General features: G+C 66.1%; 55 protein-coding genes and 1 pseudogene (2 of these 56 running past the window's edge). 19 read left to right on the forward strand and 37 right to left on the reverse strand.

Annotated features, from left to right (window positions below; translation table 11 throughout):
• Positions 1 to 288: the 5' portion of a GNAT family N-acetyltransferase gene (locus ACZ2IA_RS00550; RefSeq protein ID WP_470290603.1), read on the reverse strand. It extends 183 nt beyond the left edge of the window; only the first 288 of its 471 coding nucleotides appear in the window; its start codon is at positions 286 to 288; its stop codon lies beyond the left edge, outside the window.
• 385 nt (positions 289 to 673) lie between these two features.
• Here ACZ2IA_RS00550 and ACZ2IA_RS00555 point away from each other — a divergent pair, with 385 nt between their 5' ends.
• The 5 genes from ACZ2IA_RS00555 to ACZ2IA_RS00575 all read left to right on the forward strand — a co-directional run bounded on the left by ACZ2IA_RS00555 (position 674) and on the right by ACZ2IA_RS00575 (position 6,536).
• Positions 674 to 985: a high-potential iron-sulfur protein gene (locus ACZ2IA_RS00555; RefSeq protein ID WP_470290604.1), complete on the forward strand. Its 312-nt coding sequence runs from the start codon at positions 674 to 676 to the stop codon at positions 983 to 985.
• A 177-nt stretch (positions 986 to 1,162) separates the two neighbouring features.
• Positions 1,163 to 2,578, forward strand: coding sequence for a DUF2252 domain-containing protein (locus ACZ2IA_RS00560; RefSeq protein WP_470290605.1), 1,416 nt, complete (start codon positions 1,163 to 1,165; stop codon positions 2,576 to 2,578).
• Between the two features lie 163 nt (positions 2,579 to 2,741).
• Positions 2,742 to 2,966: a hypothetical protein gene (locus ACZ2IA_RS00565; RefSeq protein ID WP_470290606.1), complete on the forward strand. Its 225-nt coding sequence runs from the start codon at positions 2,742 to 2,744 to the stop codon at positions 2,964 to 2,966.
• A 126-nt stretch (positions 2,967 to 3,092) separates the two neighbouring features.
• Entirely contained in the window at positions 3,093 to 4,127 is a 1,035-nt protein-coding gene (gene ltaE, locus ACZ2IA_RS00570; protein WP_470290607.1) for a low-specificity L-threonine aldolase, read from the forward strand.
• Between the two features lie 369 nt (positions 4,128 to 4,496).
• Entirely contained in the window at positions 4,497 to 6,536 is a 2,040-nt protein-coding gene (locus ACZ2IA_RS00575) for a prolyl oligopeptidase family serine peptidase (protein WP_470290608.1), read from the forward strand.
• Positions 6,537 to 6,583: 47 nt separating this feature from the next.
• On the opposite strand, the gene ACZ2IA_RS00580 is transcribed toward ACZ2IA_RS00575, so the two are convergent.
• Entirely contained in the window at positions 6,584 to 6,988 is a 405-nt protein-coding gene (locus ACZ2IA_RS00580; protein ID WP_470290609.1) for a DUF1289 domain-containing protein, read from the reverse strand.
• A gap of 243 nt (positions 6,989 to 7,231) precedes the next feature.
• On the opposite strand from ACZ2IA_RS00580, the gene ACZ2IA_RS00585 reads away from it, so the two are divergent.
• The 7 genes from ACZ2IA_RS00585 (at position 7,232) to ACZ2IA_RS00615 (ending at position 13,564) form a co-directional block, all read left to right on the forward strand.
• The gene (locus ACZ2IA_RS00585) at positions 7,232 to 7,600 is read left to right on the forward strand and encodes a cupin domain-containing protein (protein ID WP_470290610.1); all 369 of its coding nucleotides are present in this window, start codon (positions 7,232 to 7,234) and stop codon (positions 7,598 to 7,600) included.
• 218 nt (positions 7,601 to 7,818) lie between these two features.
• Entirely contained in the window at positions 7,819 to 8,466 is a 648-nt protein-coding gene (locus ACZ2IA_RS00590) for a hypothetical protein (protein ID WP_470290611.1), read from the forward strand.
• A 1,147-nt stretch (positions 8,467 to 9,613) separates the two neighbouring features.
• Positions 9,614 to 10,726, forward strand: coding sequence for a protein-glutamine glutaminase family protein (locus ACZ2IA_RS00595; protein WP_470290612.1), 1,113 nt, complete (start codon positions 9,614 to 9,616; stop codon positions 10,724 to 10,726).
• A 136-nt stretch (positions 10,727 to 10,862) separates the two neighbouring features.
• Complete coding sequence (locus tag ACZ2IA_RS00600; protein WP_470290613.1) at positions 10,863 to 11,333, forward strand: cupin domain-containing protein; 471 nt, start codon at positions 10,863 to 10,865, stop codon at positions 11,331 to 11,333.
• Between the two features lie 334 nt (positions 11,334 to 11,667).
• Complete coding sequence (locus tag ACZ2IA_RS00605; protein WP_470290614.1) at positions 11,668 to 12,270, forward strand: DJ-1/PfpI family protein; 603 nt, start codon at positions 11,668 to 11,670, stop codon at positions 12,268 to 12,270.
• A 114-nt stretch (positions 12,271 to 12,384) separates the two neighbouring features.
• A complete protein-coding gene (locus tag ACZ2IA_RS00610; RefSeq protein WP_470290615.1) occupies positions 12,385 to 12,771 on the forward strand; it encodes a VOC family protein in 387 nt (128 codons plus the stop codon).
• A gap of 283 nt (positions 12,772 to 13,054) precedes the next feature.
• Positions 13,055 to 13,564 carry a GNAT family N-acetyltransferase gene (locus ACZ2IA_RS00615; protein ID WP_470290616.1) on the forward strand — a complete coding sequence of 170 codons (510 nt, stop codon included), beginning with the start codon at positions 13,055 to 13,057 and terminating at the stop codon, positions 13,562 to 13,564.
• A gap of 68 nt (positions 13,565 to 13,632) precedes the next feature.
• Here ACZ2IA_RS00615 and ACZ2IA_RS00620 read toward each other — a convergent pair whose 3' ends face one another.
• The 4 genes and pseudogenes from ACZ2IA_RS00620 to ACZ2IA_RS00635 form a co-directional block, all read right to left on the reverse strand.
• A complete protein-coding gene (locus ACZ2IA_RS00620) occupies positions 13,633 to 14,160 on the reverse strand; it encodes a YfaZ family outer membrane protein (protein WP_470290617.1) in 528 nt (175 codons plus the stop codon).
• 177 nt (positions 14,161 to 14,337) lie between these two features.
• Positions 14,338 to 14,976, reverse strand: coding sequence for a YceH family protein (locus tag ACZ2IA_RS00625; RefSeq protein ID WP_470290618.1), 639 nt, complete (start codon positions 14,974 to 14,976; stop codon positions 14,338 to 14,340).
• 262 nt (positions 14,977 to 15,238) lie between these two features.
• On the reverse strand, positions 15,239 to 16,522 hold the full coding sequence (locus tag ACZ2IA_RS00630) for a BCCT family transporter (protein ID WP_470290619.1): 1,284 nt from the start codon (positions 16,520 to 16,522) through the stop codon (positions 15,239 to 15,241).
• Positions 16,523 to 16,596: 74 nt separating this feature from the next.
• Positions 16,597 to 16,902 (reverse strand): annotated as a pseudogene (locus tag ACZ2IA_RS00635) (BCCT family transporter); the annotation flags it as partial.
• Positions 16,903 to 17,075: 173 nt separating this feature from the next.
• On the opposite strand from ACZ2IA_RS00635, the gene ACZ2IA_RS00640 reads away from it, so the two are divergent.
• Complete coding sequence (locus ACZ2IA_RS00640) at positions 17,076 to 17,837, forward strand: TlyA family RNA methyltransferase (RefSeq protein ID WP_470290620.1); 762 nt, start codon at positions 17,076 to 17,078, stop codon at positions 17,835 to 17,837.
• A gap of 124 nt (positions 17,838 to 17,961) precedes the next feature.
• Here ACZ2IA_RS00640 and ACZ2IA_RS00645 read toward each other — a convergent pair whose 3' ends face one another.
• The gene (locus ACZ2IA_RS00645; protein ID WP_470290621.1) at positions 17,962 to 18,456 is read right to left on the reverse strand and encodes a universal stress protein; all 495 of its coding nucleotides are present in this window, start codon (positions 18,454 to 18,456) and stop codon (positions 17,962 to 17,964) included.
• A gap of 152 nt (positions 18,457 to 18,608) precedes the next feature.
• Between ACZ2IA_RS00645 and ACZ2IA_RS00650 the strand changes: the two genes are divergently transcribed.
• Together ACZ2IA_RS00650 and ACZ2IA_RS00655 are read left to right on the forward strand one after the other, a co-directional pair.
• A complete protein-coding gene (locus ACZ2IA_RS00650; RefSeq protein ID WP_470290622.1) occupies positions 18,609 to 19,400 on the forward strand; it encodes a tRNA threonylcarbamoyladenosine dehydratase in 792 nt (263 codons plus the stop codon).
• A gap of 192 nt (positions 19,401 to 19,592) precedes the next feature.
• Entirely contained in the window at positions 19,593 to 20,216 is a 624-nt protein-coding gene (locus tag ACZ2IA_RS00655) for a LysE family translocator (RefSeq protein ID WP_470290623.1), read from the forward strand.
• 243 nt (positions 20,217 to 20,459) lie between these two features.
• Here the strand turns inward: ACZ2IA_RS00655 and ACZ2IA_RS00660 are convergent, their stop codons facing one another.
• From ACZ2IA_RS00660 to ACZ2IA_RS00695, 8 genes are all read right to left on the reverse strand, one after another.
• The gene (locus ACZ2IA_RS00660) at positions 20,460 to 21,584 is read right to left on the reverse strand and encodes a methyltransferase (RefSeq protein ID WP_470290624.1); all 1,125 of its coding nucleotides are present in this window, start codon (positions 21,582 to 21,584) and stop codon (positions 20,460 to 20,462) included.
• A 738-nt stretch (positions 21,585 to 22,322) separates the two neighbouring features.
• Positions 22,323 to 23,321: a murein tripeptide/oligopeptide ABC transporter ATP binding protein OppF gene (oppF, locus tag ACZ2IA_RS00665; protein WP_470290625.1), complete on the reverse strand. Its 999-nt coding sequence runs from the start codon at positions 23,319 to 23,321 to the stop codon at positions 22,323 to 22,325.
• A complete protein-coding gene (locus ACZ2IA_RS00670) occupies positions 23,314 to 24,312 on the reverse strand; it encodes an oligopeptide/dipeptide ABC transporter ATP-binding protein (protein WP_470290626.1) in 999 nt (332 codons plus the stop codon). Before ACZ2IA_RS00670 ends, oppF begins: the two co-directional genes overlap by 8 nt.
• 10 nt (positions 24,313 to 24,322) lie before the next feature.
• Entirely contained in the window at positions 24,323 to 25,237 is a 915-nt protein-coding gene (locus ACZ2IA_RS00675) for an ABC transporter permease subunit (protein WP_470290627.1), read from the reverse strand.
• A 10-nt stretch (positions 25,238 to 25,247) separates the two neighbouring features.
• On the reverse strand, positions 25,248 to 26,168 hold the full coding sequence (oppB, locus tag ACZ2IA_RS00680; protein ID WP_470290628.1) for an oligopeptide ABC transporter permease OppB: 921 nt from the start codon (positions 26,166 to 26,168) through the stop codon (positions 25,248 to 25,250).
• A gap of 198 nt (positions 26,169 to 26,366) precedes the next feature.
• Complete coding sequence (locus ACZ2IA_RS00685) at positions 26,367 to 27,983, reverse strand: peptide ABC transporter substrate-binding protein (protein WP_470290629.1); 1,617 nt, start codon at positions 27,981 to 27,983, stop codon at positions 26,367 to 26,369.
• A 629-nt stretch (positions 27,984 to 28,612) separates the two neighbouring features.
• The gene (gene pyrC / locus ACZ2IA_RS00690) at positions 28,613 to 29,641 is read right to left on the reverse strand and encodes a dihydroorotase (protein ID WP_470290630.1); all 1,029 of its coding nucleotides are present in this window, start codon (positions 29,639 to 29,641) and stop codon (positions 28,613 to 28,615) included.
• A 38-nt stretch (positions 29,642 to 29,679) separates the two neighbouring features.
• Entirely contained in the window at positions 29,680 to 29,910 is a 231-nt protein-coding gene (locus ACZ2IA_RS00695; protein ID WP_470290631.1) for a sulfurtransferase TusA family protein, read from the reverse strand.
• A 146-nt stretch (positions 29,911 to 30,056) separates the two neighbouring features.
• Between ACZ2IA_RS00695 and ACZ2IA_RS00700 the strand changes: the two genes are divergently transcribed.
• From ACZ2IA_RS00700 to ACZ2IA_RS00710, 3 genes are all read left to right on the forward strand, one after another.
• Positions 30,057 to 30,557: a CNP1-like family protein gene (locus ACZ2IA_RS00700; protein ID WP_470290632.1), complete on the forward strand. Its 501-nt coding sequence runs from the start codon at positions 30,057 to 30,059 to the stop codon at positions 30,555 to 30,557.
• Between the two features lie 67 nt (positions 30,558 to 30,624).
• Entirely contained in the window at positions 30,625 to 31,518 is an 894-nt protein-coding gene (locus tag ACZ2IA_RS00705; RefSeq protein ID WP_470290633.1) for a DMT family transporter, read from the forward strand.
• Positions 31,519 to 31,566: 48 nt separating this feature from the next.
• Positions 31,567 to 31,923, forward strand: coding sequence for a 5-carboxymethyl-2-hydroxymuconate Delta-isomerase (locus ACZ2IA_RS00710; protein WP_470290634.1), 357 nt, complete (start codon positions 31,567 to 31,569; stop codon positions 31,921 to 31,923).
• An 84-nt stretch (positions 31,924 to 32,007) separates the two neighbouring features.
• On the opposite strand, the gene ACZ2IA_RS00715 is transcribed toward ACZ2IA_RS00710, so the two are convergent.
• From ACZ2IA_RS00715 to gatC, 22 genes are all read right to left on the reverse strand, one after another.
• Positions 32,008 to 32,721, reverse strand: a complete 714-nt coding sequence (locus tag ACZ2IA_RS00715) for a ParB-like protein (protein ID WP_470290635.1) — start codon at positions 32,719 to 32,721, stop codon at positions 32,008 to 32,010.
• Positions 32,718 to 33,197: a cyclic pyranopterin monophosphate synthase MoaC gene (gene moaC, locus ACZ2IA_RS00720; protein WP_470290636.1), complete on the reverse strand. Its 480-nt coding sequence runs from the start codon at positions 33,195 to 33,197 to the stop codon at positions 32,718 to 32,720. Before moaC ends, ACZ2IA_RS00715 begins: the two co-directional genes overlap by 4 nt.
• 10 nt (positions 33,198 to 33,207) lie before the next feature.
• Positions 33,208 to 33,390: a hypothetical protein gene (locus ACZ2IA_RS00725; RefSeq protein WP_470290637.1), complete on the reverse strand. Its 183-nt coding sequence runs from the start codon at positions 33,388 to 33,390 to the stop codon at positions 33,208 to 33,210.
• Between the two features lie 54 nt (positions 33,391 to 33,444).
• A complete protein-coding gene (gene lpxC, locus ACZ2IA_RS00730; protein WP_470290836.1) occupies positions 33,445 to 34,356 on the reverse strand; it encodes a UDP-3-O-acyl-N-acetylglucosamine deacetylase in 912 nt (303 codons plus the stop codon).
• A gap of 101 nt (positions 34,357 to 34,457) precedes the next feature.
• Positions 34,458 to 35,642, reverse strand: coding sequence for a cell division protein FtsZ (gene ftsZ / locus ACZ2IA_RS00735; RefSeq protein WP_470290638.1), 1,185 nt, complete (start codon positions 35,640 to 35,642; stop codon positions 34,458 to 34,460).
• A gap of 66 nt (positions 35,643 to 35,708) precedes the next feature.
• On the reverse strand, positions 35,709 to 36,947 hold the full coding sequence (ftsA, locus tag ACZ2IA_RS00740) for a cell division protein FtsA (RefSeq protein WP_470290639.1): 1,239 nt from the start codon (positions 36,945 to 36,947) through the stop codon (positions 35,709 to 35,711).
• Positions 36,948 to 36,962: 15 nt separating this feature from the next.
• Positions 36,963 to 37,691: a cell division protein FtsQ/DivIB gene (locus ACZ2IA_RS00745; protein WP_470290640.1), complete on the reverse strand. Its 729-nt coding sequence runs from the start codon at positions 37,689 to 37,691 to the stop codon at positions 36,963 to 36,965.
• Positions 37,681 to 38,592: a D-alanine--D-alanine ligase gene (locus tag ACZ2IA_RS00750; RefSeq protein WP_470290641.1), complete on the reverse strand. Its 912-nt coding sequence runs from the start codon at positions 38,590 to 38,592 to the stop codon at positions 37,681 to 37,683. The genes ACZ2IA_RS00745 and ACZ2IA_RS00750 overlap by 11 nt, the downstream gene beginning before the upstream one ends.
• Positions 38,593 to 38,644: 52 nt before the next feature.
• Complete coding sequence (gene murC / locus ACZ2IA_RS00755) at positions 38,645 to 40,033, reverse strand: UDP-N-acetylmuramate--L-alanine ligase (protein ID WP_470290642.1); 1,389 nt, start codon at positions 40,031 to 40,033, stop codon at positions 38,645 to 38,647.
• A gap of 48 nt (positions 40,034 to 40,081) precedes the next feature.
• The gene (gene murG / locus ACZ2IA_RS00760; RefSeq protein WP_470290643.1) at positions 40,082 to 41,152 is read right to left on the reverse strand and encodes an undecaprenyldiphospho-muramoylpentapeptide beta-N-acetylglucosaminyltransferase; all 1,071 of its coding nucleotides are present in this window, start codon (positions 41,150 to 41,152) and stop codon (positions 40,082 to 40,084) included.
• A 208-nt stretch (positions 41,153 to 41,360) separates the two neighbouring features.
• Positions 41,361 to 42,518 carry a putative lipid II flippase FtsW gene (gene ftsW, locus ACZ2IA_RS00765; RefSeq protein WP_470290837.1) on the reverse strand — a complete coding sequence of 386 codons (1,158 nt, stop codon included), beginning with the start codon at positions 42,516 to 42,518 and terminating at the stop codon, positions 41,361 to 41,363.
• Positions 42,518 to 43,891 carry a UDP-N-acetylmuramoyl-L-alanine--D-glutamate ligase gene (gene murD / locus ACZ2IA_RS00770; RefSeq protein ID WP_470290644.1) on the reverse strand — a complete coding sequence of 458 codons (1,374 nt, stop codon included), beginning with the start codon at positions 43,889 to 43,891 and terminating at the stop codon, positions 42,518 to 42,520. The genes ftsW and murD overlap by 1 nt, the downstream gene beginning before the upstream one ends.
• A 3-nt stretch (positions 43,892 to 43,894) precedes the next feature.
• Entirely contained in the window at positions 43,895 to 44,980 is a 1,086-nt protein-coding gene (gene mraY / locus ACZ2IA_RS00775) for a phospho-N-acetylmuramoyl-pentapeptide-transferase (protein WP_470290645.1), read from the reverse strand.
• A 47-nt stretch (positions 44,981 to 45,027) separates the two neighbouring features.
• Positions 45,028 to 46,374 (reverse strand): UDP-N-acetylmuramoyl-tripeptide--D-alanyl-D-alanine ligase, encoded by a 1,347-nt coding sequence (locus ACZ2IA_RS00780; RefSeq protein ID WP_470290646.1) that lies wholly within the window; start codon positions 46,372 to 46,374, stop codon positions 45,028 to 45,030.
• The gene (locus tag ACZ2IA_RS00785) at positions 46,361 to 47,848 is read right to left on the reverse strand and encodes a UDP-N-acetylmuramoyl-L-alanyl-D-glutamate--2,6-diaminopimelate ligase (protein ID WP_470290647.1); all 1,488 of its coding nucleotides are present in this window, start codon (positions 47,846 to 47,848) and stop codon (positions 46,361 to 46,363) included. The genes ACZ2IA_RS00780 and ACZ2IA_RS00785 overlap by 14 nt, the downstream gene beginning before the upstream one ends.
• Before the next feature lie 13 nt (positions 47,849 to 47,861).
• Entirely contained in the window at positions 47,862 to 49,601 is a 1,740-nt protein-coding gene (locus tag ACZ2IA_RS00790) for a peptidoglycan D,D-transpeptidase FtsI family protein (RefSeq protein ID WP_470290648.1), read from the reverse strand.
• On the reverse strand, positions 49,601 to 49,873 hold the full coding sequence (gene ftsL, locus ACZ2IA_RS00795) for a cell division protein FtsL (protein WP_470290649.1): 273 nt from the start codon (positions 49,871 to 49,873) through the stop codon (positions 49,601 to 49,603). Before ftsL ends, ACZ2IA_RS00790 begins: the two co-directional genes overlap by 1 nt.
• Positions 49,870 to 50,832: a 16S rRNA (cytosine(1402)-N(4))-methyltransferase RsmH gene (gene rsmH, locus ACZ2IA_RS00800; protein WP_470290650.1), complete on the reverse strand. Its 963-nt coding sequence runs from the start codon at positions 50,830 to 50,832 to the stop codon at positions 49,870 to 49,872. Before rsmH ends, ftsL begins: the two co-directional genes overlap by 4 nt.
• Positions 50,829 to 51,275, reverse strand: coding sequence for a division/cell wall cluster transcriptional repressor MraZ (gene mraZ, locus ACZ2IA_RS00805; protein WP_470290651.1), 447 nt, complete (start codon positions 51,273 to 51,275; stop codon positions 50,829 to 50,831). The genes rsmH and mraZ overlap by 4 nt, the downstream gene beginning before the upstream one ends.
• Before the next feature lie 300 nt (positions 51,276 to 51,575).
• On the reverse strand, positions 51,576 to 53,018 hold the full coding sequence (gatB, locus tag ACZ2IA_RS00810) for an Asp-tRNA(Asn)/Glu-tRNA(Gln) amidotransferase subunit GatB (protein WP_470290652.1): 1,443 nt from the start codon (positions 53,016 to 53,018) through the stop codon (positions 51,576 to 51,578).
• A gap of 115 nt (positions 53,019 to 53,133) precedes the next feature.
• Positions 53,134 to 54,585, reverse strand: coding sequence for an Asp-tRNA(Asn)/Glu-tRNA(Gln) amidotransferase subunit GatA (gene gatA / locus ACZ2IA_RS00815; RefSeq protein ID WP_470290653.1), 1,452 nt, complete (start codon positions 54,583 to 54,585; stop codon positions 53,134 to 53,136).
• Positions 54,586 to 54,655: 70 nt separating this feature from the next.
• A complete protein-coding gene (gatC, locus tag ACZ2IA_RS00820; protein ID WP_470290654.1) occupies positions 54,656 to 54,943 on the reverse strand; it encodes an Asp-tRNA(Asn)/Glu-tRNA(Gln) amidotransferase subunit GatC in 288 nt (95 codons plus the stop codon).
• 219 nt (positions 54,944 to 55,162) lie between these two features.
• Between gatC and ACZ2IA_RS00825 the strand changes: the two genes are divergently transcribed.
• Positions 55,163 to 56,061, forward strand: partial view of a rod shape-determining protein gene (locus ACZ2IA_RS00825; protein ID WP_470290655.1) — the 5' portion only. It continues 142 nt past the right edge of the window; the window shows 899 of its 1,041 coding nt (coding positions 1–899); the start codon lies at positions 55,163 to 55,165; its stop codon lies beyond the right edge, outside the window.

Consider the following 56,061-nt stretch of genomic DNA (forward strand, 5'->3'; position numbering starts at 1 on the left):
CGCCAGCCGCTGGCCGCGCGCCGCCGGGTGCAGCGCCAGGTCGTGAATGAACAGCGTGTCGGGTGTCTCGGGCAAGGTCGTCAGCGGCGTGTCGAGCGCCGGCAGCGCCTCGCCACACCACGGGTGGGCGAACAGGTAGCCGAGCAACTCGGTGTCGCACTCGGCCACCCAGCAGGTGGCGGGCGACAGCCGGCGCCGCGACGCCAGCGCGTCGGCCGATTCGATCAGGTGGGCTTGGTAACAGCGCTGCTGCAAGGCCAGCACGGCGGACAGGTCGCTGGCGCGCATCGGGCGAATGCGCGCGCTCCTCTCAGGGGCAGAACAGACGGGCATGACAGACAAAACAGGGCCGGGCAGGCCGGCGGGGCGGCCATTGTAGCCGGGCCGCGGCGCTTTTCCCAAGCCTGGGACAAGGCGCCGGCCCCGATTTCACGAAAAAATGGAAATCGTTTCCTGATTAAAAAATAACCATACGATCAGCCATGACAAAGACCTAGATGCAGGCGGTTAGCGGCGCGCGGAAAACCCCGTCAAAGCCTTGATAGGCAAGGCAAATGAGAAGCAATGTCATTGCAATAAAAATCTTTGCAAAACGGGAACAGTTCGGTAACCATAATATCCAACAGCACGGTTCGTGAGACCGATTTCCAAAAAAGCAATCAGGAGAAATAGCATGACGTCACGTCGTACCTTTCTGTTCAAAGTAATCCCGGCCGTCGGCGCCGCCGCTCTGCTCAGCCGCAATGCACTGGCCGCCCCGGCCAAACTTGACGAGAACGACCCGCAGGCGAAAGGCCTGGGTTACAAGCACGACGCGAGCAAGGTCGACAAGGCCAAGTACCCGAAATACGCCGCCGGCCAGCACTGCGGCAACTGCCAGCTGTTCCAGGCCAAGCCGACCGACGCGATGGGCCCCTGTGCGGTCTTCGGCGGCAAGCTGGTCGACAATAAAGGCTGGTGCAGCGCCTACACGAAGAAGGCCTAAAACGCTTCGTTCTTCCTGATTCCACGCCCCGGCAGGCCCCCTGCCGGGGCGTTGTCACATCTGCACGCCGGCCACGGCCGATTCCCCCGGCCGAGCCACTTGGCATCTCTATAAACGGTGCCACGGCCTACACTGAAAACCTCCCCGACCCTGACGTTTCAACACGAAAGGAAGCCCATGCCCGCCCCGTCCCGCTTCGACCAGTTCTACGCTGAGGGCAAGGCCCGCCGCACGGCCTGCCCGCGCGAGGCGCAGGCCGAAATGCCCAAGGCCAACGGCCGCGATCCGATCGCGCTGTTGCAGGAGAGCAGTGCCGGCCGGGTGCCGGCGCTGATCCCGGTGCGCTACGGCCGGATGCTGACCTCGCCGTTCGCGTTCTTTCGCGGCATCGCGCTATTGCAGGCGGCCGACCTGGCGCAGGTGCCGTACAGCGGCGAGATCGTGCCGGCCTGCGGCGACGCGCACCTGATGAACTTCGGCTTCTTCGCCTCGCCCGAGCGCAACCTACTGTTCGACATCAACGACTTCGACGAGACCCATCCGGCGCCGTGGGAATGGGACGTGAAGCGGCTGGCGGTCAGCCTGGTGCTGGCGGCGCGCGAGCTGGGCTTTTCCGAGGAGCAGGCCGAGCAGGTGGTCGAGGACGCGCTGGGCGCCTATCAAGACCATATCCAGAAGCTGGCGCAGATGGGCACGCTCGACGTCTGGTACCAGCGCCTGACGCTCGACGATATGGCCAGCGCCGCCGGGGACAACGACACGCTGCAGCGCCGCATCGCCCGGGTCGCCGAGCGTGCCAAGAACCGCACCCACGATCGGCTGCTGCCGAAGATCACCGAGATCGAAAACGGCGAGCTCCGGCTGAAGGACAGCCCGCCGACGCTGTTCCACGTCCACGAGAGCGGCACGCTGCTGCCGGACGACGACGCCTGGCTCGCCAGCGGCGACTGGTGCGCGCTGTTCGAGCCTATGTACAAGAGCTACCTCGCCACGCTGAAGGAAGACCGCGCCACGCTGCTCGAACGGTTCCATTACCTCGACATGGCGTTCAAGGTGGTCGGCGTCGGCAGCGTCGGCACCCGCTGCCTGGTGGTGCTGATGGAGGACGACTACGGCCAGCCGCTGTTCCTGCAGATCAAGGAGGCGCGCCCGTCGGTGCTGGAACGCTACTCCCGGGGCGAACACCCGCACCAGGGCAAGCGGGTAGTGTTCGGCCAACAACTGATGCAGGCGGCCAGCGACCTGTTCCTCGGCTGGACCAGCGGCCCGGCCGGCCGGCACTTCTACGTGCGCCAGCTGCGCGACATGAAAATTTCCGCCGCGCTGGAAACCTTCGACCTCGACACCCTGTCCGCCTATGGCGAGGCCTGTGCCTGGACGCTGGCGCGCGCGCACGCCAAGGGCAGCGGCCGCAGCGCGCAGCTGGCCGGCTATATCGGCAAGGGCCCCAAGTTTGCCGAGGCGATCGGCCGCTACGCGCTGGCGTACGCCGACCAGGTCGAGGCCGATTACGACGCATTCCGGCGCGCGGTGCGGGCCGGCACGCTGCCGGTGGAAACCCCCGAGGAGCTGCGCCAGAGCTACACCCCCTGATGGCAGAGGGCACCCGATGTCATTGTCGTCCCACCCGGCGCCACCCTGACGCTAAGAGGCCGTTCATCGGCCGTCTGTGTCCGGCCGCGGCCGACTGGTCTAGCGTTGGAGTTGGGAGGGCACCCGCCCTGCCATCCCCCACACGACAAAATGGGAGAGTCCAATGAAGCAAATGCCGAGTTTCGACATCGACCTCGACAAGCATTACAACGCCACCGTCGTGATTGCCTGCGAAAAATGCGGCCGCGAAAGCCGCCATCATCTGAAAGCCCTGGCCCCCGACCAACACATACACTGCAGCTGCGGCGCCGATATCACGCTGGGCGCCCAAGCCATCCTGTTGGCCCAACAGCGGGCCCAAGACATAAGGTCCTCCTATCGAGTCTGACCCTGCCCATCCCCGGGCAGCCTCACCGGTGTTGCGAACACTGGCATAATCGGGCCTGAAGCCCGATACCCAAAGAAGAACGGCGGCCGAGTGCCGCCGTTCGCCATTTTGCGCGAGGAAACCGCCATGCCCGACCTGCCGATCATCGACGTGCGCAGCGACACCGTCACCCACCCCACCCGCGCGATGCGCGAGGCGATGCTCAACGCCGAGGTCGGCGACGACGTGTACGGCGACGACCCGACCGTGCAGAAGCTCGAGGCGCTCGCCGCTGACGTCCTGGGCAAGGAGGCGGCGCTGTTCGTGCCGACCGGCAACTTCGGCAACCAGCTGGCGCTGTTCACCCACTGTCAGCGCGGCGACGAGGTGATCCTCGGCGACGACTGCCACATCGTCTGGCACGAGACCGGCGGCGCGGCGGTGATCGCCGGCGTGCAGCTGCGCACCATCGAGTCGGACAAGGGCGTGATCAGCGCCGAACAGGTGCAGAAACGGATCCGCGTCGGCGAAGACGTGCACTGGCCGAAGACCGGGCTGATCTGCCTGGAAAACGCCCACTCCAACGGCCGGGTGATCCCGCTGGCGGCGATGGCCGAGGTCGCCGCGGTGGCGCGCCGGCACGGCGTGCCGGTGCATCTGGACGGCGCGCGGGTGTTCAACGCCGCGGTGCACCTCGGCTGCGCGGTGCGCGAGATCACCCAGTACGCCGACAGCGTGATGTGTTGCCTGTCCAAGGGGCTGGCCGCGCCGGTCGGCTCGATCCTGGCCGGCTCCGGCGAATTCATCGCCCGTGCCCGCCGCCACCGCAAGCTGCTCGGCGGCGGCATGCGCCAGGTCGGCGTGCTGGCCGCACCGGGCCTGTTGGCGCTGACCGAGATGGTCGAACGGCTGCCGGAAGACCACGCCCGCGCGCAACGGTTGGCCGAACGGCTCGCCGCGCTGCCCGGCCTCGACGTCGACCGCAGCGACGTGCACATCAATATGGTCTGGTTCGGGCTGGAAGCCGGGGTCGATTCCGCGCGGCTGATGGCGGCGCTCGCCGCCGCCGGCATCAAGGCCAACCCGCCGGAAGACGGCCGGATGCGCCTCGTTACCCACTGGCAGATCGACGACGCGGCGCTCGAGCGGATTATCGCGGTGTTCACCGACGTGCTCGACTAAGAGCCGCTAACAAAACGAGGCAGAGCCGAAGTTTCTGCGTAGCTAAAAACCCTCCCGGCGTTGTTGCGCTGCCTTGCCGTACTACTTGTACTGTCTGCGGCAGCACGACGAGCAGGATCGCTACGCTGGGTTTTGTTAGCGACTCGAAGCCCGCCCCCGCGCCACATCACGCCCATCGGCGGCGTGGCCATGTCCAGCGACACAAAGCGCTCGCCGTCCCCCTCCGACCCGGTCTACAACGAAACCAGTACCGGCTGCCGGGAGCCCACCGGGTGCCTGCCGTCCGCGCCGTTCGGCCAACCCTGGCCCGCGCCGCCGTCTGCCCCTACACTGGCGGCCTTCCGCCCTTTTGACGACTGACAACACCGCATGCCGCACACCCACGACCCGCACGCCTGGCTGGAAGGCCTGGACGACCCCGCCGTCACCGACTGGGTCGCAAAACAGAACGCCGCGACCCGCGCCCGGCTCGACACCGACCCGCGCTTCGCGCCGTTGACCGCCGAGGTGCTCGCCACCTTGCGCGACACCCGACAGATCCCGTTCTTTTCCGAGCACGCCGGCTGGCTGTACAACTTCCACCAGGACGAGGCGCACCCGCGCGGCATCTACCGCAAGACCACTCTCGATGCCTACCGCGAGGGCCGCAACGACTGGCAGATCGTGCTCGACATCGACGCGCTGGCCGCCGCGCTCAAGCTCGACGCCTACCTCGACTCGATCTCGCACTGCACGCTGCGCCCGGAACGAATCCTGATAACGCTGTCGGTCGGTGGCGCCGACGCCAGCGTCACCGTCGAGTACGACCTGGACCAGCAGACGCTGGTCGACGGCGGCTTCCACTTCCCAGAGGGCAAGAACCACATCGGCTGGCGCGACCCCGACAGCGTGTTCGTCTGCCCGGCCTGGGACGCACGCCAGACCACCCGCGCCGGCTACCCGCGCGAGGTGTGGCTGCTAGCACGCGGCCAGCGCATGGCCGAAGCGACGCCGCTCTACCAGGCGAGCATCGACGCGATGATGGTCGCCGCCTGGCGCTTCCTCGACGGCGACGCCGCCCCGGTCGACATGATCGAGGTGTCCGACAGCTTCTACGCCAAGACCTATTACCTGATCGGCGCCGACCACGGCGTCAACGCCCTGCCCTTGCCGCCGCGCGCCGACATCGAGACCTACCTGCACGGCGACCTCGTCGTCAGCTTGGCCGACGACTGGAGCTGGCAGGGCGACACCTTCGCCGCCGGCAGCCTGCTGGTGCTGAACCTCGCGTCATTGATTCAGGGAACAGGTCGGGCGCAGTGCCTGCTCGCGCCCACCGCACAGCAGGCGGTCGAGGCGGTCGAGAGCACGCTCAACTACATCGTCGTCAACCTGCTCGACAATGTGCAGAGCCGGCTGGTCGCGTTCGAGCGCGCCGACGGCGCCTGGCGCGAGCGGCCGGTGGCAGCGCCGAGCCGCGGCGTGATCGAGTTCACCGACCAGCCGTGGGCCACCGACCTGCTCTGCTACAGCCACAGCGACTTCCTCGAGCCGGCCGGCCTGTACCGGCTCGACCTCGCCGCGGCGGACGGCGGCACGCCTGACACGCTGCGCCGCCAGCCGACCGCGTTCGACGCCAGCCCGTATCTGGCCGAGCAATGGCAGGCGCGCGCGCCGGACGGCACCGCGGTGCCGTACTTCGTGGTGCGCCGCCACGACGCACCGCTCGACGGCTCGATGCCGACGCTGCTGTACGGCTACGGCGGCTTCGAGGTGCCGATGCTGCCGCACTACGTCGACAACTTCGGTCCGCAGTGGCTGGAGAAGGGCGGCGCGTTCGCGGTCGCATGCATCCGCGGCGGCGGCGAGTTCGGCCCCACCTGGCACCAGGCGGCGCAAGGCGCCAACCGCCAGGTCGGCTTCGACGACTTCATCGCGATCGCCGAAGACCTGATCGGTCGCGGCCTGTCGTCGCCGGCCAAGCTCGCGATCGAGGGCGGCAGCAACGGCGGCCTGCTGGTCGGCGCCGCGCTGGTACAGCGTCCGGACCTGTTCCGCGCGGTGGTCTGCGAGGTGCCGCTGCTCGACATGCTGCGCTACACCGAGCTGTTGGCCGGCGCCAGCTGGATCGACGAATACGGCGACCCGGCCGACCCGGCCGAACGCGCCGCCTTGGCCGCCTACTCGCCGTACCACCATGTTTCGGCCAACCTGAGCTACCCGCTGGCGCTGTTCACCACCAGCTCCCGCGACGACCGCGTCCACCCGGCGCACGCGCGCAAGATGGTGGCGCGCCTGAACGAGCACGGCCACGCCGCGCTGCTGCTGGAAACCGACGCCGGCGGCCACACCGGCAATGCCGGCCAGGAACAGACCGCCGAGGAGCTGGCGCGGGTGCTGGTCTATCTGTACCAGCAGTTGATGGATTGAGTCGGCGCACTCGCCACGCAAAAAGCCCCGCATCCGCGGGGCTTTTGCTATTGGTCGGTCAACGATGCAGGCGGCTCCAGCCCGCGCGCGCGGTAGGCGGCCGCCATATGCGCCTTCAGGCAGCCCGGGCACAAGCAGTCGCTGCCATCGATAGTGAGCGGCAGCACCTGCGGCAGGTCGTTGCACCAGCAGCCACCGCCGCCGCTGCCGCTGCCGCAGGCAAACGCCGTGCCGCAGTGCTCGCAGCACTTCTCGCGCAACACCGGCACCGGCAGGCTCAGCAGCCGCGCCCACACCGCGCGCTTCTCTTCATTCGTAAACGTCGACCAGCCGCCGATCTCATCCAGCGTGCGCTGGCAGCCGCTGCAGTGCGTGCCGCTCTTGTCGAGCTGGCAGCGCTTCTGGCACGGCGAGGCGACGTCGGGCTCACGGGCGGGGGGCTGGGCGGTCATGGCGAGGCGGCAAGGAGAGTGAAACGCGGCCGACTGTAGCACGGCCGGCCCAGGGCGGCGACCCGGTGCAGCCAGGCGGCGCGTCCGGCCAAACCTTTCGAACCGCCCCGACCGATAGCGGCCCGCCCCCGCCACACTGCCCCCGCCATCGATCCATCCCGCACTTGCCGGCCGCCTTCCCGCTGTGCCACATTGTTGAAAATATTTAACGACTGTTCGGCAAAAGACCACAGAGGAGAAACCATGAAGACCGCCAACGACATCGTGCTGTTCCACCGCCACCAGCCGGCCGTCCACGACGAATTCATCACCGCGCCGGAAAAGCTGCTGTCCGGCGACGGCGCGCAGACCGTCGATAATTTTTACAGCGACGAGACCAGCCAGTTCCACGCCGGGCTGTGGTCGGGTGGCATCGGCGCCTGGAAGGTGCGCTATACCGAGCACGAGTTCTGCACGCTGCTGGAGGGGCGGGTGAAGATCACCGATAAGGCCGGCAATAGCGTGGAGTTGAAGGCCGGTGATCACTTTGTGATTCCGGCGGGGTTCGAGGGGGTGTGGGAGGTGTTGGAGCCGGCGAAGAAGACGTATGCGATTTTTGAGGCGAGTCGCTGAGGGGGCTTTGTGCCTTGGTGGCAAGGTTGGCCGAACCCGGCAGTTGCAGGGTTCGGCCTTGTTATTTTGAGGCTTTGTAACGGCAGCTTGCAGTGACGCATTTTGCTCCGCATTACGCTACGCTTTCGTCATGTGTGCTTGTGTGGCAAGCTCTTTCTCATGCTGATGACGCAACTACTTACATCGTTTAGGACATCTAATTTTAGTTAGGCCCGTATATGAGTTATGACGAACATGATGCGGAAATGGATGAATTCTACGATCAGATAAGTCGCGATCTATATCCAGATCATCGCGACCAGGCTATATCTGAATTCACAGAAGAAAGGCTGAAATCATTCTATGTAAAGTCACCTCAAGTAATGAGGCCGGCTGTAGATTCTCTACAGCAAGGAAAATCTCTTTTGAAAGATGACTATTTTGGTCCAGCGCTTGTCTCATTCGTGTCTGCAATTGAACTCCTATTAAAGGCAACACTGTTAAAGCCTGTAGTGTATGGCTTGGTTCATCATGAGCCTCTCGCAGAGATCATAGTAAAACACGCGCTTGGCCAAGCAGGATTTGATCGCTATGAAGGCTTGCTTTCTGATCTATTTATAAGCCTGGCAAACATAAATATTAAGGAAGTGCATAGAGCCGACTCGGACAAGCCTCTTCTAGAAGAATGCAAGCAACTTCAGAAAATTAGGAACAATATTATACATAAAGGTGAAGGTTGCCATAAGGAAGATGCAGAGCTTGCATTCACCGTGTCGGTTGCTGTATTTGAAGAAATAGTTAGGCCAATGCTTTACTCTCTTGGGCTCAATGTCATTGAGCGTGGTGCGATTGTTCCGGCCCAACAACTCATTCCAGCAAGCAAGTAAGACGGGGGAAGGTGCTTGCGCCGAAACCCATCATTCTTTCGACCGACGTTGGTGAGCCGTGGGGCCTTGTCGGTCTCGCCCGACCGGCGAGTTCCTTTCTTTTGCTTCGCCAAAAGAAAGGAACCAAAGAAAAGGCGACCCCGCGACGCCGGCCCGCTTTGCGGGCTGCCCTGCGGGCGCCCCGGCCAACAGGCGGCTGCGCAACTCGCGCCGACTACGTCGGCACTCGGACAGTGCTCGCCGACTTCCCCCGTTGGCCGTGCCGTCCTCGGCGGCGTCGAAGGGGAATGGGTGGTCTTTGGCAGTATTCGTGAAGTTATAAGGTTTGAAAAACAGTGGGGTATTGGAAAGGTAGGCAATGGTTTTTGATACACCACGACTCTGACGCTTCTGTGGATAGTCACAAGCTTGGCCGAACGGTGCGGGCACAAAACCAGGCAGCTTCTGGCCTCCTCACCACCAACCCAAGTCGCTCGGTTTCCCACTTCCCCAATTCTGTAACGCTGCAATCATCCTGCCCGTCCCCCTTTGCGCTGCCGAGCGATCGTCAAGCGGCCAGGTCTTAAGCCGCCGCTTGTTCGAGTGGGCGGACGTTAGCCGCCCGCGAGTTCGGCGGCGCCTGGCCGCTTGGCAGGCGCGAGGGAAGCCGAAGGCCAGCGCAGTGGGGTCGTCTTTCTTTGGGTACTTTCTTTGACGAAGCAAAGAAAGTACCCCGCCCCGCCGGGCGGGACCGGCGCTGCAACAGCCCCATAGATGCTGCCGACAAGCGGAAAATCGGCGGAAGTATTATTACCGCTATGGTCTCAGCCTTTGCTTGATGAGGTTCAATCCGGGCCTATCAACCACCAGCTGTTCTTATAAACTTTAGCTGACAAGTATCGACCATATTGCTTAGACTGCGCTAAACAGCCCGCATGCATGGTACTAAGCACTATCCATTCGCGTTTTACCTCTTCACCCAACGCACGAAAGCGCTTTTGGCATATTCCATACCTCGGATGAGTTTCCTTTGTCGCCCCCACATTGTTTTCCATTAAAAATGGCCTACCATTTTCATAAAGCATCGCCCACTTATATCGGGCGTTGGGACTCGTTCCGGTAAAAAAAATGCGCTCACCTTAAAGCGAAAATTAAGGAGAGACTGCCAATGCCAAATCAAATCGTCGCGATAGTCACCCGCATCGACCCTCCCGTTGAAAAACTGAGTGCCGCCGAGCTGCTGCGCCAATACCCCGGCGGCATAGCGATCGTCTTCGAAGACGAGCAGACCGCCCGCTTATACCCGGGAGACCGCGCCGCCGGCCTCCTGGAAATCCTTGAAGGACTACGGCAGCTGCACGCCCCGGCCTATGTCGAGCTTGATCCCGACACGCAGGCGATCACGCGCCTGCTGATTCCGCTGCTGACGAGGGTGGCCGCGATTTCAGAGGAAGAGGAGACCGAAGAGGTCGAGATCGAACTCGAGGCGTCGCATGCGCGCCATCTGCTCAGGCGCCACCATCCGGATTTCGAACGGATGCTGGGGGCGCTGGGGGCGGCGCAGGAACGGAACGCCTGGCTGATCGTGACCGAAACCGACGAACACGGGATCATCGACGTGCGTCCCAGCCCACACGAGCCGCGCCTGGCGGAGCCGGTCGCGCCCGAACGGCACAGGGGGGCCTCGTGGTTTCGGCGGTTCTGCCGCTGGTGCTCTTGCGCGTTCCGCTGCTGTTTTCGGCGGCTGCGCTGCGTGTCGACGCAGAGGGCTCAGCAACTGTTCGACCTCGTCAGCGCGACGAGATGCGACCCGCTCGCGGTCCCTCCGCCGTGCATTCCGTTTCTCTATCCCGACGATGGCTGCTGGGCGCGCGCCCATGAGATGTGCCGCCTGATGATCGCCGCGGGCGCCAGGCCGAGAAAGGTGTGGATCAACGGCAGCCTGCACGTGCAGACGAAGAACAACCCGTCCTGCCAGGTGTTCTGGGGCTGGCATGTAGCGCCGACGCTGTGCGTGCGGCGCCGCTTTTTTCGGGTCGAGGAGACGGTGATCGATCCGTCGCTGTTTACGGCGCCGGTATCGCTGGCGACCTGGAAGAATGCGCAAGGCGACCCGACCGCCACCCTCACCGCGACGGCGGCGTCCAACTATTGGCGCCATGTGATGCCGACCGATCCGAACTATGTCGATACCAACTTTCGACTGCAGTACTACCGCCTGCAATTGAAGAACCGCTCTTTGCAGCCGGCCGGGCCGCCGCCGTACGCCTATTGTCCGTGACGGCCAAGGGGTTCGGCGTGACGCCTAAAGCAGGAGGCGGTGTCAGCCGTACCGTTCACCCAAGGGCGGATCCGGGGCCAATGCCTGCGTTGCTTGCGGGCCACCGGCCTCATCCCCGCTGTGATTAGGAGGCACCATGAATAGCAAACTTTGTGTTGCATCGCTGTTGCTCGCGACCGCCTGCTTCGGCAGCGCCGCCGCGCGGGCCGAGCCTAGCGGTTTCATCATGGCCACGCCCAGCGATCTGAAGTGGTCAGACGCCACCTCCGTACCCCCGGGCGTGAAAGTCGCCGTGATCGAGGGGCAGCTGGATAAGAAAGGCCCGATCACCGCCCAGATCAAGCTTCCGGCCAACTATAAGCTCCCCCCGCATTGGCACCCGGGTGTGGAGCGGGTGACGGTGCTGTCCGGAACGCTCAACTACGGCATGGGTGACACGCTGGAGCCGCAAAAGACCACCGCCTTAGGGCCGGGCAGCGTGATCGTGATGCCGCGCAAGATGCACCACTTTGCCTGGACCGCCGAGGAAACGGTGGTACAACTGAACATAATGGGGCCCTGGGGTATCACCTACGTTAACCCCACCGACGACCCCAGGAAGAAATAAGAGCGGCTAACCCTGCCGGCGTTGTTACCCAGCCTAGCCGGGACCGTTGCACTGGGTTTTGTTAGCCACTCGAAACGCTCCCGCCCGGCTAGGCGCTACAGCCATCGGCAGGATGGAAGCTGCCGATGGCTTTCCCCTCCCCAGCCTGACCACACCGGACCATCGCCGCCCGCACGAGGGGATGGTCTTTGCCAGCTCGATGCCAACGGTCTTACTATCCATAATGACTTCCCCGCCGTGCTCCGGCACGACGCGCACGGCAGGGATGGCTCGTTGCTAATCAATCGGCCGGACCCGCTGCGTGGCCCGGTCTTCTCTAGCGTTAGGAGTGCGAATGACGCGTACGGTCGGCATCTTCGTTTTCAATGACGTCGAAGTCCTCGACTTCGCGGGACCCTACGAGGTCTTTACGACCGCCGCGCGCGTGCACGCCCGGGCTCACCCTGGCGAGCCGCCGTTGTTCGACGTCGTCACCGTTGGCCGAAGCGCCGCGCCGCTGCGCGCGCGCGCCGGGCTCAGCGTCTTCCCGGACCACGGCTTCGCCGATCACCCGCCGCTCGATGTGCTGATCGTTCCGGGCGGCGTGGTCACGGCGGAACTCGAGACCGCCGCGGTGGCGCGATGGATCGCGGCCACTGCCGCGCAGGCGAAACTCACCGCGTCGGTCTGCACCGGAGCCTTCCTACTGGCCCAGGCCGGGCTACTCGACGGAAAGTCCGCGACCACGCATTGGGAAGACATCGACGACCTCCGCTCGATGTTTCCCGCGGTGCAGGTACTGGCGGAACGCCGCTGGGTGGATCAGGGCCATATCGTCACCTCCGCCGGCATCTCGGCGGGCATCGACATGTCGCTGCATCTGGTCGGGCGGCTGGCCGGGCGCGAATTGGCGATCAGGACCGCGCGCCAGATGGAGTTTGACTGGACGGAACATTGACCCGTCCTCGCCTGTGACTCGGACACCGCGCACCGTGGAGCGCGGCGGCGAACGGACCGCTACCGACGATGAGCTAAGCCGCGTTCACCTCATGCCCAAAACAGGAGCAACGCCGTGAGTATCGAGCTGAACCACATCATCATCCCGGCACGGGACAAATGGGAGTCCGCCCGGTTCCTCGCCGCGGTGCTGGGGGTAGAAGCCGGGCCGCAGTGGGCGCACTTCGTCCCGGTGCGCACCGGCAACGGCGTCACCCTCGATTACGTCGACGCCCACGACTTCCGTCCCCTGCACTACGCCTTCCTGGTCAGCGAGGCGGTATTCGACGCCGCCCTCGCCCGTATCCGTAGCGCCGGCATCGCGTTCTACGCCGACTTTCTCCATCAGAAGCCCGGCGAGGTCAACACCCTCTACGGCGGTCGCGGCCTCTACTTCGATGACCCGAACGGACACGAGCTCGAACTCATCACCCAGCCGTACGGGCCGATCCCGGAGCGGTGATGCGGTCGCGCCGCCAGACCGCGGAGTCGATCATGAAGCCGCTTCGCGTGTCCCGCGCGGGCCGTGGTTTGGCGAATCGGCCGCTGTACGGAGTGGGCCGGTGGTCGCGGCCGTCGTCATTTTCAATAGCAGTGCCCATTAACGCGACAGCTGGACGCAGGCGGCTGCGTCGCAAGCCGCCGGGTGGGCCAACGTTGCAGAAGACGGCGGCTTTGTCGGTCACGCCCGATCGGTTACGCTACGCCCATCCCACCCACTCCTCAGATCAGAAAGCGACACAATCGTGAACCTCATCGAGACGGACCGGCTGTTCCTGCGCGAGCTGAACGCCGCCGACGCCGCCTTCATCCTTGAGCTCGTCAACGAGCCGGCCTTCATCAAGAACATCGCCGACAAGAACGTGCGCAGCCACGCCGACGCGGTCCGCTATATCGAGACCGGCCCCGGCGCCAGTTACCGCCAGCACGGCTACGGCCTGTATCTGGTCGGGCTAAAGGAATCGCACACGCCGATCGGCATCTGCGGGCTGGTGAAGCGCGACTATCTGGACGACGCCGACATCGGCTACGCCTTCCTCGAGCGCTTCTGGGCGCAGGGCTACGCCTACGAGTCGGCCGCGGCGGTGCTGGACTACGCGCGCGGCACGCTGGGCCTGCAGCGGATTCTCGGCATCACCTCGCCCAACAACCAGGGCTCGATCCGGCTGTTGGAGAAGCTCGGCCTGCGCTTCATCCGGCTTATCAAGGTGCCGGGGCAGGACACGGACACCAGCCTGTTCAGTTCGGCTTTGTGAAGCACCGGCCTTGCCAATAACAACGCCCCGCATCGCGGGGCGTTGTTCGTTGGGCAGGAGCCAGACGCTCAGAATGTCAGACCGACGCCCAGGTACGGGCCGTCGGCCAGCGTGCGGTTGCGGCTGTCGTCCTTGCGGTCGACCTGGTAGTAGCGGTAGCCACCCTCCAGCGCCAACAGCGGGATCGGGTTCCAGCGCACGCCGGCGGTGACGTCGGACACCGACTTCACCGAGCCGCTGGCGAACGATTCCGGCGCGTAGTAGGCCTGGCCGAACAGGCTGACGCTGTAGCCGGCGTCGACGTTGATGCGGCCGCCGACCAGGCCGGCGGTGGCGGCGCCGTCGGCGTCGATCGCGGTGCCCTTCACGCCGGCGGCAAGCGTCACGTTGCCCAGCGGCAACGCGAACTCGGCGCCGAGGCCGCCGGCCGAGCCGTTGTGCGCGTGCTTCAGGTAGTCGAGAGTGAAGCCGATGCCGGCACCGTCCGGCGTGCGGCTGAAGTTGACGAAGTCGTCGCCGCCGCCGAGCGTCATGGTGCCGGCCTGCGCCGCGCCGCTGGCCACGAGGCCGGCGATCAGCAATGCCCTAATTTTCATGCGGGTAAATCCTTCCGATCTAGCAATATTGGTATGAAGCGCCATCGCCCGCGGCGTGGCCAAGGGCGTTCGGCGCGTCGAGGCGCCGGGCGCGGGTGATGCGGGCGGCCAAGTCGCCGCCCGACCAGGTGTGACGGATCGGCTGACAGGCCGCGATCCGGTGAAACACACAGAGCGTTAGTTGCTCAACTGCGCCTCAAGTTCAGCCAGGCGGGTTTTTAGCGCGGCGACTTCGGCCTCCAGCGCGGCGACCCGGCCGGCCAGACCGACCTCGATCACGCCGTAGTCGTCCCCGGCCGCGGCGGCGGCTACCGGCTCGCCGCACAGGCAGTGCGCCCAGCGCGCCTCGCGTTCGCCCGGCTGACGCTCGAGCTTGGCGACCAGCGGCGGGTACTTGTCGGCCAAGGCGTTCAGCGCGGTCTCGACCTCGTCGACGCCGCTGAACGGGTAGACCCGGCCGGCGCGGCCCTTGATCTCGGCCGAGGTCTGCGCGCCGCGCAACAGCAGCAAGGCCAGCGCCGCCAGGCGCGCGCCCTCGAGCTTCCACTCCCAGCCGAGGCGGTGCTCGTACTTGGCGACGCGGCTGCCGGCCGGCAGCCGTTCGGCGACCAGCTTGGCGGTGATCAGCGCGTCGAGCGCGGCGCTGACGCGGCTTTCCGACAGGTTCATCACCGGCTCGCGGCTGGTCAACTGGTTGCAGGCGCTGACCAGGCTGTTCAGCGTCAGCGGATAGGCGTCCGGGGTGAGCGCCTGCTTTTCGATCAGCGCGCCGAGCACGCGTACCTCGACCGGGTCAAACTGATATCCGTCGTCCATCGCCTCACCTCTCGTCGTTACCGGAATAGCACGATGATCGCACCGCCACCGGCTTCGGCCAACCCTGAAGGGGCTGGCCGGAACAGGAGTGGCTAACAAAAGTGAGCGAAGTGGCTGTGCTCGTCGTGCTGCCGCAGAAAACGAGGCCGAGCCGAAGTTTCTGCGAAGCTACAGTACACGCGGTACGGCAAGGCAGCACAACAACGCCAAGGGACTTTTAGCTTCGCAGAAACTCGGCGAGGCCTCGTTTTGTTAGCCGCTCTCAGCGGCCGCCCGGGCCCTTCAGCAACTCCTCGATCTTATGCAGCCGCTTGATCTCGCGCAGCCGGCTGTCGCGCTCCTCGTCGGCCAGCGCGATATACAGCGACACCGCCATGCCGATCATGATCAGCATGAACGGCAGCGCCGCGACGATCGACATGGTCTGCAGGCCCTTCAGGCCGCCGCTCGACAGCAGCACCAGCGCGATCGCGGCGAGCAGCACGCCCCAGACCAGCTTGACGCGGTGACCGGGGTTCAGCGAGCCCTTGCTCGACAGCATGCCGAGCACGAAGGTGGCCGAGTCGGCCGAGGTGACGAAGAAGCTCGCCACCAGCAGCATACCGACGAAGGACATCACCGTGCCGCTGGGCAGCTGGTCGAACATCACATAGAGCGCGGTCGACACGTCGGCCTTCACCGCCCCCAGCATGTCGGCGCCGCCGAACAGCTGCAGGTCGAGCGCGGTGCCGCCGAACGCCGAGAACCAGGCGAAGCTCGCCATCGCCGGCACCAGCAGCACGCCGACGACGAATTCGCGGATGGTGCGGCCGCGCGACACGCGGGCGATGAACATGCCGACGAACGGCGCCCAGGTCACCCACCACGCCCAGTAGAACAGCGTCCAGTCGGCGGTCCAGGTGCCCTGGCTGAACGGCGACATGCGCAGGCTGATGCTGGTCAGGTTGCCGAGGTAGTCGCCCAGCGTGGTGGTGAAGGTGTCGAAGATGAAGCCGGTCGGGCCGAGCACCACCACCAACAGGAACAAGCCGACCGCCAGCCACAGGTTCAGGTTGGACAGCCACTTGATGCCGCGCTCCAGACCGGTCAGCGACGACAACAGGAACAGCACCGTCGCGGCCACGATGATCATCGCGGTCAGGCCGAAGCTGGGCTCGAGGCCGAACAGGTGCTTCAGGCCGCTCTCGATCTGCAGCGTGCCGAAGCCGAGCGAGGTCGCCACGCCGAACACGGTGGCGAGGATCGCCAGCACGTCGATCGCGCGGCCGAGCGGGCCGTCGACCCGGTCGCCCAGCAGCGGGCGGAACGCCGCCGAGATCAGCCCCGGCGCGCCGCGGTTGAACTTGAAGTAGGCGAGCACCAGTCCCATCAGGCTGTACACCGCCCACGGGTGCAGGCCCCAGTGGAAGAACGAGTAGCGCATCGCGGCGCGCGCGGCATCGGCCGATTCGGGGGTGATGCCGCCCGGCGGGGTGCCGAAGTGCGACACCGGCTCGGCCACGCCCCAGAACACCAGGCCGATGCCCATGCCGGCCGAAAACAGCATCGCGAACCAGCGCCGCGCGAGAACTCCGGCTCCTCGTCCTCGCGGCCCAGGCGGATATGGCCGAAGCGGCCGAACGCCAGGTACAGCGCAAACACCAGAAAGCCGAACACGGTCAGCAGGTAGAACCAGCCGAAGCGCGAGATGGTGAAGGTGAGCAGCGCGTTGGTCGTGAGCGCCAGCTGCTGCGGCGCGAGCGCGCCCCACAGCACGAACAGCGCGGTCAGCAGCAGGGACAAGCGTAAAACCATGGATTCTCCTCCGGAGTGGGTGTCGGCAGGATGCGGCGCACGACAGCGCCGGCCGGACACGGTCGGGGTTGGTCGAAACGACTCGGGGAGCCGGAACGGGTCGGGATGACCCGGCCGCCGGTGTGGCGGCATGGTGAAGAAAGCGTCGGGCTTTCCAGTTGGCGATGACTATAGAAAATAATCAAACTCTGATTTACTTATTCAGGCTATCATCATTGGCCGCCGGCTGTAAACCCGCGCGCTTGACAGCCGCCGCCCGTCGCGACACCCTAGCCGCCGTTTTCGCCGCCTCCCGGACCCCCGCCATGACCCGTGCCGATTTATTGATAGTGGAACAAGGACTTGCCGCATCGCGCACCGCCGCGCAGCAGTTGATCGCCGCCGGCCGGGTGTTCGTCGAGCAGGCCGGCACGCTGATCCCGCTCGCCAAGGCTAGCCAGAAGCTCGCCGCCGACGCCCGGCTGACCATCACGCCCGACCCGTCCGACCGTTACGTGTCGCGCGGCGGGCTGAAGCTGGCCGGCGCGCTGGCCGACGCCGGGCTCACGATCGACGGCTTTCATGTGCTCGACGTCGGCCAGTCGACCGGCGGCTTCACCGACTGCGCGCTGCAGGCCGGCGCCGCGCGGGTGGTCGGCGTCGACGTCGGCCACGACCAGCTGGTGCAGCAGCTGCGCGACGATGCGCGGGTACGCTACTTCGAGGGGGTGAACGGCCGCGCGCTCGACCACGCGGCGCTGCTCGCCGCCAACGACGGCGCGCTGTTCGACCTGATGGTCTGCGACGTGTCGTTCATCTCGCTGACGCTGATCCTGCCGTCGGCGCTGCCGCTGGTGAAACCGGGCGGCTATCTATTGAGCCTGGTGAAGCCGCAGTTCGAGGTCGGCCGCGAGGGCCTGGGCAAGGGCGGCATCGTCAAGGACGAGCGGCTGTACGCCGGGGTGGAGCGCAAGATCCGCGACGCGGTCGCCGCCGAGGGAATGACGGTGCGCGGCTGGTTCGACAGCGCGATCACCGGCGGCGATGGCAACCGCGAGTTCTTCGTGTTCGCGCAGCGCGTGGAATGACGGTTTCGCCACGGAAGCAGGACACACCGACCCTGCAAGGGTCAGCGACTCGCTCCTCTTCAGCGGATGAAACGGAACGGGCGCCTTTTTCCGTCTTTCCGTGTGCTTCCGTAGCCCAAACGAGCTACATCACCGGCCGCTTGTGGCTGTGCTCGTGCGCCTCGTCGCTGACGCCGCGCACGATCAACAGCGGCACCGCGCTGTGCTGCAGCACCGTCTCGGCGAAGCTGCCGAGCAGCAGGTGCATCAGCCCGCTGCGGCCGTGCGTGCCGAGCACGATCAGGTCGGCGGCGTGTTCGGTGGCGAAGCCGACCAGCGACCGCGCCATCTCATGCCCGCCGTCCCAGCTTTCGCCGACGAAGCGCTCCACCTGGCTCACGCCGTGCGCGCGCACCTTCTCCTCGGCCTCGTCGAGGATCGCGTCGGCGCGCGCCCGCGCCATCTCGTGCAGCCGGCTGTTGTCGAACAGCTGGACGTTTTCCACCGCCAGGTCGCGCAGATTGGCGATGTGCAGCAACGTCAGCCGGGCGTCGCTGAGCTTGGCCAGCGCCATCGCCTGGTCGAGTGCCCGGTCGGCGCAGTGACTGCCGTCGAGCGCCACCACGATGTGTCGGTACATGTCCGCCTCCTTCCTGTGATCCTTCTTCCAGCGTACACCGCCACGCGGCCCCGCGTGGAGAGTACGCTCGCAGGCATTGACCCGGCGCACGCTTGGCGAGCGCGGACGCTTGCGCTATGCTTCGCCCCTTGATTTTTCAGGATGTTACGTTGATGAGCACCCCGCACGACGCCGATCTCGCCCGCCGCTTCGGCGGCGTCGCCCGCCTGTACGGCGACGCGGCGCTGGCCCGCTTCCAGGCCGCCCACGTCGGCATCGTCGGCGTAGGCGGCGTCGGCTCGTGGGTGGTCGAAGCGCTGGCGCGTAGCGGCGTCGGCGCGCTGACGCTGATCGATCTCGATAACGTCGCCGAGTCCAACGTCAACCGCCAGCTGCCGGCGCTCGACCCGCATTTCGGCCGCGCCAAGGTCGAAGTGCTGGCCGAACGGGTGCTCGCGATCAACCCGAGCTGCCGGCTCACCCTGATCGAGGACTTCGTCACCGTCGACAACCTCGACGAACTGCTCGGCGGCGGCTACGACTACCTGGTCGACGCGATCGACAGCGTGCGGGTGAAGACCGCGATGGCCGCCTGGTGCGTGAAGCGCCGCCAGCGCTTCATCGTCTCCGGCGGTGCCGGCGGCCAGATGGACCCGGCGCGGATCCGCGTCGCCGACCTGGGCGCGGTCACCGAAGACCCGCTGCTGTCCAAGCTGCGCTACAACCTGCGCCGCCACCACGGCTTCCCGCGCGAGGCGGGCAAGAAGCTGCAGGTGCCGTGCGTGTACTCGACCGAGCCCTTGACCTGGCCGCAGAACGGCGCCGCCTGCGATATCGACGCCGCCCCGCAGGGGCTCAACTGCGGCGGCTTCGGCGCCAGCATGGCGGTGACCGCCAGCTTCGGCCTGTTCGCCGCGGCCGAGGTGCTGAAAACGCTGGCGAAACCCGCACGCCAGAAGGCCTGAACGGCGCGTTACCAGACAGGGAAAAGCGTGGCCGAACCGCGCTGCTGCCGGCTCGGCCACGCTTTTCCATTCTACGCACCCGTCAGCCGAGTACCGTCCGCCGCCCCGGATTGCCATTTGCCGCCGCTGCGATTACCCTGTCACTCGTCTTCGGAAATGTTTTCCATTTCCTCAAACAAAAGGAATCGCAGCGTGGGCATCGACGTCTGGCTCGTATACGTGGCCGCCATTTTTGTCGTGATCGTGATACCGGGGCCGCTGTCGCTGTTGATGGTGTCGAACGTGATCAACTTCGGCCTGAAACGCTCGCTGCCGGGCATCGCCGGCGGCGTCTCCGCGTCGCTGATCCTGCTGATCGTCTCGGCGCTCGGCCTCGGCGCGCTGATCGTGTCGTCGCCGCTGCTGTTCAACATCGCTCGCTACGCCGGCGCGGCCTACCTAATCTGGCTGGGCGTGCAGTCGCTGCTGACCCGCGTCACCAGCGGCATCACCACCGACGAGTCGGCGCTGCCGAATTCGCGCCCGATCACGCTGTTCCGCCGCGCCTTCCTGCTCGGCATCAGCAACCCGAAGGACATCCTGTTCTTCATCGCCTTCCTGCCGCAGTTCATCGACGCGCACCGCTCGATCGGCGCGCAGCTATTGGTGATGGTGGTGAGCTGGACGGTGGTCGACGTGGCGTGCAAGCTCGGCTACGGCAGCGCCGCGAAGGCAGTGAACACCTTCCTGCGTTCGGTGCGCGGCAAGAAGCTGTTCAACGGGGTGACCGGGGTGTTCTTTATCGGTACGGCCCTGTCGGCACTGCTGTACGGCTGAGTAGCCTAGCCTCGACCTTCTGATTACAGGTCAGCGGCTCTACCAGATGCCCAGATCGATCGCGGTCTGGGCATTGTTGTTTCTGGACGGGCGGAAGCGAAGCCCCCGGAATGGAATAGCGCCCAGGCGCCCCTTTCGGCCAACCTTGGTGCCGGAAACAGTCTTGTCGGTCCCACCCGACCAAGAACAAAGAGCCCGGTACGCAGCGCGCACCAGGCTCTTTCACATGAAATACGCGGGCGATCAGCGCACCGCGAGGCGCCAGAGCGACGTCACCTCGGCGGAGCGCGCAGCGAACAGCGGGTCGTCGGCGTCGTTGGCACGCGGATGCTGCGGCCTGACATCCAGCCGGTCGACCACCTTCAAGCCCGCCGCGTCGAAGGCCGCCAGCAACTCGTCCCGCGAGCGCAGCCCGAGGTGTTCGGCCAGGTCCGACAGCACCAGCCAGCCCTCGCCGCCCGGCTCCAGATGCGCGGCCAAGCCGCCGAGGAAGCCGCGCAGCATGCGGCTCTCGGGGTCGTACACCGCGTACTCGATCGGCGAGCTGGGCCGCGCCGGCAGCCACGGCGGGTTGCAGACCACCAGCGGCGCCCGCCCTTCCGGGAACAGATCCGCCTCGACCACCTCCACCCGCTCGGTCAAGCCGAGCCGGACGAGGTTTTCGCGGGCGCAGGCCAGCGCACGCGGATCCTGATCGGTCGCGACGACCCGCGCCACGCCCCGGCGTGCCAGTACCGCGGCCAGCACGCCGGTGCCGGTACCGATGTCGAAGGCCAACGTCGTCGCGGGCAACGGCGCCTCGGCCACCAGTGCCACGTACTCGCCGCGCACCGGCGCGAACACGCCGTAATGCGGGTGGATGCGGTCGCCGAGCGCCGGGATCTCGACGCCCTTCTTGCGCCACTCGTGCGCGCCGATCAAACCGAGCAGCTCGCGCAGCGAGGCCACGTAGGGCACGTCTCCCGGTCCGTAGGCCTCCGTGCAGGCCTGCCGTGCATCGGGAGCCCGGCGTAATGGAATGCTGTGATCGGCCTCGAACGGCAGCAGCAGCATCCCCAGGATGCGGGCGCGCTGCACCTGCACCATGCGGTGCTTATTGAAGGCATCGGTCGGCGACGACGCCGGCGGCTTGCGCGGCTTGCGGTCGACGCGTCGCGCCAGCGCCGTTAGCAGCTGGCGGGCATTCTGGAAATCGCCGCGCCACAGCAAGGCGGTGCCCTCGCAGGCCAGCCGATAGGCGGCGTCGGCGGTGATGCGGTCGTCGGCGATCACTACGCGCTTGGGCGGCGGAGTCGCGCTTTCCGAGCGCCACCGGGCAGAACGGGCTTCGCCGTCTTCGGTCCAGCTGATCAGCGGATAGTCACTCACGGCGACACCTTCCACCACGGGGATACGGCATGGCATGGCCGCTTGGCCACCTTCGGAAACAAGAGATTCAAACGCATGGCAGAGTGACAATCGGTAAGTAGGAATGGGGCGCGACCAAGGTCCGCCCAGATTTAGCGGCCATGGTGGCGGTCTCAGGCGCAAAGTGCAAGGCGGGCCTGCCGAATATGACAGCGGAGGGAGTTTGCATTTGACCGCGCGAAGTTGGCCGAACGATGGCGACAACCATCGGCCAAGTTTGGGACTTATCCACAGAAACCGCCAGCCGCCGGTTTTATCCACAAGCACCGCTCTTGCCCCCACCACTCCCGCTTTTCCAAACCCGACAGCACCACCAACGCAGCCAAGAGCCACCCATCCCCCATCGACGCCGCCGAGGACGGCGCGGCCAACGGGGGGTGTCGGCGAGCACTGTCCGAGTGCCGGCAACGCCGGCGCGAGTTGCGCAGCCGCCCGTTGGCCGTGGCGCCCGCAGGGCAGCCCGCGACAGCGGGCCGGCGTCGTCGGGGTCGCCTTCTTTTGCCTACTTTATCTTGGCGAAGCAAAGAAAGTAGGCCGCCCCGCCGGGCGGGACCGGCGCTGCAGCAGCTCAACCCAACGTTGGCCGAAAGAACAGTATGAGCGTCGGTCCACACACTCCCCGCATCCACGAACAACGAGGACAAGCACCAACAAAAACGCCCCGCATCGCGGGGCGCTTCACATAAACAAACCCAACTCTCAGGCTTCGGCCAACAGGCAAGCCGTCTGCGTCTGCGCGCCCAGCTGCCGCAACTTCGGCACCTCCTCGGCGCACCGTCCCACCGCCTGCGGGCAGCGAGTGCGGAACACGCAGCCCGACGGCGGGTTGATCGGGCTCGGCAGGTCGCCCTGCAGGATCTGGATGGTCTTGCTCCGCTCAAGCCGCGGGTCCGGAATCGGGATCGCCGACAGCAGCGCACGGGTGTACGGGTGGCTAGGCTTCGCGTACAGCGCCTGCTTCTCGGCCAGCTCCATCTCGCGGCCCAGGTACATCACCAGGATGCGGTCGGAGATGTGCTTCACCACCGCCAGGTCGTGCGCGATGAAGATCAGCGCCAGGCCCATCTCGCGCTGCAGTTCCTTCAGCAGGTTGATGATCTGCGCCTGGATCGATACGTCGAGCGCCGACACCGGCTCGTCGCAGATGATCAGCTTGGGCTCGAGGATCAGCGCGCGGGCGATGCCGATGCGCTGGCACTGCCCGCCCGAGAACTCGTGCGGGTAACGGTTGATCATCTGCTCGCGCAGGCCGACCTTGCTCATCATCGTCTTGACCCGCTTGAGCACCTCGGCGTCGGTGAGCTCGGGGCGGTGCACCTTGAGCGGCTCACCGATGATCTGGGCGATGGTCATGCGCGGGTTCAAGGACGCCAGCGGGTCCTGGAAGATCATCTGGATGTCGCGGCGGACGTGCAGCCAGTCGCGCTCGGAGCCTTTGCGCAGGTCCTTGCCCATCCAGACGATCTCGCCGTCGGTGGCCGGGATCAGGTTGAGGATGGAGCGCGCCAGCGTCGACTTGCCGCAGCCGGACTCGCCGACCACGCCGAGCGTCTCGCCGGGGTAGAGGTCGAAACTGACCCCGTCGACGGCCTTCAGCTTCTTCTTCGGCGTCCAGGGCCAGTCTTTGCCGCCCTTGACCTGGAAATGCACCTTGGCGTTACGGACCGACAGCAGCGGTTGTTGGGCGTGATCAGGCATGGGCCACCTCGCGGATGTCGATCAGTTCATGGGCAGACTTGTGGCAAGCGCGCAGCACCCGGCCGTCGTGGGTGCTCGGCAGCAGCGCCGGCAGGTCGGTGCTGCAGCGGGCGCTGGCGTGACCGCAGCGCTCCGAGAACGGGCAGCCCTTCGGCATCTGCGCCATGTTCGGCGGGTTGCCGGGGATGCTCACGAGCTCGCTGCCGTCGTGGTCGAGGCGCGGCAAGGCGCCCAACAGGCCGATCGTGTACGGGTGGCTAGGCTGGTAGAACAGGCTGTCGGCGACGCCCTGCTCCATCACGCGGCCACCGTACATCACCATCACCCGCTCGCACAGGCCGGCGACCACGCCGAGGTCGTGGGTGATCATCACGATCGCGGTGCCGAAGTCGCGCTGCAGGTCCTTCAACAGCTGCAGGATCTGCGCCTGCACGGTGACGTCGAGCGCGGTGGTCGGCTCGTCGGCGATCAGCACTTCCGGTTCGCACAGCAAGGCCATCGCGATCATCACGCGCTGGCGCATGCCGCCCGAGAACTCGTGCGGGTACATGTCGATGCGCCGCGCCGCTTCCGGGATGCGCACCGCTTCGAGCAATTCGATCGCGCGCTTCTTCGCCGCGCGGCGGGTCATATTCTTGTGCAGCTGCAGCACCTCGGTCATCTGCCGCTCGACCGTCAGGTACGGATTCAGCGAGGTCATCGGGTCCTGGAAGATCATCGACAGCCGGTCGCCGCGGATGCGGTTGAGCTCGCGCGGGCTCATCGTCAGCAGGTTCTGGCCCTTGTAGAGCGCCTCGCCGCTGGTGCGGCCGTTCTTGGCCAACAGGCCCATCATCGCCAGCACGGTCTGGCTCTTGCCGGAGCCGGACTCGCCGACGATGCCGAGCGTCTGCCCGCGTTCCAGTTCGAAGTTCACGCCGTTCACGGCGCTGACGACACCATCGTTGGTCTGGAACTGGACCCCGAGGTTGCTTACTTTCAACAGGCTCATGGGGTTCTCCTCAACGATCCTTCGGGTCAAGCGCATCGCGCATGCCGTCGCCGATGTAGTTGGCGCAGTACAGGGTGATCGACAGCAGGCCGGCCGGGAACAGCAGGATCCACGGGGTGGACTCCATCACCCCGGTGCCGTCCTGGATCAGCACGCCCCAGCTGGTCATCGGCTCCTGCACCCCGAGGCCGAGGAAGGACAGCACCGATTCGGTCAGGATCACGCCCGGCACCGTCACGGTGGTGTAGATCACCACGATGCCGAGCAGGTTGGGCACCACGTGGCGGAAGATGATGCTGGTGGTCGACACGCCGATCGCGCGCGCCGCCTCGATGTACTCCTTGGACTTGATCGACAGCGTCTGGCCGCGCACCACGCGCGCCATGTCCATCCACGAGAACACCGTGATGGTCAGCACCACCAGGTAGAAGTCGCGGCCGAGCAGGGTGACCATCAGGATCGCGATCAGCAGGTAGGGCACCGCGTACATCATGTCGACGAAGCGCATCATCAGCGAGTCGACCCTGCCGCCGAGGAAGCCGGCGGTGGCGCCCCAGACGATGCCGAGGATCACCGAGGTCAGGGTGGCGAGGAAGCCGACCATCAGCGAGATGCGCCCGCCGATCAGGCAGCGCACCAGCAGGTCGCGGCCCAGCTCGTCGGTGCCGAACAAATGCCAGTGCTGCAGGGTCGGCGCCATGCTCATCGCGTCCCAGTCGGTGTCCTCGTAGGTGTGCGGCAGGAAGAACGGCCCGAACACACAGGCGAGCGTGATCAGGGCGAGCAGCACCAGGCTGACCACGGCGGCCTTGTTGCGCAGGAAGCGCTCGCGCGCGTCGCGCCACGGGCTGCGGCCCTCGACCGGCGCGGCGGCGAGGTTGGCCGACAGTGCGTCGGCCAGGGTGGATTGTTTGCTACGGAACATGTCGGTCGCCTCAGTAACGGATTTTCGGATCGAGCAGCGCGTAGGCGAGGTCGACCAACAGGTTGAGCAGCACGGCCACCACGGTCACCAGCACCACCAGACCCAGCACCAGGGTGTAGTCGCGGTTGGCCGCGCCGTTGACGATCAGCTTGCCGATCCCCGGCAAGGAAAACACCGACTCGGTCACCACCGCGGCGGTGATCGACGAGATCGCCAGCGGGCCGATCACCGACACCACCGGCATCAGCGCCGGCTTCAGGGCATGGCGGAACACGATGGTCGACAGCCCCAGGCCCTTGGCGCGGGCGGTGCGGATGAAGTTGCTGTTCAGTACCTCGATCAGGCTGCCGCGCATCACCCGGCCGATGGTCGAGATGTTGATGAAGGTCAACAGCGTCATCGGCAGCACCATGTAGCCGAGCCGGAAGTCGTCCCAGCCGCCGGCCGGCAGCCAGCGCAGCCAGATCGCGAACACCAGGATCAGCACCGGGCCGATCACGAACGACGGGAAGGCGCTGCCGATGTTGCCGATCAGCATCACCAGGTAGTCGACCAGGCTGTTCTGGCGCAGCGCGGCGATGATGCCGAGGGCGACGCCGAGGAAGATCGAGATCAACAGCGAGCCGCCGCCGATCGACAGCGATACCGGCAGGGCCTTGGCCACCAGGTCGTTGACGCTCCAGTCGGCGTAACGGAACGAGGCGCCCAGATCACCGTCGAGCAGGCTCTTCAGGTAGTAGAGGTATTGCTGCCACAAGGGCAGATCGAGATGGTATTTGGCCTGCAGGTTGGCCAGCACCGCGGCGGACAGCTTGCGTTCGCCGTCGAACGGGCCGCCGGGGGTGGCGTGCAGCATCAGGTAGCAGACGGTGATGACGAGCAATAGCGTCGGGATCGTCATCAGCACGCGGCGGAAAGTATAGGACCACATGGGCGTTACTCCGGTCGGCCATCGCCGTACGCCCCCCGGTGCACGCGCACCGGTAGAAACCCGCCCCCTCGTGAGGGGCGGGTGGGAACCCACGACAGGCCGACATTACGTCAAGTTCAGGCTGGCCGCCGGCAACGCCGGCGCCCGCCTCTATCTCAGTGGAGGCTTGTGGCCTCCGACCGTTACGTCCTCAAGCGCTCAGCGCTTGACGATGTACAGGTCCTTGCTGCGATAGCGGTCCATCGGGTTCTTCAACGAGTAACCGCCGACGTACGGCTTCACCAGGCGCGGCAGCGTGTATTGCAAGAGCGGCAGCATCGGGTAGTCGTCCATCACCAGCTTCGCAGCCTGGGTCAGCAGCGCCTTGCGCTTGGCCACGTCCTGGGTCTCGTTGCCCTGCTTGATCAGGTCTTCGGCCTTCTGGTTGCAGTTGCCGTTGTCGTTCTGGCTCGAACCGCACTGCACCAGCGTCAGGAAGGTGGTGGCGTCGTTGTAGTCGGCCACCCAGCCGTTGCGGGCGATCTGGTAGTCGCCGTCGTGGCGCTTCTTCAGCAGCACCTTGAATTCCAGGCTGTCCATCTGGGTGTCGAGGCCCAGCTTGGTCTTCCACTCGGAGGCGGCGAAGATCGCCATCTTCTTGTGGTATTCACTGGTGTTGTAGGTGAACTTGAGCTTGGTGCCCGGCTTCACGCCCGCCTGGGCCAGCAGCTTCTTGGCCTCCTCGACGCGCTTGGCCATCGGCCATTTCGACCACTCGTAGCTGGTCACGTCGGCGCCTTTGACGCCGCGCACGATCACGCCGTACGACGGCAGCTGGCCGTCGGCGGTGACTTTCTGCGCCAGCACGTCACGGTCGATGACCATCGTCAGCGCCTTGCGCACGCGCACGTCCTTCAGCAACGGGTCCTTGTTGTTGAACGAGTAATAGCGCAGGCCGAGCATCGGCGCGTTCTTGATCTCTTTCGGGAATTCCTGCTGGTACTTGGCGAAGCTGCCGGCCGGCAGCTGGTAGACCAGGTCGTTCTGGCCGGACTGGAACAGCTTGACGTCGGTGTTCTCGTCTTCCACCGGCAGGTAAGTGACGCGGCTCAGCTGGACGTTCTTCACGTCCCAGTATTTCGGGTTCTTCTCGATGATCAGCTTGCTGTTGACCTGCCAGTCCTTCAGCATGAACGCGCCGTTGCTGACGATCTTGCCCGGCTTGGTCCACTCCTTGCCGTACTTGTCGACCACCGCCTTGTTGACCGGGCCGAGGTTCAGGTTGGACACCAGGTCCGGCATGAAGGCGACCGGGTACGGGGTCTTCACTTCCAGCGTGTACTTGTCGAGCGCCTTCACGCCCAGTTCGGCGACCGGCTTCTTGCCTTCGGTGATCTCCTGACCGTTCAGGATGAAGATGCCGTAGGTCGCGGCGTAGGACGAGGCGGTCTTCGGATCGACGAAGCGCTGCCAGCCGTAGACGAAGTCGCCGGCCACCACCGGGTCGCCGTTCGACCACAGCGCGTTCTTGCGCAGGTGGAACACCCAGGTGGTCGGGTCTTTCTGTTCCCACTTCTCGGCCACGCCCGGCACGACCACGCCGTCGGCGTTGGTGGCGGTCAGGCCTTCGAACAGGTCACGGGTGATGTTGTTGGCGCCGACCGACTCGGCCAGCGCCGGGTCGAGGGTCTCGGTTTCCGAGGCGTTGTTGCGCACCAGTTCCTGGCGGGCGTCCAGCTGGACACCGGACGGAATCTTGGCGGCGAAGGCGCTGCCGGCGGCGAAGGCCAGGGTCAGCGAGGCGGCGAGCACGTGCAGCGTAGTCTTGTTTTGCATTTTGCGAATCTCCCTCTATGTTCTCGTCACCGGCCGGGGCGGGGTCTTCCGCCCCATAAACCAGTGCTGATTTGCATCCACTCGATTGGATACAAGTGGTAGCGCATTATGCGCAGGGGAATTTTCGCTGTTCAAGCTCCTCGGCAAGAATTGCCGCCGCGCCCTAGCAAATTTTTTTGACGGTTTTACGGTAGCTCGGGGTCGAGAAAATCATGCTTAAGCCGTTTGCCGCGATTTTCCAACCGCGAGTATGCGTCCGGGATCTCCCCCCCGTGCCGGAGCGATCGCGCCGACCGGCTCACCGCGACCGCCATCGCGAGCGGACCAGTTGCGTCAAATCCGGCCACGAAACCAAGCCTGATCGACAACATCGTCAATACCACTGCCCGCGGCTCCCGCTCTGCCGGGCGCTATCGCATCACCAAGCCGGCCCCCGGCGCCGCGCCGGCGGTCGGCGCATGGCCGCGCTGCGATCCGTCGCCTCCGACCCGCCATATCGTCTCGGTGGCGACGAGGCCAATTAACAACACCAGCCACGCCGAGATTGGGACGACCTGTGTCACGAGCCGGGGAGAGAGGACGGCAAAACGCCCGCTTCCCGCGGGCGTTTCACGATGGATCAACGGCGTTTAACGCAGTTGCCAGCCGATCAATTCACCGGCACGCAGCGGCACCAGCACTTCCTCGCCGTAGGCAAGCTCGTTGGCGACCGTCTGCGGCTCCTTGACCAGCGTAATCGTGTCGCTGTTAACCGGCAGGCGGTAGAACGCCGGGCCGTTCAGGCTGGCGAACGCCTCGAGCTTGTCGAGCGCGCCGGCCGCCTCAAACGCCTCGGCGTACAGCTCGATCGCCGCGTGCGCGGTGTACATGCCGGCGCAGCCGCAGGCCGCTTCCTTGGCACCACGGGCGTGCGGCGCGCTGTCGGTGCCGAGGAAGAATCGGTCGGAACCGGACGTGACCGCCTTCACCAGCGCCTGGCGGTGCAGCTCGCGCTTGAGGACCGGCAGGCAGTAGTGGTGCGGGCGGATGCCGCCGACGAACAGCGCGTTGCGGTTCATCAACAGGTGGTGCGCGGTCACCGTGGCGGCGACGTTGGCCGAACCGCTCGCCACGTACTCGGCGGCGTCCTTGGTGGTGATGTGCTCGAACACCACGCGCAATTCCGGCAGCCGGCGGATCAGCGGCTCGAACACCTTGTCGATGAACACCGCCTCGCGGTCGAAGATGTCGATCTCGGCGTCGGTCACCTCGCCGTGCACCAACAGCGGCAGGCCCACCTCGGCCATCGCCTCGAGCGCCGGCATCGCACGGGCTATGCTGGTGACGCCGTGGTCGGAGTTGGTGGTCGCGCCGGCCGGGTACAGCTTCACCCCGTGCACGATGCCGGATGCCTTGGCGGCACGGATTTCGCTCGCCGGGGTGTTGTCGGTCAGGTACAGCGTCATCAGCGGTTCGAAGCGCGAGCCGGCCGGACGGGCCGCGAGGATGCGCTCGCGGTAGGCGGCCGCCTGCGCCAGCGTGGTCACCGGCGGCTTCAGGTTCGGCATCACGATGGCGCGGCCCATCTGGCGACAGGTGTCGGGCAGCACCGCCGACAGCACGTGGCCGTCGCGCAGGTGCAGGTGCCAGTCGTCGGGGCGGATCAGGGTCAGTTGCACGGTATTACCTCGGTAGACAGTCAATACGTTATGTTATATCACTTGCGCCGCAGCACCATGCGGAACTTGCCCTCGGCGGTGGTGCCCGACTCGAGCAGCGCGTTGCCGGTCTGGCGGCAGAAGGCCTCGAAGTCCCGCGGCGCGCCCGGGTCGGTAGCGATCACCTCGAGTACCGTCCCGCTGTCCATGCCGGACAACGCCTTCTTCGCGCGCAGGATAGGCAGCGGGCAATTGAGCCCGGAAAGGTCGAGTCGTTGGTCGGTCTGCATGGCCGAAATACCTCTGGATGGCGGGCGGCGACGGACCGGCGGGCCAAAACGGCAGCCGACCCGGTCAATCGCGTTAGAATGGATGGTTGCCATTGTACGCCGGTGGGCCACGAAGCCCCAACCGGACCGATCTACGGGAGACGCCTTTGAAACGCCTGATCGCCGCGACCGTCCTGTCGCTGCTGGCCCTGACCGGCTACGCCAAGGACACGTTCCGAAACTCCAACTACGCCTTCGACGACGAGGCGCCCTGGCAGGAGAAAGACACCGCGCTGCCCGCGTTTCCGGCCCAGGCGGACTGGACCGGCTTCTACGTCAGCAACACCTTCACCAACCAGGCGGCAATCGACGCCAAGAGCCTGACCATCGATACCGACCGGGTGATCCGCTACGTGCTGCAGGTGAAGAGCCCGGCCGGCGTCGACAACCTCAGCGTCGAGGGGCTGCGCTGCAACGAACGGCGGCTCAAGACCTACGCCTTCGGCGATACCGTCAACAAGCGCTGGATCACCTCGCTGAAGCCCGACTGGCGGAAGATCCCCGACCAGCTGCACACCCAGCTGCGCACCATTCTGTGCGACGCCAGCGGCACGCCGAAGGACGCCGACACCGCCGTCGCCCTGCTGCGCGCGGCGCCGAAACAGTAAGCACACCCTTCATGACAGACCGTTGAAGCTCGGCGACAATGCCGCTTTTGCCCCACGCCCCACCATCATGTCGACCCGTCTGACCGGTTCCCTGCAGGTGCTCGCCTCGGCCGCCGCCTTCGGCAGCATGGCGATCCTGGCCCGCTACGCCTACGCCGACGGCGTCAGCGCCGGCACGCTGCTGTTCCTGCGCTTCTTCCTGGCCGGCGCCCTGCTGCTGCCCTGGCTGCTCTGGCAGCGCCAGCCGTGGCCGCGCGGCCGCACCCTCGTCGCGCTGCTACTGATGGGCGGGATCGGCTATACCGCGAGCTCGCTGTGCTACTTCAACGCGCTGCACTTCGCCTCGGCCGGCACGGTGGCGCTGCTGTTCTACCTGTACCCGGCGGTGGTGCTGTTGCTGTCGACGCTGTGGCTGAAGGAGACGCTCACCCGTCGGCGCCTGGTCGCGCTGCTGCTGGCGCTCGCCGGCCTCGCGATCACCGTCGGCCAGGACCTGTCGACCCAGCCGCTCGGTCTGGTGCTCGGCCTCGCCACCGCACTGGTCTATTCGCTGTACATCCTAGCCGGCAGCCGCTTCGCCAGCAACGGCCCGCCACTGCCCAACGCCGCGGTGGTGATCCTCGCCGCCGCCGCCAGCAACGGCGCGCTGGTCGCGGGCGAGGGCTTTCACGGCCCGGCGAGCTGGCACGGCTGGGCGGCCATACTGGGGATGGCGCTATTGTGCACCGTGGTCGCGCTGGCGCTGTTCCTCGCCGGCCTCGGCAAGATCGGCGCTGCGCGCGCCGCGGTGCTGTCGACGCTGGAGCCGTTGGTGACGCTGACGCTGGCCTGGCCGTTGCTCGGCGAGGCGCTGTCGGCGAGCCAGCTCGCCGGCGGCGCGCTGATCCTGCTCGCGGTGTTGCTGATCAGCCGCGAGGCCGACCCGCAGCGCACCGCGCTGACCGACCTGCGCGATTGCTGACCCGTCCCGGAACGAATCCCACCGCTGTCGCCACAAGGAGATGGACCGATGCCGCACCTCACCGTCGAATACTGCACCGAGCTCGCCGACGATTTCGCGCCGCGCGCGCTGCTCAAGGCGCTCAACCGCACGCTGATCGCCAGCGGCCTGTTCAGCGTCACCGACATCAAGAGCCGCGCGATCGCGCTCGACACCGTGCTGGTCGGCGATGGCGCCCCCGACCGCTTCGTGCATATCGAGGTGGCGCTGCTGTCGGGCCGGACGCTCGAGGTACGCCGGCAGCTGGCCGAGGCGCTGCTGGCCAGCGCCGAGGCCGAACTCGACGAGACCGCACAACGGCCGCTGCAGGTATCGGTGGAAGTGAGGGAGTTGGACAAGGACAGCTACGCCAAGCGCGTGCTGTGACCCCAGCCGCGCCCGCCGACTCGGCCAACGTTGGCCGAAAAGAAAAGGCCCGCTTCGGCGGGCCTTGTTCATGCGACAACGACGTCAATGCACCGGGCAGGCCGGACCGGGGTAACCGGGCAGAGCGGCCGCCGCCGGCGCGCAGGCTGCGCCACGCGCCGCGTCGAGCGTGGCGGACAGCGAGCCACGCTCGACGGCGCGCCAGCCGAGTTTCTCGCCCAGGTACTGCGCCCAGGCAAACTCGATGAAGTACACCTGGCCGTCCTTGCGGAACAGGCCGGCGTTCTCGGCGTAGCCGGCCAGCGAGCGGTACGGGTAATCGGGCAAGGCGGCGATCGAGGCCGGCAGCGTCGCCGGGGCGATCGCCTTGCCGTGTTCGTCCTTCAGCCATGCCCAGTGGCGTGCCTGCATCGTCGGCCAGAAGTCGGCGGCATCGGCGAGCCGTCCCTCGACCACCGCCGGCGCATGACGCACTCCGTTGTCCCACAGCGCGCGGCTCAGGTGGTGGCGGTCGACCAGGTAGAGGCCGCCGTCCGGACCGATCACCAGCGGGATGCGCTTCTTGATCAGGTAGCGCTGGAACTCGTCGGCCGAGTCCTTCTTGGCCCGCTTGGCCAGCTTGGTGCGCTCGTCGGCGACCTGTAGCAGGCCGACGCCGGGCTGGGTCGGGCGCAACTGCTCCAGTTCCACCATGCAGCGGCTGCCGACCGCGCTGTCCGGCGTGCACGCCGGCAAGTCTTCGGCCAACGCAAGGTTGGCCGAAAGCCCAAGCAGCAGCGCCAGCGCGACGCGGATCACGCCTCGACCTTCCAGTGGCCGGACTTGCCGCCTTCTTTCTCCAGCAGGCGCACGCCGCCGATTTCCATGCCACGGTCGACTGCCTTGCACATATCGTAGATGGTCAAGAGGCCGACGTTGACCGCGGTCAGCGCTTCCATCTCCACCCCGGTCTTGCCGACCGTCTCGGCGGTCACCTCGATGCGCACCGCGTGGGCGGCCTCGAGCAGCTCAAGCTCCACCGCCACCCGGGTCAGCGCGATCGGGTGACACAGCGGGATCAAGTCGGCGGTGCGCTTGCTCGCCATGATCGCGGCGAGCCGCGCGATGCCGAGCACATCGCCCTTCTTGTGGCCACCGGCCTGCACCAGCGCGAAGGTGGCCGGCAGCATGCGGATATAGCCTTCGGCCACCGCGCGGCGCGCGGTTTCCGCCTTGGCGCCGACGTCGACCATATGGGCCTGGCCGGTGGCGTCGAAATGGGTCAGTTCGGGCATCGGGAATTCCTTACAGCAAGAAGCGCCGGGCGACCCAAAACAGCGCCACCAGGCCGACGAAATAGCTCGACCAGCGGATCGCCAGCCGGGCTCGGTACAGATAATCGCGGTTGCGGGTCAGCATATAGCAGGTCATCGCCCAGCCGACGATCAGAATCACCGCCAATAACCACATCCGCAGCAGCCAGAACATGTTAGAGCACCTTTGGGGCCGCCAAGGCGGCTGCGATCTGTTCCATAAGGCGCTCTACTTCACCTCGGGCAGGCGGTGGAAGCTCGACGGGGCGTCGGCCGGGTCGGTGAAGCTGACGTATTCCCAGGCGTCCGGCGTGGCAATCAGTTGGCGCAGCAGCTTGTTGTTCATCGCGTGGCCGGACTTGTGGCCGGAGAACGCGCCGATCAGCGGGTGGCCGATCACGTACAGGTCGCCGATCGCGTCGAGAATCTTGTGGCGCACGAACTCGTCCGGGAAGCGCAGCCCTTCGGGGTTGAGCACGTACTCGTCGTCGATCACGATCGCGTTGTCGAGGCTGCCGCCCAGGCCCAGCCCGTGGCTGTGCATGTACTCGACCTCGTGCATGAAGCCGAAGGTACGAGCGCGGCTGATTTCCTCGATATAGGAATGGTTGGCGAAGTCGATCTCGACCGTCTGCGGCGCCTGGTTAAACGCCGGGTGGTTGAACTCGATCGACAGCGTCACCTTGAAACCGTTGTGCGGCGCGAGCCGCACCCACTTGTCGCCTTCGACGACTTCGACCGGCTTCAGGATGCGGATGAAGCGCTTGGGCACCGCCTGGTCGACGATGCCGGCGCTTTGCAGCAGATAGATGAACGGCGCGGCAGAGCCATCCATGATCGGAATCTCTGCCGCCATCACTTCGATCAACAGGTTGTCGATACCCAGCCCGGCAATCGCGGACATCAGGTGCTCGATCGTGCCGACACGCACGCCGGTATCGGTTACCAGCGTCGAGGAGAGACGCGTGTCGTTCACGAGCGAAGGCTGCACTTTCACATCGACCGGCTCGGGCAGGTCGGTTCGGCGGAAAGTGATGCCCGCATCAGGGTCGGCCGGCTTCATCACGAGCAATACCCGCTCGCCGGAATGAAGACCTACGCCGGTGGCACTGATCGGCTGGGATAGCGTGCGCTGCAGAATCATGGTGTTCGCGACTGGCAATAAGACGGATACGCTGATATTAACACAGCACAATCCGGCAATTTATTGATTGCCGCAAGCCATCTAATAGCGCATAGCTATCAATCTGCCTGCTTGCGCAGGAACGCCGGAATATCGTACGACTCGCTCACCTCCGGGTTGGAAAAGTCGGTCGACAGCGGCGCCGAACGACGGCCGCTCTGGCGCATCACCGCCGGCACATCCAGGTCGTTGTAGTCGATCACTTCGACCGGACGGTCGTCGGTGCCGGTCTTGACGATCTTGATGTAGTCCGGACGCTCGTCGCGCTGCGGCTTCTTCGCGCCCAGGCCGGTGGCGATCAGCGTCACGCGGATCGCGTCTTCGGCCATGTCTTCCACTTCGGCGGTACCGAACTTGATCTGCGCGTCGTCGTCGGCATACTGACGCACGATGCCCATGATCTCGCGGTATTCGCTCATCTTCAGGCAGCCCGGCGCGGTCGAGATGTTCACCAGCACGCCGCGCGCGCCGTCGAGGGTGATGCTGTCGAGCAGCGGGCTGGCCACCGCCTGTTCGGCGGCGACGCGGGCACGGTCAATGCCCTCGGCGTGCGAGGAGCCCATCATCGCCAGGCCCATCTCGCTCATCACGGTGCGCACGTCGGCGAAGTCGACGTTGATCAGGCCCGGGCAGGTGATCACTTCGGCGATGCCGGCCACGGCGCCGCGCAGCACGTCGTCGGCGGCGCGGAACGCCTCACGCATGGTGATGTCGTCGCCGAGCACTTCCATCAGCTTGTCGTTCGGGATCACGATCAGCGAGTCGACGTGTTTCTTCAGGTCCTCGATGCCGGCCTGCGCCACGTTCTGGCGCTTGCCTTCGTGCTGGAACGGCCGGGTCACCACACCGACGGTGAGGATGCCCAGTTCCTTGGCGACTTCGGCAACAACGGGCGCAGCCCCTGTACCCGTACCACCGCCCATGCCGGCGGTAATGAACACCATATTGGCGCCGCGCAGCGCGTCGGCGATCCGCTCACGGTCTTCCAGCGCGGCGTTGCGGCCGACTTCCGGATTGGCGCCGGCACCGAGGCCACGGGTCAGCGTGGTGCCCAGCTGCAGGCGGATCGAGGCGCGGTTGCGCTTGAGCGACTGCGCGTCGGTGTTGGCGCAGATGAACTCGACGCCGCGCAGCGTGCCTTCGATCATATTGTCGATCGCGTTGCAGCCGCCGCCGCCGACGCCGATCACCTTGATGACAGCCTCTTGGGCGGTCTCCTGCATTACTTCGAATACCATGCTCATCTTCACTCTCCTCGTTCGAACTGAGCTTTCACATCCGAGCCCCGTTACCCGAAATTCACCGACGGCTCAGAAATTGCCGGCAAACCATGCTTTCATCTTGGAGAACAGCGAACCGATGCTGCCCCCCTCCAATTTCGGACCCACCTGGATCTGCGTCTGGTCCTTGCCGTACAGCAAGAGGCCGACACCGGTCGAGAAGCGCGGGTTCTTCACCACTTCCGACAGGCCGCCGACGTACTTCGGCACGCCGATCCGCACCGGCAGGTGGAACACCTCTTCGGCCAGCTCGACCATGCCCGGCATCAGCGCGGCGCCGCCGGTCAGCACGACGCCCGACGACAGCAGCTCCTCGAAGCCGGAGCGGCGCAGCTCGAGCTGCACCAGCTGGAACAGTTCTTCGACGCGCGGCTCGATCACCTCGGCCAGCGTCACACGCGACATCTGGCGCGGACCGCGCTCGCCGACGCCCGGCACCTCGATCATCTGGCCCGGCTCGGTCAAGCTGACCAGCGCCACGCCGTGATGAATCTTGATGTCCTCGGCCTCCTTGGTCGGGGTGCGCAGCGCCATCGCGATATCGCTGGTGATCTGGTCACCGGCGATCGGGATCACCGCGGTGTGGCGGATCGCGCCGTTGGTGTACACCGCGATGTCGGTGGTGCCGCCGCCGATGTCGATCAGGCAGACGCCCAGATCCTTCTCGTCCTCGGACAGCACCGACATCGCCGACGCCATCGGCTGCAGCACCAGGTCGGCCGCCTCCAGGCCGCAACGGCGCACGCACTTGCCGACGTTCTGCGCCGCCGACACCGCGCCGGTGACGATGTGCACCCGGGTCTCCAGCCGCACGCCGCTCATGCCGAGCGGCTCGCGCACGCCTTCCTGACCGTCGATGCTGTATTCCTGGGTCAGGATGTGCAGCACCTGGTGATCCGGCGGGATGGTCACCGCGCGGGCAGTCTCGATCACCCGGTCGATGTCCATCTGGGTGACCTCACGGTCCTTGATCGCCACCATGCCGTGCGAGTTCACGCTCTTGATGTGGCTGCCGGCGATGCCGGTAAACACCTCGTGAATCTTGCAGTCGGCCATCAGCTCGGCCTCTTCCAGCGCACGCTGGATCGCCTGCACGGTGGACTCGATATTGACCACCATGCCGCGCTTCAGGCCGCGCGACGGGGTCTGGCCCATGCCGACGATGTTGATCTGGCCTTCTTCCAGCACCTCGGCGACGATCGCTACGATCTTCGAGGTGCCGATGTCCAGCCCCACCAACATGTTCTTGCTTTCCTTCGGTTTGCTCACCTGTCGCTCCAACACTTAAGGCTTTGTCTTGTGCGCCGGGGTGCCCTTGTAATCCGGCATCCGCACGGCGAATCCATTGGGGTAGCGCATGTCTACGTACTCAATCTTGTAAGGCAGCGCTGCCAGGTTTCCCTTCCAGTACTCGGCGAAGCGGCGCGCCCGCGCCTCCACGTCGTTGCGGCCCAATTCGAGCCGGATCTCATTCGACAGGTCGACGCGCCAGGCACCGCGCGCCGACATTTCCAGCCGCAGCGCGCTCAGCCCCGAGCGCGCGAGCGCTTGCTGGAACTTCGGCAGCGATGCGGCCAGCGTCTTCTCGCTGCCGGCCGGCCCGGCCAGCACCGGCAGGTTCTGGTCGCTCGCCGCGTCGAACCAGTCGCCATTGGTATCGATCAGCCCGTTCTCGCCCCAGCGGGCCAGCGCCACGTGCTCTTCCACCGTGATAAACAACGCATCCGGCCAGCGGCGACGCACCTGGGCATCGCGCACCCACGGCAGTTTCTGGAACGCCGCCCGGGTCTTGTCGATGTCGAGCGTAAAGAACGTGCCGGCCAACTCGTGCTCGGCGATGTACTTCAACTGCACCGGCGTCACCCTCTTCAGCGCGCCCTGCATGTAGATCGCGCGCACCGGAAACAGCGACGAGTGCACCAGCCAGAAGCCGCCGGCGTACAACAGCATCGCCAGCGCCGCCAGCAGCATCGCATTCGCCAGGCTACGCAGCGCCTGGTGGTTATCCCACATGGGCCGTTCCGAGAATCTTCACGCACAGATCCTCGTAGCTCAGCCCCTCTACCCGCGCCGCCATCGGCACCAGGCTGTGGCTGGTCATGCCCGGCGAGGTGTTGATCTCCAGCAGGTACGGCGTGCCGTCGTCACCCATCAGGAAATCCACCCGCCCCCAGCCGCGCCCGCCCAGCACCCTAAAACCGGTCAGCGCCAGCTCGCGCATCCGCGCCTCGGCCGCGTCCGTAAGGCCGCTCGGGCAGTGGTACACCGTGTCGTCACGGAAATACTTGGCCTGGTAGTCGTAGAATTCGGTCGCCGGCTCGATCTTGATCGTCGGCAGCGCCACGTCGCCCAGCACCGCGCAGGTGTACTCGCCACCGCCGACGAACTGCTCGGCGATCACCAGCGGGTCGTATTTCTTCGCTTCCTCGTACGCCGCGCGCAATTCGCCCGGCGTCTTCACCTTGGTCACGCCGATGCTCGAGCCCTCGGAAGCCGGCTTGACGAACAGCGGCAGGCCGAGTTCGGCTTCCACCGCGGCGAAGTCCTTCGCGTCGTCGAGCATCACGAAGGCCGGGATCGGCAGGCCGGCGCCCTGCCACAGCAGCTTGGTGCGCCACTTGTCCATGCCGATCGCCGACGCCATCACGCCGCAGCCGGTGTACGGGATGCCGAGCGTCTCGAGCGCACCCTGCAGCGTGCCGTCCTCGCCGAACGGGCCGTGCAGCGCGATGAACACCCGGTCGAAGCCCTCGCTCTTCAGGTGCGCCAGCGGCTTGTCCGCCGGGTCGAAGGCGTGCGCGTCGACGCCCTGCGACAACAGCGCCGCCAGCACGCCGCTGCCGCTCATCAACGACACTTCGCGCTCTGCCGAGCTGCCGCCCATCATCACTGCCACTTTGCCAAACTGCTGCATGCTCTCGTCTATCCTGTAAGGCCGGGCATCCCCGGCCGGTTGCCACTCTGTGTTATTGCGCCGCCACCAGCTTGGCCGGCACCGCGCCGATCGAGCCGGCGCCCATCGTCACCACCACATCGCCTGGCCGCGCCACGTCGAACACGGTCTGCGGCAGCGCGCCGATCTCGTCGACGAACACCGGCTCGACCCGGCCGGTGACGCGCACCGCGCGCGCCAGCGCCCGGCCGTCGGCGGCCACGATCGGCGCCTCGCCGGCGGCGTACACCTCGGTCAGCAGCAGCGCGTCGACGGTCGACAGCACCTTGACGAAATCCTCGAACAGGTCGCGGGTGCGCGTGTAGCGGTGCGGCTGGAACGCCAGCACCAGGCGCTTGTCCGGGAACGCGCCGCGCACCGCGGCGAGCGTCGCCGCCATCTCCACCGGGTGGTGGCCGTAGTCGTCGACCAGCGTGAACTCGCCACCGGCGATCGCCACCTCACCGTAGCGCTGGAAGCGCCGGCCGACGCCGGCGAACTCGGCGAGGCCCTTCTGGATCGCGGCGATGCCGGCACCGCACTCGATGCCGATCGCGATCGCCGCCAAGGCGTTGAGCACGTTGTGCCGACCCGGCATGTTCAGCACCACCGGGAAACGGGTGAGCGCACCGTTCTTCACCACCACGTCGAAGCGCATCCGGCCGGCGTCGTCCTCGACGTTCTCGGCGTAGACGTCGGCGTCGTCGCTGAAGCCGTACGAGGTGATCGGCTTTTTCACCTGCGGCAAGATCTCGCGCACATTGGCGTCGTCGATGCACAGCACGGCTCGGCCGTAGAACGGCAGCCGGTGCAGGAAGTCGACGAAGGCCTGCTTGAGCTTGTCGAAGCTGTGCTCGTAGGTGTCCATGTGATCGGCGTCGATATTGGTCACCACGGCCATCACCGGCGCCAAGTGCAGGAATGACGCATCCGACTCGTCCGCCTCGGCGACCAGAAAGTCGCCCGAACCGAGCCGGGCGTTGGTGTTCGCCGCGGTCAGCTTGCCGCCGATCACGAAGGTCGGGTCGAGCCCGGCCGCCGCCAGCACCGACGCGGTCAGGCTGGTGGTGGTGGTCTTGCCGTGCGTACCGGCGATCGCGATGCCCTGCTTGAAGCGCATCAGTTCGGCCAACATCATCGCGCGCGGGATCACCGGGATCGCGCGTTCACGCGCCGCGAGCACTTCCGGGTTGTCCGCCTTCACCGCGGTCGAGGTGACCACTACGTCGGCGTTCTGGATGTAGGTGGCGTCGTGGCCGAAGAACACGCGCGCGCCGGCCTCGGCCAGCCGCTTGGTGGCCACGCCGTCGGCCATGTCGGAGCCCGACACGGTGTAGTCGAGGTTGAGCAGCACCTCGGCGATGCCGCACATGCCGACGCCACCGATGCCTACGAAATGTATGTGTTTGACCCTGTGTTTCATGCTGCTTCTCTATCAGCTTCCCCGCCGCCGGCTGGCCGCGGGGGCAAATTATTCCTGCGTCAGTTGTTCACACACGTCGGCGACCCGCGCCGCCGCGTCGGTCAGCGCCTTGGACCGCGCTGCCTCGGCCATCTTCAGGCAGTCGGCCCGGTTCAGGCCCTTCAGCCAGCCGGCAAGGCTCGCCGCGTCAAATTCCTTCTGCTGCACCAGCCGTGCCGCACCGGCGTCGGCCAGGAACTTCGCATTGCCGGTCTGGTGGTCGTCCACCGCGTGCGGGAACGGCACCAGGAGGCTACCGACCCCGGCGGCGGCCAGTTCGGCCACCGTCAGCGCGCCGGCCCGGCACAGCACCACGTCGGCGGCGCCGTACTCGGCCGCCATGTCGGCAATGAAGGCGCGGCAGTCGGCGGCAACGCCGACCTGCTGATAGTTCGCCCGCAGCGCGTCGATCTGCTTCGCGCCGGCCTGGTGCACCACCAGCGGCCGCTCGCCTTCGGCCAACAGCGCCAGCGCCTGCGGCACGGTGTCGTTGAACACCTTGGCGCCGAGGCTGCCACCGACCACCAGCAGCTTCAGCGGACCGCTGCGCCCGGCGAAGCGCTCAAACGGCGCCGGCAGCGCGGCGATGTCGGCGCGCACCGGGTTGCCGACCAGGCCGTTCGTTCCCGGGAACGCGCCGGGGAAGGCGAACAGCGTGCGGCTGGCGATCTTCGCCAGCACCCGGTTGGTCAGCCCGGCCACCGAGTTCTGCTCGTGCACCACCAGCGGCTTCCACAGCAGCCGCGTCATCAGTCCGCCCGGAAACGCCGGGTAGCCGCCGAAACCGATCGCGATGTCCGGGCGGTGGTTGAAGATCACCACGGCACTCTTCAACAGTGCCCGCGCCATCACGAACGGCAGCGTCAGCTTGCGCACGAGGCCATTGCCGCGCACGCCGCGGATCTTCAGCGTCTCGATCGCGATGCCGTGCTCCGGCACTAGCCGCGTTTCCATGCCGCCGTCGGCGCCGAGCCAGATCACCGCCCAGCCGCGCGCCGCCAACTCCTTGGCGACCGCGAGGCCGGGGAAGATGTGTCCGCCGGTGCCACCGGCCATCACCATGATCGTGCGTTTTGCCATGAATCCTTCTTAACGGCCTGCTTCGGCCCATCGGGGGCCGCTATTTTCGGCCCGTTTCCTGTGCGGCGCACTGCTGGGCGCCGAACGGTGTCGCATTCCTAAAACTGCCCGGCTACACCTTGTAGCCGCGCATCACCCGGCGGTTTTTGCTTTCGCTCCCTCTCGCCGGGCGGGCTTGCGCCCTCGGGCCTACCGGCCCGCTGCCCGGCTACACCTTGTAGCCGCGCATCACCCGGCGGTTTTCCCAGTCCACCCTCAGCAGCACCGCCATCGCCGCCAGGTTCATGATCAGCGCCGAGCCGCCGAACGACATCAGAGGCAGCGTCAGCCCCTTGGTCGGCAGGATGCCCATGTTCACGCCGATGTTGAAAAAGGTCTGGATGCCGAGCCAGATGCCGATGCCCTGCGCCACCAGCGCCGGGAAGTAGCGCTCCAGCATCTTCGCCTGGTCGGCGATCCGGAACGCGCGGCGCACGATCCAGGCGTACACGCCGATCACCACACAGATGCCGACGAAGCCGAACTCCTCGGCGATCACCGCCATGATGAAGTCGGTGTGCGCCTCGGGCAGGTAGAACAGCTTCTCTACGCTGCTGCCGAGGCCGACGCCGAACCATTCGCCGCGGCCGATCGCGATCAGCGAGTGCGACAGCTGGTAACCCTTGCCGTACGGGTCGTCCCACGGGTCCATGAAGCCGAGCACCCGTTTCATCCGGTACGGCGACAGCACGATCAACAGCACCACCGCGACCACGCCGAAGATCGCGAGGCCGGTGAAGATGCGCATATTAATGCCGCCGAGGAACAGCAGCCCCATCGCGATCGACGCCACCACCATCAGCGCGCCGAAGTCCGGCTCCATCAAGAGCAGGAACGCCACCACCAGCATCACGCCGAAGATCGGGAAGAAGCCTTCCTTGATGCTGTCGAGCTTCGCGACGTTCTTCACCACGTAGCGGGCGCTGAACAGCACCATCGCGAACTTCATGACCTCGGACGGCTGAACGTTGAACACGATCAGCGAGATCCAGCGCCGCGAGCCGTTTACCACCCGGCCGATGCCGGGGATCAGCACCGCGAACAGCAACACCAGCGCGACCAGGAACACCCAGCCGGCCTTTTCCTCCCAGAACTTCACCGGGATGTGGAACACCACATAGGCGAGCCCCAGGCCGATCGTCATGAACACCGCGTGCCGCACCAGGAAGAAGTAGCGGTTGTGCATGGTCGGGTCGGCCTCGGCCGAGGCGATCGACGCCGAATACACCATCACCAGGCTGAACGACAGCAAGAGCGCGATCGCCCAGCCCAGCGCCTCATCGAGTGCGGTGGTGGGGACGAAACGACGGGCCTGGGCGCCGACCATCATGATGGATGCCGCTCCTGTTTGATCGTGGCCACCGTGTCGATGAACACCTGCGCGCGGTGCGCGTAGTTGCGGAACATGTCGAGGCTGGCGCAGGCCGGCGACAGCAGCACCACGTCGCCGCTTTCGGCCAACGTCGCCGCCTGACGGGTCGCCTCCTCCAGCGACGCGCAGTCGACGAGCGGCAGATCGAGCCCCGTCAGCGCCGCACGCAGCTTCGGCGCATCGCGACCGATCAGTAGCACCGCGCGGCCGATCCGCGCGAGCGCCGGCTTCAGCGGCGCGAAATCCTGGCCCTTGCTGTCGCCACCGGCGATCAGCACCACCTTGCGAGTCATGCCGTTCAGTGCCGCCTCGGTGGCGCCAACATTGGTGCCCTTCGAGTCGTCGATGTAGGCGACGCCGTCGAACTCGTCGACCAGCTCGACCCGGTGCGGCAGGCCCTTGAAGGTCTTCAGGCCGGCGAGCAGCGCGGCGCGCGGCAGGCCGATCGCCTCGGTCAGCGCCAAGGCGGCCAAAGCGTTGGCGGCGTTGTGCAGGCCGGTCAGCTGCAGTTCGGCGACGTCGAGCAGCTTCTCACCGCGCGCCGCCAGCCAGTAGTTGTCCTGTTCCTGGATCAGGCCGTAGTCGACCGACGCGTCCTGCAGCGAGAACCAGCGCACCGGCCGGCCGGTGCGGCTCATCGCGCGGCACAGCGCATCGTCGCGATTGAGCACCTGCACGCCGTCGCCACCGAACACCGCAGTCTTGCTGTACGCGTAGTCGAGTAGGTCCTGATAGCGGTCGAGGTGGTCCTCGGAGATGTTCAGCACCGTGGCGGCGTCGGCGGCGAGACTCGTGGTGGTCTCGAGCTGGAAGCTCGACAGCTCCAGCACCCACACGTCCGGCCAGACACCGCTTTGCTCGCGCTCGAGCAGCGCCTCCAGCACCGGCAGACCGATATTGCCCGCCACCACCGTGTCGAGGCCGGCGGCCTCGCACAGGTGACCGACCAGCGAGGTCACGGTGGTCTTGCCGTTCGAGCCGGTGATCGCGATCAGCTTGTCCGGCCGCTCGTGCAGGGCGCGCGCCAGCAACTCGACGTCGCCGACCACCGTGCCGCCGGCCGCGATGAACGCCGCCACCGCCGGCGTGGCCAGCGCCACGCCGGGGCTGACCACCAGCAGGTCGGCGTCGGCGAAACTCGCCTCGTCGAAGTCGCCGCAGCGCAGCGCCACGCCCGGCAGCCGTTCGGCCAAGGTCGCGGCGTTCGGCGGGGCCGCGCGGCTGTCGGCCACGGTCACCCGCGCGCCGTGCGCGGCGAGCCAGGCGGCACTGGCAAGACCGGTGTCCCCCAGGCCGACGACGATGACGTGCTGATTGGCGAAGTCCATGGCTTACCTCAGCTTCAGCGTCGACAAGCCGGCCAGAACCAGCATCATGGTGATGATCCAGAAGCGCACGACCACCTGGGTCTCCTTCCACCCCTTCAGTTCGTAGTGGTGATGCAAGGGCGCCATCCTGAACACTCGTCGTCCGGTCAGCTTGAACGACGCCACCTGCAGCATCACCGACAAGGCCTCCATCACGAACAGGCCGCCCATGATGAACAGCACGATCTCCTGGCGCACGATCACCGCCACGGTGCCGAGTGCGGCGCCGAGCGCCAGCGCGCCGACGTCGCCCATGAACACCTGCGCCGGGTAGGCGTTAAACCACAGGAAGCCCAGGCAGGCGCCGCAGATCGCCGCGCAGAACACCACCACCTCGTGCGCGCCGGGGATGAACGGCAGCGACAGGTATTTGGCGAACACCGCGTGGCCGGCGACGTAGGCGAAGATCGCCAGCGCGCCTGCGACCAGCACGGTCGGCAGCGCCGCCAGGCCGTCGAGGCCGTCGGTCAGGTTGACCGCGTTGGACGTCCCGACGATCACGAAGTAGGTCAGCACGCAGAAGCCGATCGCGCCGAACGGATAGATCACGTTCTTGAAGAACGGCACGATCAGCTCGGTCGAGGTCGGCAGGCTGGCCGTACCGATCAGGTAGATGCCGGCACCGATCGCGATCACCGACTGGCCGATCATCTTGGCTTTGGCCGACAGGCCTTTCGGGTTCTTGTGGACGACCTTCTTCCAGTCGTCGATGAAGCCGATCGCGCCGGTGCCGAGCAGCACCGCCAGCAGCAGCCACACGTATTTGTTGTCGAGCTGCGCCCACAGCAAGGTGGTGATCGTGATCGACAGCAGGATCAGCGAGCCGCCCATCGTCGGGGTACCGGCCTTTACCAGGTGGGTCTGCGGACCATCGTTACGGACCGCCTGGCCGACCTTCAGCTCGGTCAGCTTCCGGATCACCCACGGACCCATCACCAGCGAGATGCCGAGCGAAGTCAGGCACGCCAGCACCGCACGCAGCGTGATGTAGTTGAAAACTTTGAATGCGCGGATGTATTCACCCAGCCAATCCGCTAACCAAACAAGCACTTATCAAGCTCCCAATCGTTTCGGTCCGCCCCGTGGCGTACCGTTTGTTATCCGTTCACCAGGTGGTCGACCACCCGTTCCATCTTCATGAAGCGCGAGCCCTTCACCAGCACGGTCGCGTCGGCGGTGAGGCGCGTATCGAGCGCCGCGAGCAGGTCGGTCAATTCGTCGAACGCCTCGGCATCGTCACCGAAGGCGGCCGCGGCATGACGGGCCAGCGGGCCGAGCGTCAACAGTCGCTCGATGCCGCGCTCGCGCGCATACGCGCCGACCTCGGCGTGCAGCGCCGGGGCGGTTTCGCCCAGCTCGCCGATGTCGCCCATCACGAACACGCGCGGTGCGGCAAAGCCGACCAATACGTCGAGCCCGGCCTTCATCGAGTCCGGGTTGGCGTTGTAGCTGTCGTCGAGCACGGTGGCGCCGCAAGCGGCACGCTTTTGCTGCAGCCGACCCTTCACACCGGCAAAGGCGGCGAGGCCTTGGGCGATCGTCGCGAGCGGCACCTCGAACACCAGCGCCAGCGCGGCGGCGGCCAGCGCGTTGCGCACGTTGTGCAGGCCGGCAGCCGGCAGGGTTACCGCCACGCGGCCCACCGGGCTCACCAGGGTGAACCGGCTCCGCAGTCCGTCCAGCTCGACCGCCTCGGCGCGCACCTCGCCCTGTTCCAGGCCGAACGCCAGCTGGCGATGCGCACTGGCCGCAGCGCGGAACAATTCCGAGTTGGCGTCGTCGGCGTTGATCACCGCCACGCCCCCTTCGGCCAGCCCTTCAAAAATCTCCGCCTTGGCGCGGGCAATCCCGGCCACGCTGTCGAAGCCGCCGAGATGGGCGCGCAAGGCGTTGTTGACCAGCGCCACGTCCGGACGTGTCAGCCGGGAGAGATGCGCGATCTCGCCCGGGTGGTTCATACCCATCTCGATCACCGCGTAGCGGTGCTGCTCGCTCAGGCGCAACAGCGTCAACGGCAGGCCGATGTCGTTGTTGAAGTTGCCGGCGGTGGCCAGCACCGCGTCGGCGCCGGCGTGCGCCGCGAGGATCGCCGCCAGCATTTCCTTGACGGTGGTCTTGCCGTTCGAACCGGTGATGCCGGCGAGCTTCGGCGACAGCCGGGCACGCCAGCCGGCGGCGAGCTGCCCCAAGGCGGCGAGCGGGTCGGCGACGCGGATCAGCGTCGCGCCGGGCAGTGCAAAGCCGTCGGCCACCAGCGCCGCCACCGCGCCGTCGGCCAAGGCCTGTGCGACGAAGTCGTGCGCGTCGAAGCGCTCGCCCTTGAGCGCCACGAACAGGTCGCCGGCGCGGATGTCGCGGCTGTCGGTAACGACGCGGCCGACGTCAGCGTCGCGGCCTTCCAGGCGGCCGCCGGCGAGGCGGGCGGCCAGCTCAAGCGTCAGCATGCGCGGCCCCCCAGGCGGTCAGCGCATCCTCGGCGACCCGGAAGTCGGAGAACGGCTGCTTCACCTTGTTGATGTCTTGGTATTCCTCGTGCCCCTTGCCGGCGATCAGCACCACGTCGCCGGCGCGCGCCGCCTTCACCGCCCAGTGGATCGCCGCGGCGCGGTCGACCTCGACGTGGCCGGGCGCCTTCATGCCGGCCAGGATGTCGACCAGGATCGCTTGCGGGTTTTCGGTACGCGGGTTGTCGCTGGTCACCACCGCCACGTCGGCGTACTGCTCGGCGATGCCGCCCATCATCGGGCGCTTGCCGGTATCGCGGTCGCCGCCGCAGCCGAACACGCAGAACAGCTTGCTGCCGGCCGGCCGGATGTCGGCCAGCGTCGACAGCGCCTTTTCGAGTGCATCGGGAGTATGTGCGTAGTCGACCACCACCAGCGGCTCATGACCGCCACCGACCCGCTGCATGCGGCCGCGCGCCGGCTGGATGCGGCCGAGCACACGGGCCGCGTCGGCCAGGGAGACGCCATTGACGCAAAGCGTAGCGAGACAGGCGAGCAGGTTGGCGGCGTTGAAGCGGCCGAGCAGCGCGGTGCGGATCGCCACCTCGCCCCACGGCGTGGTGACCCGCATGCTCAGGCCGTCGAGCGAGGCGCTCAGCGACAGCGGCCGCACGTCGCCCTGTTCGAGGCCGTAGCTGACCACCCGGGTACGGCCGGTATCGATGGCGGCGATTAATTCTCGACCGAAAGCATCATCGGCATTGATCACCGCCTGCTTGAGGCCTTCCCAGTGAAAAAGTTTCGCCTTGGCCGCGCCGTAGCTCGCCATGTCGCCGTGATAGTCGAGGTGATCACGGGTCAGGTTGGTGAACACCGCGGTGGCGAAGCTGACGCCGTTGACGCGCGACTGATCGAGGCCGTGGCTGGAGACCTCCATCGTCACCACCCGGGCGCCCTGGCGATGGTATTCGGCCAGGCGTTGCTGCACGGTGACCGGGTCGGGCGTGGTGTGACTAGTCTCGGTCAGCTCGCCGTAAAAGCCGTTACCGACGGTGCCGATCAGCGCCGCCTTCTGGTCGAGCAGGCTAAACGCCTGAGCCAGCCAGTGCGAGATCGAGGTCTTGCCGTTGGTGCCGGTGATGCCGATCACGGTCATCTGCTGGCTGGGTTGGCCGAACACGTAGGCGGCGACGATGCCGGCGCGCTCGCGCAGGTTCGGCACCGGCAGGTTCGGCACGGTCCAATCCGGGTTCCAGGCGAAGCCGTCGGCGTCGTCCCACAGCACCGCAGCGGCGCCGCGCGCCAGCGCGGCCGGGATGAAATCGCGGCCGTCGGCGTATTCGCCGCGGCAAGCGAGGAACACGTCGCCGGGCAGCACGCGGCGGCTGTCCGCTTCGACGCGACGGGCTGGAATGCCCAGTTTTTCGAGTTCCGCCGGGTTCCACTCCGGCAAGGGGGTCAGACGACTGATCATGTCTTTAACTTCTTTAAAAGTCGGCCGGTACCGGAGTCGACTCCGGTAGCAGGGTATTGTTGGCAGGCTCGTCTGGCTGGACGTTCAGCACGCGCAGCGCGCCGCCGGCCACCGCCGAGAACACCGGCGCGGCCACCGCGCCGCCGTAGTATTTGCCGGCGGACGGCTCGTCTATCATCACCGCCACGATCAATTTCGGATTCTTGCCCGGTGCAAAGCCCATGAACAACGCACGGTGCTTGTTGGCCACGTAGGTATGACCTTCCAGCTTGCGCGCGGTGCCGCTCTTGCCGCCGATGCTGTAGCCGATGATGCGGCCGCCGACCGCGCCGCCGCCCGGCTCGCTGTTGGCGACCAGTACGCCCTTCATCTCGTCGGCGGTCTTCTGGCTGAGCACGCGCTTGCCCGGCATCGGCGCGCTGCTCTTATAGAGCGACAGCGGCAACAGCACGCCGTCGTTGGCGAAGATGGTATAGGCGCGCGCCATCTGCAGCAGGCTCACCGACACGCCGTAGCCGAACGACATGGTCGCCTGTTCGATCGGCCGCCAGCTCTTCCAGTTGCGCAGCCGCCCGGCCGCCTCGCCCGGGAAGCCGGTGCCCGGGCCGCGGCCGAAGCCGAGTGAGTCGTAGTAGCCCCAGAAGTCCTGCGGCGACACCATCAGCGCGAGCTTGCTGGCGCCGACGTTGCTCGACTTCTTGATGATGCCGGTGATGTCGAGGCTAGGCTGCGGCGACACGTCGCGGATCGTCGCCGGGCCGATCTTATAGGTATGGGTGTCGAGCACGGTGTTGATCCGGGCCTTGCCCTGCTCGAGCGCCACCGCGATCGACAGCGGCTTCATCGTCGAGCCGGGCTCGAACAGATCGATCACCGCGCGGTTGCGCAGCATCTCCGGCGTGGTGCCCTCGCGGTTGTTCGGGTTGAACGACGGGTAGTTGGCCAGCGCCAGCACCTCGCCGCTCTTGGCGTCGAGCACCACCACCGCGCCGGCCTTGGCCTTGTTCACCTCGACCGCGTTTTTCAGCTCACGGTAGGCCAGGTACTGGATGCGCTGGTCCATCGCCAGCACCAGCGTCTGGCCGTTGCGCGGCCGCTCGATCGCGGCCAGGTCCTCGACGATATGGCCGCGGCGATCCTTCAGCACCACCCGGCTGCCGTTCTTGCCGGCGAGCATCTTCTCGCGCGCCAGCTCCAGGCCCTCCTGGCCTTTGCCGTCGACGCCGGTGAAACCGATGATGTGCGCGAACGATTCGGCCGCCGGGTAGTAGCGGCGGAATTCCTGCTGGCCGGCCACGCCCGGGATGCCGAGCGCCGCCACCCGTTCGGCCAACTGCGGGCTGATCTGGCGCTTCAGATAGACGAACTCGCGCCGCTTGTCGGCGAATTTGCCGGCAAGTTCGGTCGCCGGCAATTCGAGCAGCTTGGCCAGCGCGGCGAGTTTCTCCGGCGGCACCGGCGGCATGTCGGCCGGGCTTGCCCAGATCGACTGCACCGGGGTGCTGATCGCCAGCGGCTCGCCATTGCGGTCGGTAACCACGCCGCGGTTGGCTTCCATCGTCAGCGTACGGCGAAAGCGCGCGTCGCCCTGGCCGACCAGGAAGTCCTGCTGCACAAGCTGCATGTACATCGCGCGCAGGATCAGCACCAAGAACAGCCCGCCGAGGATCAACAACACGAAACGCACGCGGCCCGGGCCCATCGAGGGAGCCGGACCGGGGTTGAGGCGGCGGTTATTGACGGGGACGCGCATCAGGTGCCCCCTTTCGGCGCGATCACCTGCACCTCGCGCGGCGCCGGCAGATGCATGTCGAGCCGGCTGGTGGCGGCGCGCTCGACCAGCGAGTGCGCCCCCCAGGTACTCTGTTCCAGCAACAGCTTGTCGTAGTCGACGTCAAGCTGGCGCGCCAGTTTCTGCTCGCGGCCCAGCTCGATATAGAGCTGGCGCGAAATGTGCTGCGCGGTGACCACCGCCATGGCGGAGAACACCAGCACCACGAGCAGAACGGCGTTGAGGCGGTTCATTTGAGCGGCTCCGGCCACGGCGCGGCGGTGCGCTCGGCAACACGCAGCACGGCGGAACGGGCGCGCGGGTTGTCGCGCACCTCGTCGGCGCCGGCGCGGATCGCCTTGCTGGCGAGCTTCAGCGGCGCCTCACCGATGTCGGCGGCACGCACCGGCACCCAGCTGGGCAGCTTGTCGGCGGTGCTGGCGTCCTTCATGAAGTGTTTGACGATGCGGTCTTCCAGCGAATGGAAGCTGATCACCGACAGCCGGCCGCCGACGGCCAGCCGCCGGGCGGCCTGCGGCAGCACCGCCTTCAGTTCGTCGAGTTCGCGGTTGATGAAAATCCGGATCGCCTGGAAGGTACGCGTCGCGGGGTCTTGACCCGGTTCGCGAGTATGGACGTTTTTCGCAACGAGGCTGGCGAGCTCGCGCGTCGTCGTGATCGGGGCTTCAGCCCTTGTCGCAACAATGGCTGCTGCGATCTTGTGAGCAAACCGCTCTTCACCATAGGTCTTGATCACCTCTTTGATGTCGGCTTCGGCGGCCGTAGCCAGCCACTCGGCCGCGGTCAGGCCGCGCGTGGTGTCCATGCGCATGTCGAGCGGTGCGTCGAAGCGGAAACTGAAACCGCGGCGGCCATCGTCCAGTTGCGGCGACGACACGCCCAAATCCATCAGCACGCCGTCGACACGGTCGACGGCCAGCCGATCGAGCTCGCGCGCGAAGGTTTCGAAGCCTTCGTGCACGATGGTGAAACGGGGGTCTTCGGCGGCCAGCGCGTCGGCGACGGCGACCGCTTCCGGGTCCTTGTCGAACGCGATCAGCCGGCCGCTCGGTCCGAGCCGCGCGAGCAACGCGCGACTGTGCCCGCCACGGCCGAACGTGCAGTCCACGTAGGTGCCGTCCGGGCGAATGGCCAAGGCGTCGACCGCCTCGGTTAGCAGCACCGTGCGGTGTACAAAGGCAGCGGTGCTCACAACGAGAAATCTCCAAGGTTGGCCGCAAGGTCGGCCGGATCCAGTTCCAGCGCCGCGTCGGTCTGGGCGTCCCAGTCGGCGGCATTCCACAATTCGAAACGGTTGCCCATCCCCACCAGCGCGACGTCCTTGCCGAGCCGGGCCCGCTCGCGCAAGCGCGCCGGCAGCAGGATGCGGCCGGCGGCGTCCATCTCCAGCGTCTCGGCGTGGCCGAGCACCAGCCGTTGGTAGGCCTTCAGCGTCGGGTTGCCGGTCGGCAGCCGGATCAGCTTTTCCTCGATCGGCCGCCAGTTGGCTTCGGGGTAGATCAACAGGTGGTCGGGCGAGTCGAGCGTGACCACCAGATTCGCGCCGAACGCAGACAACACCGTCTCCCGGTGCCGAGCCGGAATGGCCAGGCGACCCTTGCTATCGAGAGACAAAGTACTGACGCCGCCGAACATGATCGTTGACTAATGGCCCGTTGAGAGTCGGTGCAGGACAAAATGCCCCACTTTTTCCCACTTTTTCCCACTTTCCGCCACTATAGGGAAGATGATTGAGCCGGTCAACATCGATTGACTCGAATCACCTTTTGCGACAATGACTTAGGAATGGACCACGAAAGCCAATAGATTCGGCAAATCAGCACACCCGGACATTAAATCAAATGATTTAATTACAAACAATCGACTAATTTAACATCACATTAAAAAATACGGACGACATGCCCAAAGGCATGCCGTCCGCATAGGTTTTCGCTATCAGAGCGCGCCGAGTTTCTGCTTGAGGATATCTTGAACCTGGGCCGGATTGGCCTTGCCCTTCGACGCCTTCATCACCTGGCCGGCCAGCGCGTTGAGCGCCTTTTCCTTGCCGGCGCGGAATTCCTCGACCGCTTTCGGATTGGCGGCGATCGCCTCATCGACCATCTTCTCGATCGCGCCGACGTCGGACACCTGCTTGAGGCCGTCGCGCTCGATCACCGCGTCGGCGGACAGCTCGCTGCCCCACATCGCCTCGAACACCTGCTTGGCGAGCTTGGACGACACGGTGTTGTCGGCGATGCGCACGATCAGGCCGGCCAAGCGTTCGGCCGACAGCGGGCACTCGGTGATGTCGCGGCCGTCGCGATTCAGGCTGGCGGCGACTTCGCCGTTGATCCAGTTGGCGGCGAGCTTGCCCTGGCCGGTGGCCTTGGCGACCGCCTCGAAGTAGCTCGCCAGCGCATGGCTGCCGGTGAGCAGGCTGGCGTCGTAGGCCGACACGCCGAATTTCTCGACGAAGCGCACCTTCATCTGGCCCGGCAGCTCCGGCATCTGTTCGCGCACCGCGTCGATCTGCTCCTGCGGGATCACCACCGGCAACAGGTCCGGGTCCGGGAAGTAGCGGTAGTCGTGCGCGTCTTCCTTGCTGCGCATCGCGCGGGTCTCGCCCTTGTCCGGGTCGAACAGCACGGTCGCCTGCTGGACCCTGCCGCCGTCCTCGATGGTGTCGATCTGCCACTGGATCTCGGCCTCGATCGCCTGCTGCAGGAAGCGGAACGAGTTGAGGTTCTTGATCTCGCGGCGGGTGCCGAATTCGGCCTGCCCCTCTGGGCGCACCGACACGTTGGCGTCGACGCGGAAGCTGCCTTCCTGCATATTGCCGTCGCAGATGCCGAGCCAGGTCACCAGCGTGTGCAGAGCCTTGGCGTACGCGACCGCCTCTTCGGACGAGCGCATGTCCGGCTCGGACACGATTTCCAATAACGGCGTGCCGGCGCGGTTCAGGTCGATGCCGGTGACGCCCGACAGGCCTTCCAGCCCCTCGTGCAGGGACTTACCGGCGTCCTCCTCGAGGTGGGCGCGGGTCAGGCGCACCACCTTCTCGGTGTCGCCGACCTGGATCGTCAGCGTGCCGTGCTGGACGATAGGCAGGTCCATCTGGCTGATCTGGTAGCCCTTCGGCAGATCCGGATAGAAGTAGTTCTTGCGCGCGAACACGTTCTTCTTGTTGATCGTCGAACCGAGCGCGAGGCCGAGGCGGATCGCCTTGTCGACCGCGGCCTTGTTCATCACCGGCAGCACGCCCGGCAGCGCCAGCTCCACTGCGGACGCCTGGGTGTTGGGCTCGGCACCGAAGGCGGTGGACGAGCCGGAGAAAATCTTGGATACGGTATTGAGCTGCACATGCACCTCAAGACCGATGACGACTTCCCATTTCATGTTCTGAAACCCTTTTTTTAGCCACAGAACCCACCGAAAAACACAGAAGAAAGCATCGAGCCAGACGGCGGCCGGTTTTCAGGTGTTTCCGTGGATTCTGCGGCAAAAATGTCTGTTACAGCACCGGCGCCTTGCGGTGCCAGTCGGTCACCTGCTGGAACTGGTGCGCCACGTTCAGCATCTTCGCTTCGCCGAAGTAGTTGCCGATGATCTGCAGGCCGATCGGGCGGCCGCCTGACGAGAAGCCGGCCGGCACGCTCATGCCCGGCAGGCCGGCCAGGTTCACCGACAGCGTGTAGATGTCCGACAGGTACATCTCGACCGGGTCGTTCGACTTCTCGCCGATATTGAACGCCGCGGTCGGCGCCACCGGGCCGAGGATCACGTCGCACTGCTCAAACGCCTTCTTGAAGTCGTCGGCGATCAGGCGACGGATCTTCTGCGCCTTCAGGTAGTAAGCGTCGTAGTAGCCGTGGCTCAATACATAGGTGCCTACCAGGATACGGCGCTTCACCTCGGTGCCGAAGCCCTCGGCACGCGACTTCTCGTACATGTCGGCGAGGTCCTTGTACTCGGAGGCGCGGTGGCCGTAGCGCACGCCGTCGTAGCGCGACAGGTTGCTCGACGCCTCGGCCGGCGCGATCACGTAGTAGGCCGGGATCGACAGCTCGGTGTTCGGCAGGCTGACCTCGACTACCTCGGCGCCGAGCTTCTTCAGCTCGGCGACCGCCTCGTCGACCACCCGCGCCACGTCGGCCGACAGGCCGGCGGCGAAGTATTCCTTAGGCAGGCCGACCTTCAGACCGGCCAGCGACTTGTTCAGCTCGCGGCTGTAGTCTTCGGTCGGACGTTCGAGGCTGGTCGAGTCGCGGGTATCGAAGCCGGCGATGGTGTTGAGCAGCAGCGCGCAATCCTCGGCGGTCTGCGCCATCGGGCCACCCTGGTCGAGCGAGGAGGCGAACGCGACCATGCCGTAGCGCGATACCACGCCGTAGGTCGGCTTGATGCCGGTGATGCCGCAGTGGCTGGCCGGCTGGCGGATCGAGCCGCCGGTGTCGGTGCCGAGCGCGGCCGGCGCCAGGCGCGCCGCCACCGCCGCGGCCGAGCCGCCGGAGCTGCCGCCCGGAATCGCCGCCAGGTCCCACGGGTTCTTCACCGCGCCGTAATAACTGTTCTCGTTGGCCGAACCCATCGCGAATTCGTCCATATTGGTGCGACCGAGCGTCACCAGGCCGGCGGCGCGGACCCGTTCGATCACGTGCGCGTCGTACGGGGCGATGAAGTTGTCGAGCATCTTCGAGCCGCAGCTGGTCTTCCAGCCCTGCTGGCAGAAGATGTCCTTGATCGCCAGCGGCACGCCGGTCAACAGACCGGCGTGGCCGGCGGCGCGCGCCGCGTCGGCGGCGGCCGCTTCGGCCAGCGTTTTTTCCGCGTCGACGGTGATGAAGGCATTAAGCACAGGGTTGACCGCGGCGATGCGGTCGAGGAACTGGCCGGCGAGCTCGACGCTCGATACCGACTTCGCGGCCAGCGCGGCCGACAGGTCCTTGAGGGTAGCGTTAATCATGACGTGACAAACCTACAGCAAGATTGGGTTTGGTCGAAATGGAACCAACACCCGATGATCCGGTCGAGAGTTACTCGATGACTTTGGGTACCAGGAACAGGCCGGCGGCCACCTGCGGCGCCACCGCCTGGAACGCGTCGCGACGGTTGGTCTCGGTGACCACGTCGTCGCGCAGGCGCAAGCTGACGTCCTGCGGATGCGCCATCGGCTCGATGCCGTCAGTATTTACCGCCTGCATTTTTTCGATTAAACCGAAGATGTTGTTGAGCTGGACGCCGGTCGCGGCGATTTCCTCGTCGGTAACCGCGATGCGGGCGAGGCGTGCGATACGGGCGACATCCTGATGCGTCAGCGACATGGAGACCTCTGAAACCTTTAATAATCTAAGCGTTATAGGGTATCATAGGGAGTTTGTTTCTCCCAAGATTAACGATGCGTCACGACGGCGTTGACCGGCCTGTTTCGGCCCGGTTTGACGCCTCCCGGGGCGGACATTTTGCACACGGCGGCAGCGCCGACTCCGGCGACGGCGCCGGGCGGCCATCACCCACCGACAACACATTCAGGATTGCTTCCAATGTTTCGTCTGTTGACCGGATACTTTTCCAACGATCTTGCCATCGACCTTGGCACCGCCAACACCCTGATCTACATGCGCAGCAAGGGCATCGTGCTCGACGAGCCGTCGGTGGTAGCGATCCACAACGACGTGCCGTCGAACAAGAAATCGATCCTCGCCGTCGGCGCCGAAGCGAAGAAGATGCTCGGCCGCACCCCGGGCAGCATCCAGGCGATCCGCCCGATGAAGGACGGCGTGATCGCCGACTTCACCGTCACCGAGCAGATGCTCAAGCAGTTCATCAAGATCGTGACGTCCAGCCGCCTGGCCGCCAGTCCGCGCATCGTGATCTGCGTGCCGTGCGGTTCGACCCAGGTGGAACGCCGCGCGATCAAGGACTCGGCACTGGCCGCCGGCGCGCGCCGCGTCGAGCTGATCGAGGAGCCGATGGCCGCCGCGATCGGCGCGGGCCTGCCGGTGGAAGAGCCGACCGGTTCGATGGTGGTCGACATCGGTGGCGGCACCACCGAAGTGGGCGTGATCAGCCTGGGCGGCGTGGTGTACTCGAATTCGGTACGCGTCGGCGGCGACAAGTTCGATGAATCGATCATCAACTACATCCGCCGCAACTACGGCATGCTGATCGGCGAAACCACCGCCGAAGAGATCAAGAAGACCATCGGCTCGGCGTTCCCGGGCTCCGAGGTGCGCGAGATGGAGGTGAAGGGCCGCAACCTGGCCGAAGGTATCCCGCGCTCGTTCACCGTGTCGTCGAACGAGATCCTCGAGGCGCTGACCGAGCCGCTCAACCAGATCGTCTCGGCGGTGAAGATCGCGCTGGAACAGACCCCGCCGGAACTGGGCGCCGACATCGCCGAAAAGGGCATGGTGCTGACCGGTGGCGGCGCGCTCTTGAA

This window comes from Crenobacter sp. CS_VA4, assembly GCF_055597485.1.

Coding starts and splice junctions, on each gene's coding strand:
- ACZ2IA_RS00595 (WP_470290612.1), top strand. CDS start 9,614: ATGCCAAATCAAATCGTCGCGATAGTCACCCGCATCGACCCTCCCGTT.
- ACZ2IA_RS00560 (WP_470290605.1), top strand. CDS start 1,163: ATGCCCGCCCCGTCCCGCTTCGACCAGTTCTACGCTGAGGGCAAGGCC.
- ACZ2IA_RS00575 (WP_470290608.1), top strand. CDS start 4,497: ATGCCGCACACCCACGACCCGCACGCCTGGCTGGAAGGCCTGGACGAC.
- ACZ2IA_RS00600 (WP_470290613.1), top strand. CDS start 10,863: ATGAATAGCAAACTTTGTGTTGCATCGCTGTTGCTCGCGACCGCCTGC.
- ACZ2IA_RS00780 (WP_470290646.1), bottom strand. CDS start 46,374: ATGCTGACGCTTGAGCTGGCCGCCCGCCTCGCCGGCGGCCGCCTGGAA.
- murG (WP_470290643.1), bottom strand. CDS start 41,152: ATGGCAAAACGCACGATCATGGTGATGGCCGGTGGCACCGGCGGACAC.
- murC (WP_470290642.1), bottom strand. CDS start 40,033: ATGAAACACAGGGTCAAACACATACATTTCGTAGGCATCGGTGGCGTC.
- ACZ2IA_RS00590 (WP_470290611.1), top strand. CDS start 7,819: ATGAGTTATGACGAACATGATGCGGAAATGGATGAATTCTACGATCAG.
- ftsL (WP_470290649.1), bottom strand. CDS start 49,873: ATGAACCGCCTCAACGCCGTTCTGCTCGTGGTGCTGGTGTTCTCCGCC.
- ACZ2IA_RS00725 (WP_470290637.1), bottom strand. CDS start 33,390: ATGTTCTGGCTGCTGCGGATGTGGTTATTGGCGGTGATTCTGATCGTC.
- moaC (WP_470290636.1), bottom strand. CDS start 33,197: ATGCCCGAACTGACCCATTTCGACGCCACCGGCCAGGCCCATATGGTC.
- oppF (WP_470290625.1), bottom strand. CDS start 23,321: ATGCCTGATCACGCCCAACAACCGCTGCTGTCGGTCCGTAACGCCAAG.
- ACZ2IA_RS00705 (WP_470290633.1), top strand. CDS start 30,625: ATGTCGACCCGTCTGACCGGTTCCCTGCAGGTGCTCGCCTCGGCCGCC.
- ACZ2IA_RS00785 (WP_470290647.1), bottom strand. CDS start 47,848: ATGATCAGTCGTCTGACCCCCTTGCCGGAGTGGAACCCGGCGGAACTC.
- ACZ2IA_RS00630 (WP_470290619.1), bottom strand. CDS start 16,522: ATGCTGTTTTCGGCCGGCATGGGCATCGGCCTGGTGTTCTGGGGCGTG.
- ftsZ (WP_470290638.1), bottom strand. CDS start 35,642: ATGAGCATGGTATTCGAAGTAATGCAGGAGACCGCCCAAGAGGCTGTC.
- ftsW (WP_470290837.1), bottom strand. CDS start 42,518: ATGGTCGGCGCCCAGGCCCGTCGTTTCGTCCCCACCACCGCACTCGAT.
- ACZ2IA_RS00790 (WP_470290648.1), bottom strand. CDS start 49,601: ATGCGCGTCCCCGTCAATAACCGCCGCCTCAACCCCGGTCCGGCTCCC.
- murD (WP_470290644.1), bottom strand. CDS start 43,891: ATGGACTTCGCCAATCAGCACGTCATCGTCGTCGGCCTGGGGGACACC.
- ACZ2IA_RS00675 (WP_470290627.1), bottom strand. CDS start 25,237: ATGTTCCGTAGCAAACAATCCACCCTGGCCGACGCACTGTCGGCCAAC.
- ACZ2IA_RS00750 (WP_470290641.1), bottom strand. CDS start 38,592: ATGCAGCAGTTTGGCAAAGTGGCAGTGATGATGGGCGGCAGCTCGGCA.
- ACZ2IA_RS00650 (WP_470290622.1), top strand. CDS start 18,609: ATGAGCACCCCGCACGACGCCGATCTCGCCCGCCGCTTCGGCGGCGTC.
- gatA (WP_470290653.1), bottom strand. CDS start 54,585: ATGATTAACGCTACCCTCAAGGACCTGTCGGCCGCGCTGGCCGCGAAG.
- ACZ2IA_RS00625 (WP_470290618.1), bottom strand. CDS start 14,976: ATGGACGACGGATATCAGTTTGACCCGGTCGAGGTACGCGTGCTCGGC.
- ACZ2IA_RS00565 (WP_470290606.1), top strand. CDS start 2,742: ATGAAGCAAATGCCGAGTTTCGACATCGACCTCGACAAGCATTACAAC.
- ACZ2IA_RS00670 (WP_470290626.1), bottom strand. CDS start 24,312: ATGAGCCTGTTGAAAGTAAGCAACCTCGGGGTCCAGTTCCAGACCAAC.
- ltaE (WP_470290607.1), top strand. CDS start 3,093: ATGCCCGACCTGCCGATCATCGACGTGCGCAGCGACACCGTCACCCAC.
- ACZ2IA_RS00605 (WP_470290614.1), top strand. CDS start 11,668: ATGACGCGTACGGTCGGCATCTTCGTTTTCAATGACGTCGAAGTCCTC.
- ACZ2IA_RS00555 (WP_470290604.1), top strand. CDS start 674: ATGACGTCACGTCGTACCTTTCTGTTCAAAGTAATCCCGGCCGTCGGC.
- ACZ2IA_RS00695 (WP_470290631.1), bottom strand. CDS start 29,910: ATGCAGACCGACCAACGACTCGACCTTTCCGGGCTCAATTGCCCGCTG.
- ACZ2IA_RS00585 (WP_470290610.1), top strand. CDS start 7,232: ATGAAGACCGCCAACGACATCGTGCTGTTCCACCGCCACCAGCCGGCC.
- ACZ2IA_RS00645 (WP_470290621.1), bottom strand. CDS start 18,456: ATGTACCGACACATCGTGGTGGCGCTCGACGGCAGTCACTGCGCCGAC.
- gatB (WP_470290652.1), bottom strand. CDS start 53,018: ATGAAATGGGAAGTCGTCATCGGTCTTGAGGTGCATGTGCAGCTCAAT.
- ACZ2IA_RS00580 (WP_470290609.1), bottom strand. CDS start 6,988: ATGACCGCCCAGCCCCCCGCCCGTGAGCCCGACGTCGCCTCGCCGTGC.
- ACZ2IA_RS00710 (WP_470290634.1), top strand. CDS start 31,567: ATGCCGCACCTCACCGTCGAATACTGCACCGAGCTCGCCGACGATTTC.
- ACZ2IA_RS00745 (WP_470290640.1), bottom strand. CDS start 37,691: ATGTGGGATAACCACCAGGCGCTGCGTAGCCTGGCGAATGCGATGCTG.
- ACZ2IA_RS00685 (WP_470290629.1), bottom strand. CDS start 27,983: ATGCAAAACAAGACTACGCTGCACGTGCTCGCCGCCTCGCTGACCCTG.
- oppB (WP_470290628.1), bottom strand. CDS start 26,168: ATGTGGTCCTATACTTTCCGCCGCGTGCTGATGACGATCCCGACGCTA.
- mraZ (WP_470290651.1), bottom strand. CDS start 51,275: ATGTTCGGCGGCGTCAGTACTTTGTCTCTCGATAGCAAGGGTCGCCTG.
- ACZ2IA_RS00620 (WP_470290617.1), bottom strand. CDS start 14,160: ATGAAAATTAGGGCATTGCTGATCGCCGGCCTCGTGGCCAGCGGCGCG.
- gatC (WP_470290654.1), bottom strand. CDS start 54,943: ATGTCGCTGACGCATCAGGATGTCGCCCGTATCGCACGCCTCGCCCGC.
- ACZ2IA_RS00640 (WP_470290620.1), top strand. CDS start 17,076: ATGACCCGTGCCGATTTATTGATAGTGGAACAAGGACTTGCCGCATCG.